45 protein-coding genes (2 of these 45 running past the window's edge) are annotated in these 57,671 nt (G+C 68.5%); 21 read left to right on the top strand and 24 right to left on the bottom strand.

Annotated features, from left to right (window positions below; genetic code table 11):
• Window positions 1-598, bottom strand: the 5' portion of a protein-coding gene (locus K8P63_RS04365; RefSeq protein WP_223798644.1) for a class I SAM-dependent methyltransferase. 200 nt of this gene lie to the left of the window's left edge; 598 of the gene's 798 nt are visible here — the first part of the coding sequence; it begins with the start codon at window positions 596-598; the stop codon falls past the left edge of the window.
• 98 nt (window positions 599-696) lie between these two features.
• On the opposite strand from K8P63_RS04365, the gene polA reads away from it, so the two are divergent.
• The 4 genes from polA to K8P63_RS04345 all read left to right on the top strand — a co-directional run bounded on the left by polA (window position 697) and on the right by K8P63_RS04345 (window position 7,156).
• Window positions 697-3,465: a DNA polymerase I gene (gene polA / locus K8P63_RS04360; protein WP_223798643.1), complete on the top strand. Its 2,769-nt coding sequence runs from the start codon at window positions 697-699 to the stop codon at window positions 3,463-3,465.
• Window positions 3,462-5,012, top strand: coding sequence for a lipopolysaccharide biosynthesis protein (locus tag K8P63_RS04355; protein ID WP_223798642.1), 1,551 nt, complete (start codon window positions 3,462-3,464; stop codon window positions 5,010-5,012). Before polA ends, K8P63_RS04355 begins: the two co-directional genes overlap by 4 nt.
• 8 nt (window positions 5,013-5,020) lie before the next feature.
• Complete coding sequence (locus tag K8P63_RS04350) at window positions 5,021-6,238, top strand: FAD-dependent monooxygenase (RefSeq protein WP_223798641.1); 1,218 nt, start codon at window positions 5,021-5,023, stop codon at window positions 6,236-6,238.
• A gap of 117 nt (window positions 6,239-6,355) precedes the next feature.
• The gene (locus K8P63_RS04345) at window positions 6,356-7,156 is read left to right on the top strand and encodes a hypothetical protein (protein WP_223798640.1); all 801 of its coding nucleotides are present in this window, start codon (window positions 6,356-6,358) and stop codon (window positions 7,154-7,156) included.
• 45 nt (window positions 7,157-7,201) lie between these two features.
• Here the strand turns inward: K8P63_RS04345 and K8P63_RS04340 are convergent, their stop codons facing one another.
• The 4 genes from K8P63_RS04340 to miaB all read right to left on the bottom strand — a co-directional run bounded on the left by K8P63_RS04340 (window position 7,202) and on the right by miaB (window position 11,824).
• Window positions 7,202-7,858 (bottom strand): hemerythrin domain-containing protein, encoded by a 657-nt coding sequence (locus K8P63_RS04340; protein ID WP_223798639.1) that lies wholly within the window; start codon window positions 7,856-7,858, stop codon window positions 7,202-7,204.
• Window positions 7,859-7,932: 74 nt separating this feature from the next.
• A complete protein-coding gene (locus K8P63_RS04335) occupies window positions 7,933-9,936 on the bottom strand; it encodes an NAD(+) synthase (RefSeq protein WP_263282711.1) in 2,004 nt (667 codons plus the stop codon).
• Between the two features lie 35 nt (window positions 9,937-9,971).
• Window positions 9,972-10,487, bottom strand: coding sequence for a hypothetical protein (locus K8P63_RS04330; RefSeq protein WP_223798637.1), 516 nt, complete (start codon window positions 10,485-10,487; stop codon window positions 9,972-9,974).
• Window positions 10,487-11,824 carry a tRNA (N6-isopentenyl adenosine(37)-C2)-methylthiotransferase MiaB gene (gene miaB, locus K8P63_RS04325; RefSeq protein ID WP_223799723.1) on the bottom strand — a complete coding sequence of 446 codons (1,338 nt, stop codon included), beginning with the start codon at window positions 11,822-11,824 and terminating at the stop codon, window positions 10,487-10,489. The genes K8P63_RS04330 and miaB overlap by 1 nt, the downstream gene beginning before the upstream one ends.
• A gap of 289 nt (window positions 11,825-12,113) precedes the next feature.
• Between miaB and K8P63_RS04320 the strand changes: the two genes are divergently transcribed.
• A complete protein-coding gene (locus K8P63_RS04320; protein WP_223798636.1) occupies window positions 12,114-13,172 on the top strand; it encodes an alanine racemase in 1,059 nt (352 codons plus the stop codon).
• 26 nt (window positions 13,173-13,198) lie between these two features.
• On the opposite strand, the gene K8P63_RS04315 is transcribed toward K8P63_RS04320, so the two are convergent.
• The 5 genes from K8P63_RS04315 to K8P63_RS04295 form a co-directional block, all read right to left on the bottom strand.
• Window positions 13,199-14,431 (bottom strand): NupC/NupG family nucleoside CNT transporter, encoded by a 1,233-nt coding sequence (locus K8P63_RS04315; RefSeq protein ID WP_223798635.1) that lies wholly within the window; start codon window positions 14,429-14,431, stop codon window positions 13,199-13,201.
• Between the two features lie 82 nt (window positions 14,432-14,513).
• Window positions 14,514-15,674, bottom strand: a complete 1,161-nt coding sequence (locus tag K8P63_RS04310) for a GGDEF domain-containing protein (protein ID WP_223798634.1) — start codon at window positions 15,672-15,674, stop codon at window positions 14,514-14,516.
• 67 nt (window positions 15,675-15,741) lie between these two features.
• Window positions 15,742-16,893: a GGDEF domain-containing protein gene (locus K8P63_RS04305; RefSeq protein ID WP_223798633.1), complete on the bottom strand. Its 1,152-nt coding sequence runs from the start codon at window positions 16,891-16,893 to the stop codon at window positions 15,742-15,744.
• Between the two features lie 6 nt (window positions 16,894-16,899).
• Complete coding sequence (locus K8P63_RS04300) at window positions 16,900-18,054, bottom strand: GGDEF domain-containing protein (RefSeq protein ID WP_223798632.1); 1,155 nt, start codon at window positions 18,052-18,054, stop codon at window positions 16,900-16,902.
• A gap of 86 nt (window positions 18,055-18,140) precedes the next feature.
• Entirely contained in the window at window positions 18,141-18,929 is a 789-nt protein-coding gene (locus K8P63_RS04295) for an alpha/beta fold hydrolase (RefSeq protein WP_398288411.1), read from the bottom strand.
• Window positions 18,930-19,005: 76 nt separating this feature from the next.
• Between K8P63_RS04295 and K8P63_RS04290 the strand changes: the two genes are divergently transcribed.
• Window positions 19,006-19,641, top strand: a complete 636-nt coding sequence (locus K8P63_RS04290) for a YitT family protein (protein WP_223798631.1) — start codon at window positions 19,006-19,008, stop codon at window positions 19,639-19,641.
• A 144-nt stretch (window positions 19,642-19,785) separates the two neighbouring features.
• A complete protein-coding gene (locus K8P63_RS04285) occupies window positions 19,786-20,655 on the top strand; it encodes a choice-of-anchor L family PEP-CTERM protein (RefSeq protein WP_223798630.1) in 870 nt (289 codons plus the stop codon).
• 199 nt (window positions 20,656-20,854) lie between these two features.
• Here K8P63_RS04285 and K8P63_RS04280 read toward each other — a convergent pair whose 3' ends face one another.
• A complete protein-coding gene (locus K8P63_RS04280; RefSeq protein WP_223798629.1) occupies window positions 20,855-21,883 on the bottom strand; it encodes an aspartate-semialdehyde dehydrogenase in 1,029 nt (342 codons plus the stop codon).
• A gap of 93 nt (window positions 21,884-21,976) precedes the next feature.
• On the opposite strand from K8P63_RS04280, the gene K8P63_RS04275 reads away from it, so the two are divergent.
• From K8P63_RS04275 to K8P63_RS04255, 5 genes are all read left to right on the top strand, one after another.
• Window positions 21,977-23,401, top strand: a complete 1,425-nt coding sequence (locus K8P63_RS04275; RefSeq protein WP_223798628.1) for an MFS transporter — start codon at window positions 21,977-21,979, stop codon at window positions 23,399-23,401.
• Window positions 23,402-23,475: 74 nt separating this feature from the next.
• The gene (locus K8P63_RS04270; RefSeq protein WP_223798627.1) at window positions 23,476-24,300 is read left to right on the top strand and encodes an alpha/beta fold hydrolase; all 825 of its coding nucleotides are present in this window, start codon (window positions 23,476-23,478) and stop codon (window positions 24,298-24,300) included.
• A 100-nt stretch (window positions 24,301-24,400) separates the two neighbouring features.
• Window positions 24,401-25,678: an MFS transporter gene (locus K8P63_RS04265; protein WP_223798626.1), complete on the top strand. Its 1,278-nt coding sequence runs from the start codon at window positions 24,401-24,403 to the stop codon at window positions 25,676-25,678.
• The gene (gene cysK, locus K8P63_RS04260) at window positions 25,675-26,589 is read left to right on the top strand and encodes a cysteine synthase A (protein ID WP_223798625.1); all 915 of its coding nucleotides are present in this window, start codon (window positions 25,675-25,677) and stop codon (window positions 26,587-26,589) included. The genes K8P63_RS04265 and cysK overlap by 4 nt, the downstream gene beginning before the upstream one ends.
• A gap of 239 nt (window positions 26,590-26,828) precedes the next feature.
• A complete protein-coding gene (locus tag K8P63_RS04255; RefSeq protein ID WP_223798624.1) occupies window positions 26,829-28,145 on the top strand; it encodes a replication-associated recombination protein A in 1,317 nt (438 codons plus the stop codon).
• Window positions 28,146-28,262: 117 nt separating this feature from the next.
• On the opposite strand, the gene K8P63_RS04250 is transcribed toward K8P63_RS04255, so the two are convergent.
• The 3 genes from K8P63_RS04250 to mutS form a co-directional block, all read right to left on the bottom strand.
• Window positions 28,263-30,350 (bottom strand): hypothetical protein, encoded by a 2,088-nt coding sequence (locus K8P63_RS04250; RefSeq protein WP_223798623.1) that lies wholly within the window; start codon window positions 30,348-30,350, stop codon window positions 28,263-28,265.
• 139 nt (window positions 30,351-30,489) lie between these two features.
• Window positions 30,490-30,639, bottom strand: coding sequence for a DUF3309 family protein (locus tag K8P63_RS04245; protein WP_223798622.1), 150 nt, complete (start codon window positions 30,637-30,639; stop codon window positions 30,490-30,492).
• A 66-nt stretch (window positions 30,640-30,705) separates the two neighbouring features.
• The gene (gene mutS / locus K8P63_RS04240; protein ID WP_223799721.1) at window positions 30,706-33,276 is read right to left on the bottom strand and encodes a DNA mismatch repair protein MutS; all 2,571 of its coding nucleotides are present in this window, start codon (window positions 33,274-33,276) and stop codon (window positions 30,706-30,708) included.
• Between the two features lie 108 nt (window positions 33,277-33,384).
• Here mutS and K8P63_RS04235 point away from each other — a divergent pair, with 108 nt between their 5' ends.
• Window positions 33,385-33,588 (top strand): hypothetical protein, encoded by a 204-nt coding sequence (locus K8P63_RS04235; protein WP_223798621.1) that lies wholly within the window; start codon window positions 33,385-33,387, stop codon window positions 33,586-33,588.
• A 179-nt stretch (window positions 33,589-33,767) separates the two neighbouring features.
• On the opposite strand, the gene K8P63_RS04230 is transcribed toward K8P63_RS04235, so the two are convergent.
• The 3 genes from K8P63_RS04230 to K8P63_RS04220 form a co-directional block, all read right to left on the bottom strand.
• Entirely contained in the window at window positions 33,768-34,061 is a 294-nt protein-coding gene (locus K8P63_RS04230; protein ID WP_223798620.1) for a DUF1244 domain-containing protein, read from the bottom strand.
• A 167-nt stretch (window positions 34,062-34,228) separates the two neighbouring features.
• A complete protein-coding gene (locus tag K8P63_RS04225; protein ID WP_223798619.1) occupies window positions 34,229-34,456 on the bottom strand; it encodes a hypothetical protein in 228 nt (75 codons plus the stop codon).
• A gap of 155 nt (window positions 34,457-34,611) precedes the next feature.
• Complete coding sequence (locus K8P63_RS04220) at window positions 34,612-36,129, bottom strand: fumarate hydratase (protein WP_223798618.1); 1,518 nt, start codon at window positions 36,127-36,129, stop codon at window positions 34,612-34,614.
• Window positions 36,130-36,251: 122 nt separating this feature from the next.
• On the opposite strand from K8P63_RS04220, the gene K8P63_RS04215 reads away from it, so the two are divergent.
• The gene (locus K8P63_RS04215) at window positions 36,252-36,752 is read left to right on the top strand and encodes a DUF3429 domain-containing protein (protein ID WP_223798617.1); all 501 of its coding nucleotides are present in this window, start codon (window positions 36,252-36,254) and stop codon (window positions 36,750-36,752) included.
• A 31-nt stretch (window positions 36,753-36,783) separates the two neighbouring features.
• On the opposite strand, the gene K8P63_RS04210 is transcribed toward K8P63_RS04215, so the two are convergent.
• Window positions 36,784-38,268 (bottom strand): M28 family peptidase, encoded by a 1,485-nt coding sequence (locus K8P63_RS04210; protein ID WP_223798616.1) that lies wholly within the window; start codon window positions 38,266-38,268, stop codon window positions 36,784-36,786.
• A 435-nt stretch (window positions 38,269-38,703) separates the two neighbouring features.
• Between K8P63_RS04210 and K8P63_RS04205 the strand changes: the two genes are divergently transcribed.
• A complete protein-coding gene (locus tag K8P63_RS04205; RefSeq protein ID WP_223798615.1) occupies window positions 38,704-40,602 on the top strand; it encodes a ribonucleoside-diphosphate reductase subunit alpha in 1,899 nt (632 codons plus the stop codon).
• Window positions 40,603-40,736: 134 nt separating this feature from the next.
• Here the strand turns inward: K8P63_RS04205 and K8P63_RS04200 are convergent, their stop codons facing one another.
• Window positions 40,737-40,997, bottom strand: coding sequence for a DUF2171 domain-containing protein (locus K8P63_RS04200; RefSeq protein ID WP_223798614.1), 261 nt, complete (start codon window positions 40,995-40,997; stop codon window positions 40,737-40,739).
• 170 nt (window positions 40,998-41,167) lie between these two features.
• Between K8P63_RS04200 and K8P63_RS04195 the strand changes: the two genes are divergently transcribed.
• The 5 genes from K8P63_RS04195 (at window position 41,168) to K8P63_RS04175 (ending at window position 48,670) form a co-directional block, all read left to right on the top strand.
• Entirely contained in the window at window positions 41,168-42,223 is a 1,056-nt protein-coding gene (locus tag K8P63_RS04195; RefSeq protein ID WP_223798613.1) for a ribonucleotide-diphosphate reductase subunit beta, read from the top strand.
• 917 nt (window positions 42,224-43,140) lie between these two features.
• Complete coding sequence (locus K8P63_RS04190) at window positions 43,141-43,794, top strand: PEPxxWA-CTERM sorting domain-containing protein (RefSeq protein WP_223798612.1); 654 nt, start codon at window positions 43,141-43,143, stop codon at window positions 43,792-43,794.
• Window positions 43,795-44,025: 231 nt separating this feature from the next.
• Window positions 44,026-44,988 (top strand): formylglycine-generating enzyme family protein, encoded by a 963-nt coding sequence (locus tag K8P63_RS04185; protein ID WP_223798611.1) that lies wholly within the window; start codon window positions 44,026-44,028, stop codon window positions 44,986-44,988.
• 381 nt (window positions 44,989-45,369) lie between these two features.
• Window positions 45,370-47,166 carry a DUF885 domain-containing protein gene (locus K8P63_RS04180; protein ID WP_223799720.1) on the top strand — a complete coding sequence of 599 codons (1,797 nt, stop codon included), beginning with the start codon at window positions 45,370-45,372 and terminating at the stop codon, window positions 47,164-47,166.
• An 82-nt stretch (window positions 47,167-47,248) separates the two neighbouring features.
• A complete protein-coding gene (locus K8P63_RS04175; protein ID WP_223798610.1) occupies window positions 47,249-48,670 on the top strand; it encodes a carbohydrate porin in 1,422 nt (473 codons plus the stop codon).
• A gap of 130 nt (window positions 48,671-48,800) precedes the next feature.
• On the opposite strand, the gene leuA is transcribed toward K8P63_RS04175, so the two are convergent.
• The 5 genes from leuA to K8P63_RS04150 form a co-directional block, all read right to left on the bottom strand.
• A complete protein-coding gene (gene leuA / locus K8P63_RS04170) occupies window positions 48,801-50,462 on the bottom strand; it encodes a 2-isopropylmalate synthase (RefSeq protein WP_223799719.1) in 1,662 nt (553 codons plus the stop codon).
• Between the two features lie 357 nt (window positions 50,463-50,819).
• Entirely contained in the window at window positions 50,820-52,154 is a 1,335-nt protein-coding gene (locus K8P63_RS04165; RefSeq protein WP_223798609.1) for a PQQ-like beta-propeller repeat protein, read from the bottom strand.
• Entirely contained in the window at window positions 52,151-52,852 is a 702-nt protein-coding gene (locus K8P63_RS04160) for a tetratricopeptide repeat protein (protein ID WP_223798608.1), read from the bottom strand. Before K8P63_RS04160 ends, K8P63_RS04165 begins: the two co-directional genes overlap by 4 nt.
• Window positions 52,853-52,943: 91 nt before the next feature.
• Complete coding sequence (locus tag K8P63_RS04155) at window positions 52,944-55,367, bottom strand: zinc-dependent metalloprotease (RefSeq protein ID WP_223798607.1); 2,424 nt, start codon at window positions 55,365-55,367, stop codon at window positions 52,944-52,946.
• Window positions 55,368-55,536: 169 nt separating this feature from the next.
• Entirely contained in the window at window positions 55,537-57,321 is a 1,785-nt protein-coding gene (locus K8P63_RS04150; RefSeq protein ID WP_223798606.1) for a DUF885 domain-containing protein, read from the bottom strand.
• Between the two features lie 129 nt (window positions 57,322-57,450).
• On the opposite strand from K8P63_RS04150, the gene K8P63_RS04145 reads away from it, so the two are divergent.
• Window positions 57,451-57,671, top strand: partial view of a M42 family metallopeptidase gene (locus tag K8P63_RS04145; protein ID WP_223798605.1) — the 5' portion only. It continues 934 nt past the right edge of the window; 221 of the gene's 1,155 nt are visible here — the first part of the coding sequence; the start codon lies at window positions 57,451-57,453; its stop codon lies off the right edge, out of view.

Here is a 57,671-nt window from a genome sequence, read left to right as displayed (position 1 = left end):
CCGTCGCCACCTTGACGTAGCCGCTCGTCCGCTCCTGCGCCTCGGGCCGGTCCGCCGGCAGCCGGTGATCGACCACGCCGAGCACGCCGCCCGGCTTCAGCGCCTTGAACGCGGCCTGGAAGAAGGCCGCGGCGGTCGCGTCGCTGCCGCCATCCTCCGCCATCATCAGGTTGTGGATGTTGCGGAAGGTGAGCAGCCGATCGAGCGATCCGGCCGGCGCGAGCGTCGCCGCCTTGGGATCGAATGCGGTGACGCTGGCCTGCGCCGCGCCCGGCTGCGACGCGATCAATGTACGCGCCGCATCCTGCGACTTGGCCGAGGTGCCGACCACCGCGACATAATGGCCGTGCCCGGCGAGCAGGGGCATCAGGATATGCGTGTACCAGCCGCCGCTCGGCAGATATTCGCCGACCGTCTGCCCCGGCGCCACGCCGAAGAAGGCAAGCGTCTCGGCCGGATGGCGATAGAGGTCGCGCGCGCGCTCCGCCGCGGGCCGCGCCGGATTCGCGACCGCCGCCGCGATCGGTGCGGGCACCGCCGCCTGCCCGGCCGAAATCCCGGCAAGCGCGGTCACCGCCGCGATCAGCATGTTGCGCATTCGTCATCCTCCTGAATTGTTCGCCGCTCTTTGCCGCATGCGGCGGCCCGACGAAAGGGAGGCTGTGCGCCGCCCGCGGCGCTGCTACATGAGACGCGATGTCTTCCAATCACCTCTATCTCGTCGACGGCTCGGGCTATATCTTCCGGGCTTATCATCGGCTTCCCCCGCTCACGAACAAGCATGGGCAGCCGGCGGGCGCGGTCTATGGCTTCACCACCATGTTGTGGAAGCTGGTCGAGGAGCTGAACGCCGCCGGCCAGGGCGCGGAGGGCGGGCCGACCCACATGGCGGTGATCTTCGACGCCTCGTCCAAGACATTCCGCAACGACATGTACGATCAGTACAAGGCGCACCGCCCGCCGCCGCCCGAAGACCTCGTCCCGCAATTTCCGATGATCCGTGATGCCACGCGCGCTTTCTCGGTGCCGTGCATCGAGGAGATCGGGCTGGAGGCCGACGACATCATCGCCTGCTATGCCAAGGCGGCGCTGGCGCAGGGCTGGAAGGTGACGATCGTCTCGTCCGACAAGGATCTGATGCAATTGATCGAGCCGGGGCTCGATCTGCTCGACACGATGAACAACCGCCGCCTCGGCCCCGATCACGTGCGCGAGAAGTTCGGCGTCACCCCCGAACAGCTCGGCGACGTGCTGGCGCTGATGGGCGACAGCGTCGACAACGTGCCTGGCGTGCCCGGCATCGGCCCCAAGACGGCGAGCGAGCTGATCAACGCCTACGGCACGCTGGAGGCGGTGCTGGCCGCCGCGCCCGAGATCAAGAAGCCCAAGCTGCGCCAGTCATTGATCGACCACGCCGATGCCGCGCGCCTCAGCCGCGAGCTGGTGCGCCTCGTCTGCGACCGCCCGCTGCCCGAACCGCTCGAGGATCTGGCGCTCAAGGGTCTGCCGCGCGCGCCGCTGGAGGCGTTCCTGATGGATCAGGGCTTCCGCTCGCTGCTGACCAAGCTCGGCGGCGCCGAGGCAAGCGCGGCGCTGCCCGCGCGCGTCGAGGACGAGCCGCCCTTCGTCCACAAGGATTATGAGACGGTCGTCGATGCGGCGCATCTCGATCGCTGGATCGCGGCGGCCTATGCCGCCGGCACGGTCGCGGTCGATACCGAGACCGACGATCTCGATTGCGTCCGCGCCGAACTGGTCGGCATCAGCCTCGCCACCGCGCCCGGCAAGGCCTGCTACATCCCGCTCGGCCACGGCGCCGCGGGCGACCTACTATCCGAACGCCCGACGCAGATCGACCGCGCGGTGGCACTGGCGAAGCTCAAGCCGCTGCTGGAGGATCCGGCCGTCCTGAAGATCGGCCAGAATCTGAAGTACGACCTCATCATGTTCCGCCGCAACGGCGTCGACGTCGCGCCTTATGACGACACGATGCTGCTGTCCTACGATCTCGATGCGGGCCTCGGCGGCCACGGCATGGACGATCTCGCTAGGCGCCACCTCGATCATGCCTGCATCGAGTTCAAGGCGGTGTGCGGCACCGGCAAGGCGGCGATCAGCTTCGACAAGGTGCCGCTCGACCGCGCGACCGAATATGCCGCCGAGGATGCCGACGTCACGCTGCGCCTGTGGCGGCGGCTCAAGCCGCGGCTGGTGCGCGAGCGCGCGACGCGCGTGTACGAGCTGGTCGACCGCCCGCTCGTTCCCGTCATCGCCGAGATGGAGCGCGCCGGCGTGCTGGTCGCACGCGACGAACTCGCCCGGCTGTCGGCCGAATTCGGCGAGGAGATCGTGCGGCTGGAGGGCGTGATCCACACCGCCGCCGGCGGCCCCTTCACCATCGGCAGCCCCAAACAACTGGGCGAGGTGCTGTTCGACCGGCTGGGCCTCGCCGGCGGGCGCAAGGGCAAATCGGGCGTCTACTCGACCGACGTCACCGAGCTGGAGCGCATCGCCGCCGAGGGTGAAGGCCCCGGCGCGGAAGTGTCGCGCCTCGTGCTCGAATGGCGCCAGCTCTCCAAGCTCAAGTCGACCTATACCGACGCGCTGCAGGCGCAGATCAACCCGGCGAGCGGCCGCGTCCACACCAGCTTCAGCATGGCGGTGGCGCAGACCGGGCGGCTGTCCTCGACCGACCCGAACCTGCAGAACATCCCGATCCGCACCGAGCTCGGCCGGCGCATCCGCCACGCTTTCGTGGCACCGCCGGGCCACGTGATCCTGTCGGCCGATTATTCGCAGATCGAGCTGCGTCTCGCCGCGCACATGGCCGACGTGCCGCAATTGCGCGCGGCGTTCGCCAACGGCGACGACATCCACAACCTGACCGCGCAGGAATTGTTCGGCACGGTCGATCGCGAGACGCGCGGGCGCGCCAAGACGATCAACTTCGCCATCCTCTACGGCATCTCGTCATGGGGGCTGGCCGGCCGGCTGGGCGTCGATCGGGTCGAGGCGCAGGCGATCATCGACCGCTATTTCGATCGCTTCCCGGGCGTGCGCAACTACATCGCCGCCACCATCTCGCAGGTGCGCGAGCAGGGCTTCGTCACCACCCTGTTCGGTCGCAAGACCCACCTGCCCGGCATCAAGGGCAAGACCGTCGGCGAGCGGCAGGCGGCCGAACGCCAGGCGATCAACGCGCCGATCCAAGGCACCAGCGCGGACCTCATCAAGCGGGCGATGGCACGCATGGGCCCGGCTTTGGCCGAAGCGGGTTTAGCGCGGGTGAAAATGCTGCTGCAGGTGCATGACGAATTGGTGTTCGAGGCGCCGGAAGCCGACGCCGACGCCGCCAGCACGGTGATCCGCGCGGTGATGGAGCGCGCCGCCGAGCCGCATGTATCGCTCTCGGTGCCACTGGGCGTCGAGATCGGCACCGGCGTGAGCTGGGGCGCGGCGCATTGAGCAAGGCCGCCTGTCCGGTCGAGGCGACCGGCCCCGGCGACATCGAGACGCTCGCCAAGGGCGGCCGGACCAACGTGTTCGGCTTCCTGCTGAGGCTGGCGGCGCGGTTGCCCTTCCTGTTCATCGCCGGCCGCTGGTACGGGGCGGACGCGCTCGGCCGCTTCGCTTATGCCACGATCATCGTCGAGTTTGCGGCGCAGCTCGCAACGATCGGACTCAAGCGCGGTCTTGCACAGCAGCTATCCAAGACGCACCGCCCGCACGTCCATGTCGTGTGGGACGGGCTGCTGGTCGGATGGCTGACCTCGCTCGCCGCCGTCATCCTGCTGATGGCGCTGCCCGAGCTGATGTTCCCCAACAGCACGATCAACCAGCGCGACTATCTGCTGCCGCTCACCATCTTCGGCTGGGCGGGGTCGGACATCGCGCTGGCGGCGCTGGCCTATCGCGGTGATATCGGCGCGACGGTCAAGGCGCGCTCGCTGATCGAGCCGTGGACCATCTCGATCGCCGCCTTCGGCCTGTCCTGGTATTCCAAGCGCGACGGCCTGATCCTCGCCTACGCGCTTTCGGCCATAGCCGCCTTGGGGGCGTCGCTGTGGCCGTTGCTGCGCAGCTATGGCGCCCCGCGCGGCTGGCGGCCCGAGCCGCTGCGCCTCTATCACATCGCCACGCGCAACCTGCCGCTGGCCGGCGCCGACGCGATCGAATGGGGCTCGCGCCGCCTCGACATCGCGATGCTCGGCCTGTTCTTCTCGCCGGCGATCGTCGGCATCTATTACGTCGCGCAGCAGGTGGCGAGCCTGCCGCAGAAGCTGAAGACCAGCTTCGATCCGATCCTCGGCCCCGTCATCACCCAGAACCTTGAAGAGGGGAACCTCACCGCGGTCGCCAAGCAGGTGCGGCAGGTCGGCTTCTGGATCATCGCCGCGCAGGTCGGCATCGCGCTCGCTCTGTCGATTCCCGGCAAGGCGGTGATGGGGCTGGTCGGCCCGACCTTCGTCGGCGGCACCGGCGCGCTCGCGGTGCTGCTGGCGGCGGAGGCGATCGCCGCGACCGCGGTGGTGAGCGAGGCGGCGCTGATCTACGTCGCGCCCAAGCGCAATCTCGCCATCTCGGTCGCGATGATCGCGATCCAGGCCATGCTGTCGGTGCTGTTCGTCTACGCGATGCGCGGGCTGTTGCCGCAGATCGTGGCATGGGGCTGGGTCAATCCGCGCCCCGATTTCCACGACGATGCGATCGCCGCCGCCGGCCCGGCGGTCGCGCTAATGATCGCGCTCGCGCTCGCCTCGGTCGCCAAGGCGTGGCTGCTCAAGCGATTGCTGGGCGCGAGCGTATCGGGCTGGCGCTGGTCGCTGGTGCTGGCGGCGATGGTCGCCGGGCTGGCCGGCTGGGCGGTCACGCGCCTGCCGCACCAGCTTGAATGGGTCGAGCTCGCGATCGGCGTGCCGCTGATCCTCGGCATCTATGGCGCGGTCGTCTGGTACAGGGGGTTCAACACCGACGATCGCGCGCTCTTCCGTTTCGAGCCCGCTCGGGCGTAAGGGGCAGCATGGAACGCGCGGACGTCATCATTCTCGGCGGCGGGCTGGTCGGGCTCACGCTCGCGCTAGCGCTCGACGCGCACGGCCTCACCAGCATCGTCGTCGACCCGGCCGAGCCGGCGGCCGTGCTGGCGAAGGCGTTCGACGGCCGCGCCTCGGCGGTTGCCAGCGCCAGCCACGCCATGCTCGACGCGATCGGCATCGGCGCGCGGCTGGCGGGGCAAGGCATGCCGATCCGCGCGATCGAGGTGCGCGACGGCCTTTCGCCCGAGGCTCTGCTGTTCGATCCGCCCCAGGCCGGCGGCCCGCTGGGCGTGATGTACGAGAATCGCCGGCTGCGCGCCGCGCTGCACGAGGCCGCGGCCGAAGCGCCCGGCATCGCCCTGCTGATGCCGGCGCGCGCTGCCACGACCGAGCGCGATGCCGCGGGCGTGGCGGTGCGGCTGGAGGACGGCCGCACGCTGACCGCCGCATTACTGATCGGCGCCGAGGGGCGCCAGTCGCCCACCCGCGCCGCAGCCGGCATCAACGTCGCGCGCTGGAGCTACGATCACACCGCGGTGATCGCCACCCTGGGGCACGAGCGGCCGCATGACGGCGTCGCGCACGAAATCTTCTACCCGGCGGGCCCGTTCGCTTTGCTGCCGATGCCCAACGATGCCGACGGCCCGCGCTCGGCGATCGTGTGGACGGTGGCGGCGGAGCATGGCGCCGCCACGATCGGCCTGCCCGATCGCGCCTTCATGGCCGAGGCGGAAAAGCGCATGGGCGGGATGCTCGGCGCGCTGCGATCGGCGAGCCCGCGCTCGGGCTATCCGCTCGGCTTCCACCATACCGCGCGCATCACCGCCGAGCGGCTGGCGCTGGCGGGCGACGCCGCGCACGGCATCCACCCGATCGCCGGCCAGGGCCTCAACCTCGGCTTCCGCGACGTGGCCACATTGGCGGAGGTGCTGGTCGAGGGCGCACGCCTTGGAATGGATCTCGGCGACGCGCAGTTGCTCGCCCGCTACGAACGCTGGCGCGCGCTCGACAGCTTCCTCGTCGCCGCCGCGACCGACAGCCTGACGCGGCTGTTCGGCCTGCCCGGCGCGCCGGCACGCGCGATCCGGCGCTTCGGCCTCGGCGCGGTGGCGCGCATCGCGCCGCTCAAGGCGCGCTTCATGGCCGAGGCGCGCGGCGAGACCGGCGACCTACCCAAATTGCTGCAAGGCGCCACGATCTAGCGGACGCGAAGATTCGACCGACAAGCCGGATGTAGTCGTGCTTGTGAGGCCACCCGCCGGCAGGTATCGTCATGCCGCAGCGGGCCGCTTGATCCGTAAGCGCGAGGGGGGCCGAACATGCGTAAGCTCGTTCTGACGGCACTTTTACCTGGCTTGATGATGCTTGCGGCACCGGCGCGTGCCACGATGCTGACCGCGACCTTCCATGGCCACGTCGTATCGGGCGCGATCGATCAGGCGTCGTTCGGGCTGGCGGCGGGCACGAGCGTCGTCGGCCTCGCCTACACCGCGACCTATACCATCGACGACAGCCTCGGATCGCTGAACACCGACACGGCCGATTCGACCGGGCTTGTCGGCGGCTATCAGCTCGCACCCTTGGGCAGTTTCGCGTCGCCGGCCGATGGATCGCTGGAGCTGAACGGCATCTCCCAGGCGTTCCCCGGATTATATCTGGGCGACGTCTCGAAATATTATCTGCCCGCCAGCCCGTTCTCGAACTATTCGGCGGGCGTCGAGACGCTCGCAGATACGGCGTTGGGCCAGGTCGATCTGCAGCTCTCCCAGTCGATCGTCGTCGACAGCGCCATGTTCGCGTCGACCGACTTTCGCGATACGGGAAGCTACACCGCGATCATCGAGGATCCGTCGCTCGATCCGGCCTATGCCTATGTGTTCGCGCAATCCTACGCGATCGCGACACTGATCCTCGATCCCGACGGCGATCCCGTGCCCGGCAGTCCCGACCTCTATGCGCTGGGCCTGCAGCCCGATTCACTGACGATCACGGAAGCGGGGAGCGCGGTTCCCGAGGCACCGATCTGGTCGATGCTCCTGATCGGGTTCGCGGCGATCGGGTCGGCGATCAGGGGCGGAAACCTCGCCCACGCGAATCGCCGCTTCGCCAGAGGCATCTGACGCATCGGAGGACGCGCGCAGCGCCTCCCCCGATACCGGTCCGCCTCAGGCGAGCTTCAGGCCTTCCTTGTTCATCTGGCCGGTCAGCTCCTTGTTCTTGTCCGCGTCGAGCTTGGCCTTCAGCGCCGGGAAGAGAGTCTCCTCTTCCTCGCGCATATGCTTCTCGATGTCGGTGCGGAACGCGCGCACCTTGGCAATCCAGCTCGGTGAATCCTTCGGCATCTCGGTCAGATCATAGAGATACTGCTTCACGTAGCCGTGATCCTTGTTGAGGCCGTCCGCCTCCGCGATCATCCCGGCGTCGCGCAGCGCCGGATAGATCACATTCTCCTCTTCCAGCGCATGCTTGGACAGCATGTGCTTGAGATTCATCAACAGGGTCGCGCGCTTGGTCGTGCTGCTCTCGCCAGTCGCCTCGATCGCGTCGAACACTTTGAGCGTCAGCTGGTGCTCGTTGGTCAGCGCCTGATCCCAGTCGCCCGACAGCAAGGTCGGCGCCTGCACCGCGAACTTGCGCGCGATATTGGCGGCAAGGCCCACCGCGAGGCCGGCAGCGCCGGCGGCGAGGATCGCGCCGGTGCCCTCAAAGCTTCCGCTGCCGCCGGCGCTGAAGCGGCCATCGGGCTTGCGCGCCTCGCTGCGGGCATTGGCCGCGCGCTTGGCATTGGTCAAACGGGGCTTGGTCTCAGCCGTGGTAGCCATGTGATATCTCCATCGTCATGCGCGCCGGCAGGGGACGCCATCGACGGAGAGAACGCGCGACCACGCAAAAGTTCTCAAATATGCCTCAGGTCTTCCAGCCACGGCCCGGCCACGCCGTCCGATGGCGCGCGCCAATCGCCGCGCGGCGACAGGCTGGCGGCGGCCGAAACCTTGGGCCCGTTGGGAATGGCCGAGCGCTTATATTGGCTGGTCTGGAAGAAGCGGGTGCAGAACGCCGCCAGCCATTTTTTTATCGTGACGAGATCATAAGCGTTGCGCCCCTCTTCCGGAAAATCGATCGGCCACGCGCCCGCCGCCGCGTCGCGCCACGCATGCCACGCCAGAAAGGCGATCTTCGACGGCGGCAGGCCATGGCGTACGGTGTAGTGCAGGAAGAAATCGTGCAGCTCGTAGGGGCCGATGCGCGCCTCAGTGCTCTGGATCGCACCGCTTTCGTCGGCCGGCACCAGCTCGGGCGAGATTTCGGTGCCGAGGATCGCGACCAGCACCGCATCGGTGTCGGGATCGAACTGGCCGGTCCTGATCGTCCAGCGGATCAGGAACTGGATGAGCGTCTTCGGCACGCCGGCATTGACGGCATAATGGCTCATCTGGTCGCCGACGCCGTAGGTGCACCAGCCGAGCGCCAGTTCCGACAGGTCGCCGGTGCCGACGACGAAGCCGTCGTGGCGGTTGGCGAGGCGGAACAGGTAATCGGTGCGCAGGCCCGCCTGCACATTCTCGAACGTGATGTCGTAGACCGGCTCGCCGCGCGCATAGGGATGGTCGATATCGGCCAGCATCTGTTGCGCCGCCGGACGGATGTCGATCTCCGCCGCGGTGATGCCGAGCGCGCGCATCAGCGCCCAAGCGTTGCTTTTGGTCGCCTCGCCAGTGGCGAAGCCCCGCATGGTGAAGCCGAGGATCGCCGTGCGCGGCCAGCCGAGCCGGTCGCACGCCTTGGCCGCGACGATCAACGCATGGGTGGAATCGAGCCCGCCCGAAATGCCGATCACCAACGTCTTCGCGCCGCTCGCCTGCATCCGCTTGGCGAGGCCTTCGACCTGGATGTTGAATGCCTCGTAGCAATCGTCGTCCAGCCGCGCCGGATCGGCCGGCACGAACGGGAAGCGCGCTACGTCGCGCCGCAAGCCGACGTCGGCGAAGTCGGGTCGGTGCGCAAAGGCGATGCGGCGAAAGCGCGTCTCGGGATGGCCGTGCGCGACCGCGCAATCGTTGAACGTGCCGAAGCGCATCCGCGCCTGGCGGATGCGCTGCACGTCGATATCGGCCACAGCCAGTGCGGCGCGATGCTCGAACCGGTCGGAGCGGACGAGCTGGTAGCCGAGCTCGTGGATCATCGCCTGCCCGTCCCATGCGAGATCGGTCGTGCTCTCGCCCGGCCCGGCCGCCGAATAGACATAGGCGGCACTCGACCGCGCCGACTGCGATGCACCGTACAGGTCGCGCTCGCGCTCCTTGCCGACGACGATGTTCGATGCCGACAGGTTGCACAGGATCAGCGCACCGGCGAGCGCGCCGAACGTCGAGGGCGGGATAGGCGCCCAATAATCCTCGCAGATTTCGGCGTGGAACACGAAATCGGGCAGGTCGGACGCGGCGAAGATCAGGTCGGGCCCGAACGGCACCGATCGGCCCACGACGTCGATCGACAGGCCGGTGAGCCCGGCTCCGGCCGCGAACCAGCGTTTCTCGTAATATTCGCGATAATTGGGCAGATAGCTTTTCGGCACGACGCCGAGGATCGCGCCGCGCGCCACCACCACCGCCGTATTGTAGAGCCGCCCGTTGCGGCGGAGCGGCGCGCCGATCAGCAGCACCGGCTTCAGCCCCGCACTCGCCTCCACCAGCGCCGCCAGCTCAGCCTCGACCCGGTCGAGCAGCGCCTCCTGCAGGTGCAGATCGTCGAGCGCGTAGGAACTCAGGGACAGTTCGGGATAGACGACGAGGTCCACCGCCTCGGCATCGGCGCGGCGCGCCAGTTCGAGGATCGAGGCGGCGTTGGCGGCGACGTCACCGGCGCTCGCCAGCGGGGTCGCGGCGGCGACGCGCACCATGCCCTGCGCATGGATCGAGCGGAACCGCGCGTCGGTCACGGCGCCTTGACGCGGCCGCTGACGAAGTCGCGCCGGACGAGACGGACGTCCTTGATCTCGCCGAGATCGAAGAAGCGGTGCAACCCATATTTGTTGGGCTCGTCGACATGATATTCAGTGCCGGTGAAGGCGACCGCGACAAGCTGGTCGCGCACGCGCTCATGCTCGCCGATCGGCGGCAGCGCCGCATAGATCTTCGCGCGATCGGCGGGATCGATGAAGATCCAGCCGTCGGTCTTGCCGAGCTGCCCCGGCGGCACATCGGTCGCGCCGGGATAGAACCACGACGCCTCCGCCGCATCGACCCACACGCCATGATAGGCGCGATACGGCCCGATCGTGGCGCAGCCGATCCCGGTCAGCCGCTCGTCCATCGCGCGGATCGGCACGTTGGGCGGCGCGCAGGTCGGCATTGCGTGGCGCTGCTCGTAGAAGAACACCAGCACCGCCGCGATTACCGCGACGATCGCCAGCAGCACGACCCACAGGCTCTGCCCGGTCAGCCGCCGCATCACGCCGCCACCCGCGCCGGCGCGACGCCGATCAGGCTCTGCGGCCCGGCCGACGCGATCGTCACCGTCGCCAGATCGCCGATCGCGCCGCCGTCGATCAGCACCGATTGCAGCCACGGCGACTTGCCGAGCCGCTGGCCGGGCAGCTTGCCGTCGCGCTCGATCAGCACGTCGCAGGTGCGGCCGACCGTGTTGGCGTTGAAGGCGAGCTGTTGCTCTCCGAGCAGCGCCTGCAGCCGCTGGAGACGTTCGTCCATCACCTCGGCCGGCACCTGATCCTCCATCGTCGCGGCGGGCGTGCCCGCGCGCGGGCTGTATTTGAAGCTGAAGGCCTGAGCGTGGCCGATCGCGCGCACCACCGCCAGCGTCTCCTCGAACTCGGCGTCGGTCTCGCCGGGGAAGCCGACGATATAGTCGCCCGAAATGGCGATATCGGGCCGCACCGCGCGCACGCGCTCGATCAGGCGCAGATAGGACGCGACGTCGTGCTGGCGGTTCATCGCCTTCAGGATGCGGTCGCTGCCCGCCTGCACCGGCAGGTGGAGGAAGGGCATCAATTTCTCGACATCGCCATGCGCCGCGATCAGGCCGTCGGCCATGTCGTTGGGGTGGCTGGTGGTGTAGCGGATGCGGGCGAGCCCCGGCATTTCGGCCAGCACGCGGATCAGCCCGTCGAGGCCCTGCACGCGCCCCTGCGCATCCGTGCCGGTCCACGCATTTACGTTCTGGCCGAGCAACGTGACCTCGCGCGCGCCGCCGTCGATCAGCGCCTTGGCCTCGTCGACGATCGCGCCCCACGGCCGCGAAACCTCGGCGCCGCGCGTATAGGGCACGACGCAATAGGTGCAGAATTTGTCGCACCCTTCCTGCACCGTCAGGAACGCGCTCGGCCCGCGCGCGCGACGGCCGGGCAATGCGTCGAACTTGGACGCGGCGGGCATGTCGGTGTCGACCGCGATCCGCCCCGCCGCGGCATCGGCGATCAGGGCCGGCAGATTGTGATAGGCCTGCGGACCGACGACGAGATCGACCGCGCGCGCGCGCCGCGCCACCTCGGCGCCCTCCGCCTGCGCGACGCAGCCGGCGACCGCGATCATCGGCTTACCGCCGTCGCGCCGCGCGATGCGACCGATGTCGGAATAGACCTTCTCCGCCGCTTTCTCGCGAATGTGGCAGGTGTTGAGCAACACCAGTTCGGCGGTGTCGGCGCTCGCCTCGCGCATGCCCTGCGCTTCCATCAGCTCGGCCATGCGCGCGCCGTCATAGACGTTCATCTGGCAGCCGAACGACTTGACGTGGAAGCTCTTGGGCAGCGGTCGGGTCATCATCCGCCCCATAACGAAGCCGGCCTTGGCAGGCCATAGTGCAGCGGCGGCGCGGATCGGGAGCGGTTCAACAGGAAAGCGGCCCGACATCGTTGTGCCAGACCGCTTTCCGTCCACCCAAATCTACGGCATCCTCTCGTCGGCGAAGGTCTTGCGCCCCGCTCTGATCGGTTCCGGCGCCGCTCCGGACCGTGGCCGCGTATTATTCGTGGTCTTGAGCCGCGGCAAGTGTCCGATCCGGTCCAATGCAAATTATGACAGCCGATGCACCGCGGCCACAGTCGGCACGCGGCGGGGCGGGATGACGCGCGCGGCGGGTCGCGCTAACGGGGCGATCGTGTCCTCCCCGCTCCGTCTCGATCTGGATGGCGATGCCCTCGCCGCGAACTGGCGCACCCTGGCGGCGCGCGGGGGGAGCGCCGCATGCGGCGCGGCGGTGAAGGCTGACGGCTACGGGCTCGGCGCGGCGGGCGTGGTCGCGCGATTGTGGGAAGCGGGCTGCCGCGATTTCTTCGTGTCGAACTGGGCCGAGGCGGCGGCCCTGCTTGCGCTCGCACCCGGCAGCGTCGCGGTGCTGCATGGCGTCCGCGACGAGGACATGGCCCAGGCGCTGGCGGGCGCGGTGCGGCCCGTACTCAGCACGCCCGCACAGGTGAAGCGCTGGCGCGACGGCGGCGGCGGCGCGTGCGACGTGATGGTCGATACCGGCATGAACCGGCTGGGGCTGAGCGCGGCGCAGGCGGCGTCGGGCCTGCTCGACGGCCTCGCGATCACCACCCTGATGAGCCACCTCGCCTGCGCCGACGAGCCGGATCATCCGCTCAACCCGCAACAGCGCGACGCTTTCCGCGCCGTGGCGGCGGCGGTGCCGGCGCAGCGTTACAGCCTCGCCAATTCGGCCGGCATCATGCTCGGCCCCGATTATGCCTTCGATCTCACCCGCCCGGGCCTCGGCCTCTACGGCGGCGTGCCGACTTCCGATGCCGCCGGCCTGATCCGGCGCGTCGTGACCCCCGCCGCAGAGGTGCTGCAGGTCCGCGACGTGAGCGCTGGCGCCAGCGTCGGCTATGGCGCGACGTGGGACGCGCCCCGGCCGTCGCGCGTCGCGATCGTCAATCTCGGCTATGCCGACGGCATAGTGCGCGGGCTCGGGCCGAGCCTCCGCTTCGCCGGCGGGCTGCCCGCGATCGGCCGCGTCTCGATGGACCTGATCGCGATCGACGTGACCGATGGCGATGTCGGCGCAGGCGACTGGCTGGCGCTGGATTTCGGCCTGCCCGCGCTCGCTGCGGCGAGCGGCCTGTCGCAATATGAGCTGCTCACCGGTTTGGGCGACCGGTTCGAGCGGCGCTGGGTTTAGCCGCGGCCGGCAATCGACCGCCCCCCTTAGCCGACCAGCATCCCCGCCAAAGCCGCCGACATCAGGTTGGCGAGGCTGCCCGCCAGCAGCGCCTTGATCCCCAGCTTCGCGATCAGCGGCCGCTGGTTGGGGGCGAGCCCGCCCGTCACCGCCATCTGGATCGCGATCGAGCTGAAATTGGCGAAGCCGCATAAGGCGAAGGTCGCGACCGCCTGCGCATGCGCGTCCAGCGCAGCGCCGAGCTTCTCCATGTGGATGTAGGCGACGAACTCGTTCAGCACGATCTTCTCGCCGAACAGGCCGCCCGCCAGCCCTGCCTGGCTCCACGGCACGCCGAGCAACGCCATCACCGGCGCGAAGATGAAGCCCAGCAATCGCTGGAAGGTGAGGCCGGCGATGCCGACCCACTCGCCCACGCCGGTGAGGATGCCGTTGCCGAGCGCGACCAGCCCGACGAACGCGAACACCATCGCGCCGACCATCACCGCCAGCCGCACGCCGAGCTGCGCGCCCTGCGCCGCCGCCATGATGACGTTGGCGGGTCGCTCGTCGCCCTCGGCATGGCTGGTGTCGACCATCTCGGTGATCGGCAGCGCGAGCTGCTCGGGATCATCGGGCATGATGATCTTCGCCATCAGGATCGCGCCCGGCGCCGACATGAAGCTCGCCGCCAGCAGATAGTCGATCCGCACTCCCATCGAGGCATAAGCGGCGAGGATGGTGCCGGCGACGCCGGCCATGCCGCTGGTCATCACCTGGAACAATTGGGTCGGGCGCAGCCCGGCCAGATAGGGGCGGATGACCAATGGCGCTTCCGACTGGCCGACGAAGATGTTGGCGGCGGCGCACAGCGCCTCGACCTTGCTGATGCCGATCACCGCCTCCAGCGCGCCGCCCAGCCAGCGCACCACCCGCTGCATCACGCCAAGATGATAGAGAATCGAGACGAGGCTGGCGAAGAAGATGATGACTGGCAGCGCCTGCAGCGCGAAGTTGCGGCCGAGATCCGACGCCGCGAACGGCCCGAACAGGAAGGCCGTGCCCTCGCCCGCATAAGCCAGCAGATTGCCGACGCCCCGCGCCAGCCACGCGATCGTGGCGCGCCCGGCGGGCACGTACAGCACCAGCACGGCGATACCCGCCTGCAGCGCGAACGCCGCGCCGACGACGCGCAGCCGGATCCAGCGGCGGTTGGACGACAGCCCGACCGCGAGCGCCAGGATAACGAGGACGCCGATCAGGCTGAACAGATGAGACATGAAGGCGAGCGGCTCCCCTGCCGGACGAAGGAGGGCGACGATACACGCTGGCGCGCGGCGGGCCAGCCCCGCCGCTCACGGCTCACTCGGCCGGCGCGTCCGGGCTGCCGTCGAGCACGGTGCGGTCGCGTCCCGTCCGCTTGGCGCGATACAGCGCGCGGTCGGCGCGCTCCAGCCCGTCGCGCAGCGCCAGCGTTTCAGGGTCGAGCGCGGCGACGCCGAAGCTGGCGGTGACCGGGGGCAGCCCGGCGCGATCCTCGTGCGGCAGGCGCACCTGCGCGCGCACCTCCTCCACGCGGGCGACCAGCTCGTCGGCATCGGTGTCGATCGCGAGCAAGGCGAATTCCTCGCCGCCCAGCCGCGCGAGCAGGTCGCCGGAACGCACCGCCTGGCCCAGCGTCGCGGCGAAGCTGCGCAGCACCGCATCGCCCACGGTGTGGCCGAAGCGATCGTTGATCGCCTTGAACGAATCGATGTCGGCGATCGCCACCGCCGCCCTGCCACCGCCGCGCGCGCGCAGCCGCGCGAGCAGGTGCGGCGCCGCCTCGTCGAAGCCGCGGCGGTTCCACACGCCGGTGAGCGGATCGGTGCGCGCCAGCCGCTCGAGCGCGACGCACAGATCGCGGTTGAGCATCAGCACGGCGCCGAGGCCGAGCACGACATAGCCGAGCGCCGCCACCAGCGCCCCCGCCGCCGCCACGCGGGCGTCGATGTCGACCCCCGCCAGCAGCAGTCCGGCATAGATCAGATTGGCGAGGGCGAAGCAGCCCAGCAAGATCGCCGCCAGCCAGTCGAAGCGCTGTTGCCGCAGCAGCCGACGTGGGCCGACCGCCACCGCCGCGCAGATCAGGCCGAGCCCGGTCAGCAGCGCGATGGTCGCGACGACCGCGCCATCCAGCGCCGGCGCGACGTCGGCCAGCAGCGCGAAGGCCAGCGCGATCGCCACCCAGATCGCGCCAAGCCGCCCGGCACGATCGTGCCGCCCGGCGCGCTGGCGCAGGCCATGGACCAGTCCGAGCGCCGCCGCGAGCCAGCACAGATTGGGCGCCAGCCCGACGACGGAGAGCCGGTCGAGTGCCGACGCGCGCGCCAGCACCGCAAGCCAGCCGAGCGCAAGCATGACAAACGCGCCGGCCCAGCTTGCGGCATGCGCGGCGGCACGCCGGCCGCGCCAGATCGACGCGAGCGCGGCCGCGAACAGGGCAGCCACCGCCAAGGGCATCGCCAGGACGACCGCGACCATCATGGTTAATATGGGAACCCGACTGAAATCGGGTGCCTCGAAAGGCGATCTGGGGCAGCCGGCGGGCCTAGGTGGCCCACGTCACGCAATTCCGCCCTGCATCCTTGGATCGATAAAGGGCCATATCCGCTCTCGCTAGAAGACCAGCCAACTCCGCGTCATCCGCGCGGACGTCGGTTAATCCGAAGCTAGCGGTAACACAAAAGTCACGCGTCAGCATCTCCGCGCAGCGTTCCATCCCGGCGCGCAACCGCTCCGCCGCATGCGCGGCATCGAAACGGCCGGCATCGGTCATCAGAACGGCGAATTCCTCGCCGCCGATTCGCGCCGCCAGATCGCGCGGCGCCAGCGTCTGGCGCATGAAATCGGCGACCGCGCGCAGCACCATGTCGCCGCCGCCGTGGCCGAACCGATCGTTGATCTGCTTGAAATGGTCGATGTCGAACAACGCGAGCGTCATCGGCCGCTCGCCGCGGCGCGCGCTGTCCAGCACGCGCGGCACGGCCGCCTCCAGCCCGCGCCGGTTGAGCAGGCCGGTCAGCATGTCGGTCGCCGCCAGGCGCCGAGTCCGATCGGCCAGATCCGCCGCGAGCAGCAGGATCACGAACAGGCCGCTCGCCGTGACCGCGCCCGGCAGCAGCAGCATCAGCAATGTATCGAGCCGGCCGATGTCGAGCGCGGCGAGCCCGGCGCGGTCGGCGGCCGCGCCCGCCGCCACCGCGATCGCAGCGGAGGCGAGCACGATCATGCCGTAATGCGCGATGGCGGTCGCCGCGCGCTCGCTACGCCGCCGGCCGCTCACGCTCGCCGCGGCGAGCAGGCACAGCCCCGCCACGCAGATGGCGAACGGCAGCAGCCATGCGGAAACGGCCGTCGTCGGCCGGGCCGCGACGATCATCAGCGCCGACGTGACCAGGGCAGCGGCGAACAGGATGCCGCGCCGCTCCGGCATGCCGGCCCGCTGGCGAAAGCCGAGCACGTCGAGCGTCAGCCCCCAGATGCTGAGGCACAGCACCACCACCAATGTCCATTCCGGCGCCACGCTTAGGCTGCGCGCCGTCCGCACCGCCCACGCGCAGGCGAACAAAGCGAAGGCGATCGTCCAGCTCAGCGCATGGCGCGGCCGGCCGAATTCCAGCCAGGATAGCAGCAGCACGGTCGCCATCAGCGCGCTGATACCGAACAAGGTCGCCGGCAGGATGAACGACGCGTCCGGCACCTTCGCTCAGGCCGAAGCCGCCTGCGCGAGCGTCGCACGGTTGCGGCCCTCGCGTTTCGATCGGTAGAGCGCACGGTCGGCCCGCTCGATCAGCGCGTCGAGCGACTCGTCCGGATGGCGTTCCGCCACGCCGAAGCTGGCGGTGACGCTTACCCGTGGGCTGCCGTCGACGCGCACGTCGGCGCAGGCGTTGCTGACCGGATCGACCGCGCGCAGCACGCTCGCGCCGTCGCGACCGGGAAAGAGCAAGGCGAACTCTTCGCCGCCGATTCGCCCGACCGTCCCCCCGCCGCCGACGGTCCGCGCGAGGTGATCGGCGAAGCTGGCGAGCGTCGCGTCGCCCGCGGCATGACCGTGGCGATCGTTGATCTGCTTGAAGCGATCAATGTCCGCGATCGCGATCGAGAGCGGGCGGGCGCGCGGCCTCGCGCGACGCAGCGCCGCCTGCGCCGCCTCGCGAAAGCCTTCGCGATTGAGCACGCCGGTCAGCGGATCGGTGTGGAGGACCAGCTTGAGTTCGGTCGAGACGTCCGCCGCGACCAGCAGCAATCCGAACAGGGCCATCGCCGCGCAGCTCGGCGTGGCGCTCACCGCATAAAGCGCGACATAGAGATGGTGCGAACCGAGCAGGCCGGCCTGTTCCGCCACCGCCAGCGCGGCGGCCACCGCATTGATCGCGGCGAGCGCCACGAGCATGCCGATCGCGCCGATCTCCGGACCCGTGGCCGCCTGGCGCGGCAGGACGACCAGCCGCGCCGCCCATGCGCACAGGATCAGCGAGGCGAGCGGCATGATCGCCGCGCGCAGCGGCATCGGCGACGCCACGAATGCGATCGCCAGCAGGACGCCGCCCCCCGTCATCACCGCGATCGGCAGCGACGCGTGCGGCCGGCCCGCGCGGATGCGGAAACCGTCGGCGAACAGCACGATCGACGCCAGTTGCAGCATCGAGGCGTTGAAGCCGACATGGAGCGGCGGCAGGCCCGCAAAGCCGCGGATCGCGATCATCGCCCATCCCGCCGCGGCCAGAGCGCACGCCGCCGCCCATGCTTCCGCGTAGCGGGCCGGGTTCAAGGTCTGGTGAACCACGACCATCGCCGCGGCGGCCAGTGCCATCAACAGGCACGGCCCCGCGACCACGAGAAGCGGGATACCAATCATGGACCGTTCGAACCCCCCCCTTGAGTTCGGCGCGGAACAAAGCGAGTCATGCCGATCCGGTCAAGCCTTCCGGATCATCTCAGCGGCTAGCGTGCCAGAAATGCCACGATTTCGGCGGCGAGCTCGGGTCGCAGCACCGCAGTCATGTGGTTGCCGGGCACCTCGCGCAGCGTGCCGTGGGGCAGCGACGCCGCAAGCTCGGCCGCCGATCCATTGTCGCGATCGTCGACGCCGCACAGAACGAGCGTCGGCTGCGCGATCGCCGCCACCTCCTCCGGCGTCGTGTCGACGAAACTGTCGAGCAACGGCAGCAACGCCAGCGGATCGCCGCCGGTGGTTTTCAGGAAGGCCTCGGCCTGCCACATCGCCGATCCGCGCGGATGGATGCCGATGCCCTGCAGCACCGTCCGGAAGAAGTCGCCGCGCCGCGATGTGGCGTGCAGCCCATCCAGCCCCATGCCCGCGACGATCGCACGCGCCGGGCGCACATGCTGGCGCACGACCATCCGCACCGTCGTCCGCCCGCCGAGCGAATAGCCGCCGAGATCATAATCGGTCAGGCCCAGATGCGCGATCAACGCCTCGCCGTCGGCGGCGAGGATGTCGGGCGGATAAGCGGCGGCATCGTGCGGCGCGGCGCTGCTGCCATGCCCGCGCAGATCGGGCATGATGACCCGGAAGCCCGCCTCCGCCAGCCGCGCGGCATGGCCGTAGCGGATCCAGTTGGTCCACGCGTTCGAGAACAGGCCGTGGATCAGGACGAGCGGCCGCCCTTCCCCCATCTCGCGCCAGGCGAGCGGCAGGCCATCGGCGCCGGGGAAGATATGGACGGGCAGGTCGTCGAGCGCGCTTGCCACCGTGGCTCCCCTGTGCATGACGGAAAGGCGCGCGATAAGCGCAGGCGTCGCCGTCTGGCAAGGCTGGCGGGCTCAGGAAGAGGATTGCGTACCCGTGTCGACCTCCGCATCGTCTCCAGACCCCGACGCCCCGGTCGGCATCCGCCACTCGCTGGTGGAGGACATCTATGCCTTGCTGATCGGCTCGGCGCTGATCGTGCTCGGGCTGGTCTGCCTGCGCGCGGCGGGGCTGGTGACGGGCGGCATCGCTGGCGTCGCCTTGCTCGTCTCCTATGTCGTGCCGCTGCCGCCGGGCGTGCTGTTCACGCTCATCAACCTGCCCTTTTTCCTGTTCGCGCGCAGCGCGATGGGCACCGCATTCATGGTCAAGACGATGATCGTCTCGACCGGGGTCACGTTGCTGTCGCTGGGCGCGCCGGCGGTGCTGCGCCTCGCGATGATCCAGCCCTTGTTCGCGGCCCTGTTCGGCGGCACCGTGATCGGCATGGGCGTGCTCAGCCTCGCGCGGCACAATGCCGGCGTCGGCGGCACCGGCGTGCTGACGCTGTGGCTATACAAGAAGCGCGGCTGGAATGCCGGGCGCACCCAGCTGACGATCGACGCGTGCATCATGCTCGTCTCGCTGCTGGCGGTATCGCCCGGCCGCGTGCTGCTGTCGGCGGTTAGCGCGGCGGCGATCAGCGGCGTGCTGATCGCGTTCCACCGGCCGGGGCGCTATACCGGCCATTGACGGGGCGGTCAGGCGCGGCTCACAGCCCATGCATTGCCTGCGATCAGCCGGCGGCCCAGAAAATAAATTAAACTTAACGAATCGTTTCGTTCATGTAATTCTCCCGCACGGCAAGATGATTGCCGTTGACGATTGGGGGATCGTATGAAGATCAGATTTTTTGCCGCTGGCGCGGCACTTTTCGCATGCCTGAACGCCGGAACCGCAAGTGCGGTGGCGACATCGGTTTCGACCAACCCCGTTGCGCTGGCCAATGCATTGTCCGGCACCGGGCTGCATGTGCTTGGCGCGACCTTGAGCGGCGATGCGGCGGCCGGCACGTTTTCCGGCGGCATGGCGGCGCTGGGGATCAATTCGGGCGTGGTGCTGTCGACCGGCTCGACTTTGGCTTGCATCGGCAGTTCCAACACATCCGGATCGTGCGGCAACACCGATACGGCAACGTCGCGAACACTGACGATGACCTTCAAGTCCGACGGCACCGACCTGTTCTTCAATTATGTCTTCGGATCGGAAGAATATAATTCGTACGTCGGCAGCAAATTCAACGACCAGTTCACGCTGACGCTGACCGGTCCGGGCTACAGCGCGGTAAACCTTGCCCAGCTTCCGAACGGCGACACGGTTTCGATCAACAATGTCAACCTGAACAAGAACAGCACTTATTATCGCAACAACAGCTACGAAGCCACCGGATCGGATGCGAGCGTGCCGCCCTACACGACGGCGCCCAGCCTGAACCTGCCGATCCAGCTCGACGGCCTGACCACGGTGCTGACCGCCAAGGCGAACCATCTCACCGTCGGTGCGACATATTCGCTGGCATTCAGCATCACCGACGTTTCGGACAAGCTCTTGGATTCGGCCGTGTTCATCCAGGCCGGCTCGGTCGGCAACGTGCCGGTCCCGCCGTCGGGCGTGCCGGAACCCGCATCGTGGGCGATGATGGTCGGCGGTTTCGGCCTTGCCGGCGCGGCGATGCGGCGGCGTGCCGCGCCGCGGCGCCTTGCCTAGGCTGCGCGGGAGGGGCGACATCGACGCCCCTCCCGTCGTTGCGCCGGCGCGGCGCCGACCGGGCATCGCGCCACGGGCGTCAACGTCTTCCCCCCGCGGCCCCGACGGGACGTGGCGCGTCGCGATCGACGGCTGTAGCTCAGGCCGCCCGGCGGGCTGAGGCCGGCGGCACGCCCCGCCATCGCCTGGGGATCGCCGCTCAGCCCGCTTTCTTCAGGTGCCGCCGGCCGAGCAGTTCCGCGATCTGCACCGCGTTCAGGGCTGCGCCCTTGCGCAGGTTGTCGCTGACGCACCACAGGCTGAGGCCGTTGTCGATCGTCGGATCCTCGCGCACGCGGCTGATGAAGGTGGCATATTCACCGACGCATTCGATCGGCGTGACGTAGCCGCCATCCTCGCGCTTATCGACCAGCATCACGCCGGGCGCCTCGCGCAGGATCTTCTGCGCCTCGTCGGCCGAGATCTCGTTCTCGAACTCGATGTTGATCGCTTCCGAGTGGCCGACGAACACCGGCACGCGCACGCAGGTGGCGGACACCTTGATCTTGGAACCCAGGATCTTCTTGGTCTCGACCACCATCTTCCACTCTTCCTTGGTCGAGCCGTCGTCGAGGAAGCTGTCGATGTGCGGGATCACGTTGAACGCGATCTGCTTGGTGAACTTCTTGGGCTCGGCCGGATCGCCGACGAAGATATTGCGGCTCTGCTCGAACAGCTCGTCCATGCCCGCCTTGCCCGCGCCCGACACCGACTGATAGGTCGCGACCACGACGCGCTTGATCGTCGCCGCATCGTGCAGCGGCTTCAGCGCGACCACCATCTGCGCGGTCGAGCAGTTCGGGTTGGCGATGATGTTCTTGCGGCGATAGCCGTCGATCGCCTCGGGGTTCACCTCGGGCACGATCAGCGGCACGTCCGGATCCATGCGGTAGAACGACGAATTGTCGATCACCGTGCAGCCGGCGGCGGCGGCGATCGGCGCATATTTCTTAGTGGCTTCCGATCCGATCGCGAACAGCGCGATATCCCAGCCAGACCAATCGAAATGCTCGATATTCTTGACGGTCAGCGTCTTGCCGGTCTCGCCGAAATCGATCACGTCGCCGGTCGAACGCGACGACGCCAGCGCCGCAATCTCGTCCGCCGGGAACTCGCGCTCGGCAAGAATATTGAGCATCTCGCGCCCGACATTGCCGGTCGCACCCGCGACCACCACCCGATAACCCATTCTTCCACTCCTTTGACGCGCGGGGGTTTAGGCATAACGGGGGCCTTGTCCAGCGGTGTCCCCCGCAGCACCCGCGAGGATTTGTTTGCTCCCATGAACCAGCCCGTCCCGCCCGCCGGCCTCAGCGGGCGCCAGCTCTACCTCGCGATCGCGGCGATCAGCCTCGGCACGATGCTCACGGTGATCGACGGCGCGATCGCCGCGGTGGCGCTGCCGACGATCGCGCGCGACCTGCGTGTCGACAATTCGTCGGCGGTGATGGTGGTGACGGTCTACCAGCTCGTGCTGGTGATGACGTTGCTGCCGCTGTCGGCGCTCGGCGACCGCATCGGGCTCAAGCGGATGTACCAGGGTGGCCAGCTCGTCTTCACGATCGCGACCGTGCTGTGCTTCTTCGCGCACAGCCTGGGCTTCCTGCTGATCGTGCGCGCGCTGCAGGCGACCGGGGCGGCGGCGGCGCTGTCGGTGATGGCGGCGATGATCCGCCGCATCTACCCCGCCAACCGGCTGGGCCGCGGGCTGGGCCTCAACAATGTCGTCGCGTCGGTGTCGGGCGCGCTCGCGCCGACCGCAGGCGGGCTGATCCTTTCCGTAGCGCCGTGGCCGTGGGTCTTCGCCGCCGCCGCCCCGCCCGCCTTGCTGTCGCTGCTGCTCGGCCGCTGGGCGCTCCCCGACGTGCCGCCGCGGCCCGGCAGCTACGATCTGGCCGGGGCGATGCTCAACATGGCGAGCTTCGGCTTCTTCATCGCCGGGCTGGAGGCGCTGGTCCACGGCGATTCGCCGGTGGTGAGCGCGGCCGTGGTGGTGATCGGGCTCGGCTTCGGCGCGACGCTGGTGTTTCACGAGCGGCGTGCATCCGCGCCGATCCTGCCGGTCGACCTGCTTGCCCGGCCGGTGATGGCGCTGTCGGTGGCAGGCGCTTTCACCGCCTTCGTCGCGTCGCAGCTGCTGACTTTGTCGCTGCCGTTCCGGCTGCAGCATGGCTTCGGCTTCAGCCCCGGTGAGGTGGGGGCGATGATCGCGCCGTGGCCGCTGACGACGATGGTCGTGGCGCCGCTCGCCGGCACGCTGTCGGATCGCTATCCGGCCGGGCTGCTCGGCGGCATCGGGATGGCGATCGCGACCGTCGCGCTGGTGCTGCTCGCCTTCCTGCCCGCGCATCCCGCTTACATCGACGTGGCGTGGCGGATGGCGTTGTGCGGCGCCGGCTTCGGCCTGTACCTCTCGCCCAATGCGCGGCTGATCGTGGGATCGGCGCCCGCCGCGCGCGCGGCGTCGGCCGGCGGCCTCGTCTCGACCACGCGGCTCATCGGGCAGACGATGGGGGCGACCGGCGTCGCGACGTTGCTCGCCTTCGGCTTCGGCACGACGCGCGTGCCGCCGCTGGCGGCGGCCGCCCTGACGATCGCAGCATTGTTGTTCAGCGTGTCGCGGCTGCGGCCGTCGATCCGCAATCCGGGCCCGGAGGAAACCGGCATGACCCAGCCGGGCGATCGTGGCGCCGCCGTCTCCGCCTGACGCAGAATCCGACGAGGCGGGCGGCCATATCCCGGCCCGCGCGTTCGGGAGACTGCCTCAATCGGAGAGACGGCATGCCTTACATCAAGACCCGCGATCATGTTGATCTGTACGTCAAGGATTGGGGCGATGGCCGCCCCGTCATCCTGCTCCACGGCTGGCCGCTGAACGCCGACAGCTGGGACGATCAGGCGCTGGCGCTGGCCAATGCCGGCTATCGCGTGATCGCCTATGACCGGCGCGGCTTCGGCCGCTCGAGCCAGCCCTTTACCGGCTATGATTACGACACGCTCGCCGACGATCTGGCGCAGGTGATCGACGCGACCGGCGCGACCGACGCGACGCTGGTCGGCTTCTCGATGGGCGGCGGCGAGGTCGCGCGCTACATGTCGCGCTACGACGGCAAGGGGCTGGTCGCCGCCGGCCTGATCTCGTCGGTCGTGCCGTATCTGCTGAAGGACGACACCAACAAGGACGGCGTCGACGGCAGCGTGTTCGAGGATCAGATGAAGGCGCCGATCCGGCAGGACCGCCCAAAGTTCCTCCACAGCTTTGCGGAGATGTTCTACGGCGTGGGCTATATCAGCAGCCCGGTCAGCCAGCAGATGGTCGACTATTTCGTCACGCTCGGCCTGCAGGGCGGGCTACCCGGCACGCTCGCCTGCATCGATTCGTTCGGCAAGACCGATTTCCGCGGCGACCTGCCGGCGTTCCGCGTGCCCACATTGATCGTCCACGGCACGTCGGACAAGGTGGTGCCGATCGATACGGCCGGCCGCGCCGCCGCGCGCGGCATCGCGCAGGCGACGCTCGTCGAATATGACGGCGCGCCGCACGGCCTGAACGTCACCGAGAAGGATCGCCTGACCGACGACCTGCTCACCTTCGTCCGCGCCTGACGAAGGCCGGCGCCGCGCGGATCGGGTGCGGCGCCGGCTTGGGCGCACCAAAGCCAGACTGCGGTTGCCGCGCGCCGCTCGCTGCGCCTAAGCGAGCCGCATGACAGCGCCCGTCTCGCCGTTCAGCATCCGCGACTTCCGTTTCCTGTGGGGCGCGCGCTTCGCGTCGACCGTCGCGCAGAACGGCATGGTGGTAGTGATCGGCTGGCAGGTCTACGACCTCGCCCGCCGCACGATGGCGCCGAAGGAGGCCGCATTCCAGCTCGGCATGGTCGGCGTCTGCCAGTTCCTGCCGCTCGCGATCCTCACCCTCGTCACCGGCTGGACGGCGGATCGCGTCGATCGCCGCCGCATCGCGCAGATCACGCTGACGACCGAGGCCATGTGCGCGCTGGTGCTCGGTCTTCATGCCTGGACCGGGTCGAGCAGCCTGTGGGTGATCTACCTCGTCGCCGCCACGCTCGGCGTGGCGCGCGCCTTCGCCGGCCCGGCGATCGGCGCATTGGCGCCCAATCTCGTGCCGCCCGCCGTGCTGCCGCGCGCGATCGCGGCCAGCTCGGTCGCGTGGCAGATCGGCGGCATCGGCGGCCCCGCGCTCGGCGGCTATCTCTACGCCGCCGCACCGTGGCTGCCTTATGCCGTGTCGGGCGTGCTGTTCCTTGGCGCGGGCCTGTCGATCGGAATGATCCGGCCGCTGACGCGGACGACGCTCGACCGCACCGCCAATCCGTGGCGGCAGATGGTGGAGGGGCTGCATTATGTGCGGCGCAACCGGCTCGTGCTCGGCGCGATCAGCCTCGATCTGTTCGCGGTGCTGCTCGGCGGCGCGACCGCGATGCTGCCCATCTATGCGCGCGACATCCTGCAGGTCGGCGCGGCCGGGCTCGGCCACCTGCGCGGCGCGCCCGCGATCGGCGCGACGCTCGCCGCGATCTGGTTCTCGGTCCGCCCGCTGCAATCCAATGTCGGCGTGAAGATGCTGGTCGCGGTCGCGACGTTCGGCACCGCGACGGTGGTGTTCGGCCTGTCGCGCTGGATGCCGCTGTCGCTGTTCGCGCTGGCGGTGCTGGGCGCGGCCGACATGCTGTCGGTCTATGTCCGCCAGTCCCTGATTCAGCTTTATACGCCGAACGAGATGCGCGGCCGCGTCGGCGCGGTCTCGACCCTGTTCATTTCGGGCTCGAACGAGCTGGGCGAGGCCGAATCGGGATTGCTGGCGGCGCTGATCGGCGCGATGCCGGCGGTGGTATTGGGCGGCATCGGCGCGATCGGCATCACGTTGCTGTGGTCGGTGCTGTTCCCCGAACTGCCGCGTGCGCGTACATTCGATCCGCCCAAAAGCCGTGAAGACGTTCCCACCGAGGAGATGGTCGCATGAAGGTAAGCAACGTTCTGGAGACGATCGGCAACACCCCCCACATCCGCGTCCAGCGGCTGTTCGGTGATGCCGAGGTGTGGATCAAGTCCGAGCGGTCGAACCCCGGCGGCTCGATCAAGGATCGCATCGCGCTGGCGATGATCGAGGCGGCCGAGGCATCGGGCGACCTGCAGCCCGGCGGCACGATCGTCGAGCCGACCTCGGGCAATACCGGCGTCGGCCTCGCGATGGTCGCGGCGGTGAAGGGCTACAAGCTTGTGCTCGTCATGCCCGAGAGCATGAGCCTCGAGCGGCGGCGGCTGATGCTGGCCTATGGCGCGCGCTTCGACCTCACCCCGCGCGAAAAGGGCATGAAGGGCGCGATCGAACGCGCGCTGGAGATCGTCGACGCGACCCCCGGCGCGTGGATGCCGCAGCAGTTCGAGAACCCGGCCAACATCGCCGTCCACGCCACCACCACGGCGCAGGAGATATTGGCCGATTTCGCCGACGCGCCGCTCGATATGATCGTCAGCGGCGTCGGCACCGGCGGCCACATCACCGGCGTCGGCGAGACGCTGAAGGCGCAATGGCCCGGCCTCAAGGTGTTCGCGGTCGAGCCGACCCTGTCGCCGGTCATCTCCGGCGGCCAGCCCGCGCCGCACCCGATCCAGGGCATCGGCGCCGGCTTCGTCCCGCAGAACCTCCACACCGGCATGCTCGACGGCGTGGTGCAGGTCGATCCCGAGGATGCGAAGGATTATGCCCGCCGCTCGGCCAGCGAAGAGGGGCTGCTGGTCGGCATCTCGTCCGGCGCGACGCTCGCCGCGATCGCGCAGAAGCTGAAGGACGCGCCCGGCGCGCGCATCCTCGGCTTCAACTACGATACCGGCGAGCGCTATCTGTCGGTGCCCAACTTCCTGCCGGAGTAAGCGCGGCACGCCATCACACCGGCCGTCACCCCGGACTTGTTCCGGGGTCCACCGGGCGTCGGGCGCGGCGGTTTTGACCGGGAACGGTTCGCCACGCCGTGCCGTGGACCCCGGAACAAGTCCGGGGTGACGCAGATGCGGGTGGATCGCACGCACGCCGCGTGAAGGGATTCTCGCCTGCGCGGGAATGACGGTGGGCAGAATGGCGGTCGGGCGGCCATGCCCCTATATCCGCCTCGATGGCCGACCTCTTCGCCGACGACATGCCTGCGCCCGAAGCCGCGCCCGCCGCCGACGGCCCGCTCGCCGATCGACTGCGGCCGCGCACGCTGGACGAGGTGATCGGGCAGGCGCACCTGACCGGGCCCGACGGCGCGATCGGGCGGATGGTCGCGGCCGGGCGACTGTCGTCGATGGTGCTGTGGGGGCCGCCGGGCACGGGCAAGACCAGCATCGCGCGCCTGCTCGCCGATGCGGTGGCGCTGCGCTTCGTCGCGATCTCGGCGGTGTTCTCGGGCGTCGCAGACCTGAAGAAGGTGTTCGCCGAGGCGCGCGAGCATCGCCGCATGAACCGCCGAACTTTGCTGTTCGTGGACGAGATCCACCGCTTCAATCGCGCGCAGCAGGACGGCTTCCTGCCCTATGTCGAGGACGGCACGGTCGTTTTGGTCGGCGCCACCACCGAAAATCCGTCGTTCGAGCTGAACGCCGCTCTGCTCAGCCGCGCTCAGGTGCTGATCCTCGAGCGGCTCGACGCGCGCGCGCTGGAAGCATTGCTCGCCCGCGCCGAGGCGGTGATGGAGCGTCCGCTGCCGCTCGACGGCGATGCTCGCGCGGCCCTTGTGGCGAGCGCCGACGGCGACGGTCGCTTCCTGCTCAACCAGGCCGAGACATTGTTCGCGATCGACCTGCCGGCGCCGCTCGATCCGGCCGGGCTCGCGCAACTGCTCCAGCGGCGCGTCGCGGTCTACGACAAGGATCGCGAGGGCCATTACAACCTCATCTCGGCACTCCACAAGGCGGTGCGCGGCTCCGATCCGCAGGCGTCGCTTTACTATCTCGCGCGCATGCTGGTGGCGGGCGAGCAGCCCTTGTTCCTGCTGCGTCGGATGGTGCGGATGGCGAGCGAGGATATCGGCCTCGCCGATCCGCAGGCGCTGGTGCAATGCCTCGCCGCCAAGGACAGCTACGATTTCCTCGGCTCGCCCGAGGGCGAACTCGCGATCGCGAACGCCATCGTCTACCTCGCGACCGCGCCCAAATCGAACGCTGGCTACAAAGCGTGGAAGGCCGCCGCTCGCAGCGCCAAGGAGACGGGATCGCTGATGCCGCCCAAGTCGATCCTCAACGCGCCGACCAAGCTGATGAAGCAGGTCGGCTATGGCGACGGCTACGCCTACGATCACGATGCCGACGACGCCTTTTCGGGCAGCGACTATTGGCCCGACGAGATGGCGCCGCAGACCTTCTACAGCCCCACGCCGCGCGGCTTCGAGGCGAAGATCGCCGAGCGGCTCGCTTACTGGCAGCGCCTGCGCGAGGAGCGGCAGGCGTAGACGCCGGACGGGCGCGGTCGACGGCCGATCTCTCGCCTGTCATCCCGGCGCAGGCCGGGATCCAGGCCCGCACCTTCGGCACTGGATCCCGGCCTGCGCCGGGATGACGAATAGGCCCTAACCCCCGATATGCCCCGCGATCGCGGGATCGTCGTGCCAGCGCACGTAAAGCGCGCCGCCGGCCGGGCGCGGCACCTGGATCGACGTGCCGGGATAGCCTTCGGGAATCGCCACCGGATGATCGAACGCCGCAGTCGGCGCGACCGCCGCGATCAGGAACAGATTGTCGCCCGACAGCTCGCACGCCTGCGCCGCCGGATCGTCGGGGCAGTGCAATTGGCGGATCGCTGGTAGCCGGACGAGCGTGCCGATCGGCAGCCAGTCGCCGGCGATCCCGTCGCGCACGATCCGCGCGCGCAGCGGGCCGAAGGCGGACGCGCCGAGCGCGCTCGCCGGCTGGATCGTCGCCAGCGCCACCTGCGGATCGGCGATCGTCAGCCCGTTCGCGACCGTCAGCCGTGCGGTATCCCCGCCCGATCCGGCGGCGACCTCGACCGTCTCGCGCCCGGTGAAGCGCATCCCATCACCCGCACGCAGCGAGATGCGCAATGTGGCGTCGCCCGGCACCTGCATGTCGCTGCCCAGCACCACCGCGATCGGCGCGACCTGCGCCGGCCGCTCGACATGGCGCGCGATCACCGTCGCCGTGAACCGCGCCGGCGCGGGCGGCGCCGCGACCTCGATCCGCTGCGGGTCGCCCGCCCCCGCGCTCGCCACGGCGATCGTTGCGCCGGCGCGGGGATCGAGCGGCAGGCCGATCCGGTCGGGCGCGATCCGCTTCCACGTCACATCGCGACCGCCTGCGGTGACGTGCGTGACGCAGGCGGCGGCGCCGCCGGTCAGCTCGACCACGCCATCGCGCGGCGGCCCGGCGAGCCGCCACCCGCCGATGCGTGCCGGCTCCAGCCGCACGACCGGCCCGTCGAACGGCTGGAAGCCCCATTGGCCGTGGATCGTCGCCTTGGCCGGCGCGTCGAGATCCTTCGGCAGCGCGCCGGCCACATGCACCACCAGCCCGCCGCGCTCGACATCGGGCTGGATCGGCAGGTCGACCGTGCGCCCGCCCGGCAGGTCGACGCGCAGCGCCAGATCGTGAGCATAATCGGTGGCGTAGATCAGCGGCGCGCCGACCGCCGGCAGCACCAGCGTATCCGCCTGCGCGCACAGCGCCAGATCGGGCTCGGCCATGTCGAGCGGCGGGATGCGCACCGGCGCGACGATCGGCAGTGCCGCGACCAGCACCGACTTGGGATTATGGAACGAGGGCGCCGCGTTGAGGATCAGCCCCATCCGGTCGCCCTCGGGCGTCGCGAGCGCGGGGATATATTGATATTTCGCGGTGTGGATCGAGCCGAACAGGCCGATAATGTCGCGGATCGCGGCGATATAGGGGCTGTAATAGCCGAGCCCGCCCTGCGGCGTGGCGCTGAACTGCAGCGCGAGATCGACGCCGGGGCCCGACAATGCATCGGTGATCGCATTGCTGTGGCCGTCGTTCAGCACCAGCGCGTCCTGGTTCTGGAGCAGGCACGGCGCCTGCAGCTCGGGCGTCTTCGACAGGCAGTCGGCATTGACCTTGATCTGCAGGCTGCGCGCGAGCAGCGGCGTGATCCGCTCGAGCCGGCCGGGGTCGCCCGGCGCCGGCTGGCGCACCGCGACGAGATAGGCATCGAGCCGGCGCTGATCGAGCGACGCCTGCGCCAGATCCTGCGCCGCGCGCACGAACGCGCCGGGCTTGCCCTGCACGGCGTTGCGCAATGTCGGGAAATCGCCGCCGGTCTCGGGCGCGAGGAACAGCATCACCTGCTGCGCGCCCTCCGGCACGGTCAGGCTTAGCCCGCGCTTGCCCTTCTTCGTCCACGTCTCGACCTGCGCGAACCATTTGTCGGGCGGCGGATTGGTCGCCCCGCGCAGGAAGGCGGTGACGAGCAGATAATGCGCCGACTGGTCGGGCGGCAGATCGGCGCGCACGTCGATCCGGTCGCCGCTCGCGAGCTGCGGCACCTGCGCGATCGGCAGCGTGCGCCCGGCATGCGTGACGCTGACGCGCAGGCTGGGGCCGGCAAGATCGAACGGCGCATTCTCCGCCAGCGCAGGGCAAGCGACGAACGTCACGAGGGCGGCGAGGAGCAGGCGAAGGCGCATCAGACCACGATTATCCCGCCGAACCTGAACCGATCCCGATCCGGGCAGTGATATTGCGCTCCTGCGCACGCAGGAGCCCAGAGCCGCACACACTCGCCTGCCTCCTCTGGACTCCTGCTTTCGCAGGAGCACGCTCTGTCTACAGATTGCCGGTCAGCACCAGGATCAGCACGATGATGAGGATCAGGCCGAGCCCGCCGCTCGGATAGGCGCCCCAGCCGCGGCTATATGGCCATGTCGGCAGCGCGCCGACCAGCAGCAGGATGAGGATGACGAGCAGGATGGTCATCACAAGCGTCTCTCCATATCATTTCGGAGCAGGAACGCCGTCGCGGCCAAGTGGCTCCGCGCGAGCTCAATCGGCGATGAGCGCCTTCAGCCGATAGACCAGCTCGAGCGCCTCGCGCGGGGTGAGCGCGTCGGCATCGGCCGCCGCCAGCGCGTCGCGCAGCGGATCGGCCTTCGCCTCGTCCGCCTGCGCCGCCGCTGCGAACAGCGGCAGGTCGTCGAGCCCCGCCGCCAGCCCGCCGGTCGCGGCACGCCCCGCCTCCAGCCGCTTGAGCACCTCCCTGGCGCGGCCGATCACCGCGGGCGACAGGCCGGCGAGCCGCGCCACCGCGAGCCCGTAAGAGCGATCGGCCGGCCCTGCCGCCACCTCGTGCAGCAGCACCAGCTCGCCCTTCCACTCGCGCGCCCGCACGTGGCGCAGCGACAGCGCGTCGAGCCGCTCGGCCAGCCGCGTCAGCTCGTGATAATGCGTCGCGAACAGGCAGCGGCAGCGATTGACGTCGTGCACCGCCTCCACCACCGCCCAGGCGATGGCGAGCCCGTCATAGGTCGAGGTGCCGCGCCCGACCTCGTCGAGGATGACGAAGCTGCGCTCGGTCGCCTGCGCGAGGATCGCGGCGGTCTCGACCATCTCGACCATGAAGGTCGAGCGCCCGCGCGCCAGATTGTCCGACGCGCCGACCCGGCTGAACAGCCGGTCGCACAGCCCGAGCGTGGCCGACGCCGCCGGCACGAACGCGCCCGCCTGGGCGAGGATCAGGATCGCGGCATTCTGGCGCAGGAAGGTCGACTTGCCGCCCATGTTCGGCCCGGTGACGAGCCACAGCCGGTCGTCCACGCCCAGCCGGCAATCGTTGGCGACGAAGCGGCCGCCCGATGCCGCGACCGCGCTCTCCACCACCGGATGCCGCCCCTCGGCCACCTCGAGGCAGGGATGGTCGACCAAGACCGGCCGGCACCAGCCGCCCTCGGCCGCGCGCTCGGCAAGCCCCGCCGCGACGTCGAGCCGGGCGAGCGCGTCGGCGGTGGCGGCGATCGCGCGCGCATCCGCCAGCGCCAGCGCGGTCAGCTCCTCCAGATGCGCCGCCTCGGCCGCCAGCGCGTGCGCGCCCGCCTGGCCGACATGGGTCGCCTGCTCGTGCAGCTCGGGCGCGTTGAAGCGCACCACGCCCGCCAGCGTCTGGCGATGGGTGAAGCCCGAATCGGCGCGCATCAACGGATCGGCATTCTTCGCCGGCACCTCGATATGGAAGCCGAGCACGTTGTTGTGGCGGATCTTGAGCTGCGCGACGCCGGTGCCGGCGCGATATTGCGCCTCCAGCGCGGCGATGGCGCGCCGCCCCTCGCCGCCGCGCATGCGCAAGGCATCGAGCGCGGGATCATAACCCTCGGCGATATAGCCGCCCTGCGCCGCGTCGATCGGCGGCGCGGGCACCAGCGCGCGCTGCAGCCGGTCGATCAGCGCGCCATGGCCGGTGAGCGCCGGCTGTAGGCGATCGAGCAGGGCCGGACGATGCGCCGTCGCCTCGAGCGCGCCATGCAACGCGAACGCCTGATCGAGCCCGTCGCGCAGCTGGGCGAGATCGCGTGGGCTGCCGCGCCCCGCCGCGAGCCGCCCCAGCGCGCGCCCGATATCGGGCAGCGCGCGCAAGGTGGCGCGCAGCCGCGCGCGAAGATCGCCATCGTCGTGGATGAAGCCGACCAGATCGAGCCGCGCGTCGATCGTCGCGCGATCGGTCAGCGGCGCGGCAAGATCACCCGCCAGCATCCGCGCGCCCGCGCCGGTGACGGTACGGTCGACCGCGTCGAGCAGGCTGCCCTTGCGGCTGCCGCCGGTGCTGCACACGATCTCGAGGCTTTCGCGCGTCGCGGCGTCGATCATCATGTGATCGGATGCCTGGCGCCGCACCGGCGGGCTGAGGAAGGGCAGGCTGCCCTGCCCCGCGCGATCGAGGTAAGCGAGCAGCCCGCCCGCCGCCGCCAGCTCGGCGCGGCCGAACTCGCCCCAGCCGTCGAGCGTCGCCACCTGAAACAGCGTCTTCAGCCGCCGCTCGGCCGCCGCGCTGTCGAAGCCGGTCGCAGTGGTCAGCGGGCGATGCGTGCCGGCAAAGCCCTCGGGCGCCACCACCTCGGCCGCGTCGAGCCGCGCAAGCTCGGCCTCCAGCGCCACCGGAGGCACCGCCGCAATCTCGAACCGCCCGGTCGAGATGTCCGCGGCGGCGAGGCCGATCGCGCCGCCGACCTCGGCCACCGCGACCAGCCAGTTGGCGGCGCGCGCGTCGAGCAGCACCTCCTCGGTCAGCGTGCCGGGCGTGACGATGCGGACGATGCCGCGCGCGACCAACGTCTTCGATCCGCCGCGCGCGCGCGCCTGCTCGGGCGTCTCGATCTGCTCGGCGAGCGCGACGCGGTGGCCGCCCTTGATGAGCCGGGCGAGATAGCTTTCGTGGCTGTGGACGGGCACGCCGCACATCGGCACCGGCTGCCCCAGATGCTCGCCGCGCGTGGTGAGCGCGATGTCGAGCGTGGCGGCGGCGGCCTTCGCATCCTCGAAAAACAGTTCGAAGAAGTCGCCCATGCGATAGAATAGCAGGCAATCGGGCGCCTGCGCCTTGAGCGTCAGGAACTGCGCCATCATCGGGGTGGGCTGATCGGCCATGGCGACCGCGCTTACAGGGCGCGCGGCCCCGAACGGAAGCGGGATTCGCGCTTGATCGGCGGCGGGCGGAGGGTCATTTTGGCGGGCATGGACACGCCGCTCACCGAAACCGTGCTGACGGTACGCTTCACGCCCGAGCAGATCGAGGCGATCGACGCCTGGATCGCCCGCGCCGATCCGCCGCTACCCTCACGCGAGGAGGCGGTGCGCCAGCTCGTCTCGGGCCGGCTGGGCGCGCACGGGCCGAGCACGGTGCTCCCCGATTTCGTGACGGGCCGCGATATCGTCTGAGGGGCGCCGTCGGGCAGCGGTTCGCTGAACTCTCGGTCTCCCGTTCGCCCTGAGGAGGCACTGAGCGAAGCCGAAGTGCCGTCTCGAAGGGCATGCGCCAAGTGGTTCGAGACGAGCCTTCGCCTTCGCTCAGTCTCTCCTCACCACGAACGGAAAGCGCTCCTAAGATGCGTTCGGCTTCAACGCGCGTTGCGGGCGACGCTCGCGTCCATCCGCGCGAGTTGCTCGGCCGTCGCGGGCTGCTGGTGCGTCGCCTTCCATTCGGCATAGGGCATGCCGTAGACCGCCTCGCGCCCCTGCTCCTTCGTCAGCGCGCCGTCCGACGCCTCCGCGACCCAGTCGCCGAGGCAGTTGCGGCAGAAACCGGCGAGCCCCATCAGGTCGACATTCTGCGCGTCGGTGCGGTGCTGGAGGTGCGCGACCAGCCGGCGGAAGGCGGCGGCGGCGGTGCGATCGTCGATTTCGATGCTCATGGCGCGGGCCCTACGCCGAGCCGAAGGACGGGGCAATCGGGTGCGCCCCATACCGTCATCCCCGCGCAGGCGGGGATCCATTGACGCCACCGCTCGGCAGGATCGTCATCGTTCCGGAAATAGATTCCCGCCTGCGCGGGAATGACGAGGAGCGTGAGTCGCCCGCCTCAGCAGACGACGCGGTTGCCGCTCCGCGCGCACGGGCGCACCATCCGCTGCAGCCATGCCGCCGACGGATGCTCGGGATCCCACTTGCTCATGTCGGGCATCGCGTTGGCGCGCGCCGGTGCGGCGGGCAGCGCCGCCGGCACGACATGCGCCGACGCCGGCGCATCGGGCGACTGGCCCACGGTGGCGGAGGCGAGCGACGCCGCGATCACGACCAGCGCGATCATCGGGCACCGTCCATGGATTGCCGAGCCGTCATGCCATCCCCAACGCCTGCCAGCAGCGAACGGGGCCATCCCGCGACTCGCGCCAGCACAGCCCCGAGCAATAGCGCAAGCCGGCCGCGACCGCCAGCATGGTTAGCCGGTGGTTAACGAGACCGTCAGGCGCTCTCCAGCAGCCGTTCGCGTGCGATCTTCTCGCGCCACACCAACGGGCCGGTATAATGGACGCTGGTGCCGGTCGCATCGACCGCGACCGTCACCGGCATGTCGCGCACGTCGAACTCGTAGATCGCCTCCATGCCGAGATCTTCGAAGCCGACGACCTTCGCGCCCTTGATCGCGCGCGCCACCAGATAGGCCGCACCGCCCACCGCCATCAGGTAAGCCGACTTCGCCTCGCGGATCGCCTCGATCGCGACCGGCCCGCGCTCGGCCTTGCCGACCATCGCCAGCAGGCCCTGGTCGAGCATCATCTTGGTGAACTTGTCCATGCGCGTCGCCGTCGTCGGGCCGGCGGGGCCGACCACCTCGTCGTCGACCGGATCGACCGGGCCGACATAATAAATCACCCGGCCTTTAAACTCGACGGGCAGCTCCTCGCCCTTCGCCAGCATGTCGGCGATGCGCTTGTGCGCGGCGTCGCGGCCGGTGAGCATCTTGCCGTTGAGCAGCAGCCGGTCGCCCGGCTGCCAGCTCGCCACCACCTCGGGCGTCAGGCTGTCGAGGTCGACGCGGATCGACTCCTTCGACGGCGCCCATTGCACGTCGGGCCATTCCTCCAGCTTCGGCGGCTCCAGATAGGCCGGGCCCGATCCGTCGAGGTGAAAATGCGCGTGGCGCGTCGCGGCGCAATTGGGGATCATCGCGATCGGCTTCGACGCGGCGTGGGTCGGCCAGTCCATGATCTTGACGTCGAGCACGGTGGCGAGGCCGCCCAGCCCCTGCGCGCCGATGCCGAGCGCGTTGACCTTGTCGAACAATTCGATCCGCAATTCCTCGATCTTGGTCTGCGGCCCGCGCGCCTTGAGCTGCGCCATGTCGATGTCGCCCATCAACGATTCCTTGGCGAGCGTCATCGCCTTCTCGGCGGTGCCGCCGATGCCGATGCCGAGCATGCCCGGCGGGCACCAGCCCGCGCCCATCTGCGGCAGCATCTCCAGCACCCAGTCGACGATGCTGTCGCTGGGGTTCATCATCTTGAACTTGGACTTGTTCTCGGATCCGCCGCCCTTGGCCGCGAGCATCACCTCGACATGGTCGCCCGGCACCATCTCGACATTGAGGACCGAGGGCGTATTGTCCTTGGTGTTGACGCGGCTGAACGCCGGATCGCGCAGGATCGAGGCGCGCAACTTGTTCTCGGGCAGCAAATAGGCGCGGCGCACGCCCTCGTCGACGACCTCCTGCAGCGAACGGTCGCTCTCCAGCCGGCAATTCTGGCCCCACTTCACGAAGATCGTGACGATGCCGGTATCCTGGCAGATCGGGCGATGCCCCTCCGCGCACATGCGGCTGTTGGTGAGGATTTGCGCGATCGCGTCCTTGGCCGCGGGCGACTGCTCGGCCTCGTAGGCCGCGCCCAGCGCGCGGATATAGTCCATCGGGTGATAGTAAGAGATGAACTGGAGCGCGTCGGCGACGCTCTCGATCAGGTCGGCTTCGCGGATGGTAATCATGTCTGCCCTCGGCCCTTCGCTGCCGCCGCCATAAGCGCTTCGGAGGCGCGACGGCAATCGGCCATGCGGATCGCGGGCCGCATCCGTTGCAACCCGCTGCCGCCTGCGCCACTTGGGCGCGCATGAGCGACCTCGAAGAAGCCCCCAGCCCCATCATCCTCGAGCCCGAAGCGGTCGAGACGGCGCGCATCCCCCGCATCGAGCTGCTGTTCGCTTATGGGCCGGTATTGCTGATCGTCGCTGCGGGCGCGGGCTGCTGGCTGCTGCCGCCGCTTTACGCCGGGGCGTCGCTGGCAGCGGGCGTGATCTGGGCAAGCGCGATCCTCGCCTTCCTCGCCGGCGTCACGCGCGGCCTGTCCTTCTTCACCGCGGGCGGCCCGCAGCGCGGCCAGCTCGCCGAGATGATGTGGCTGTACGTTCTCGCCTTCGGATCGATGATCGCGCCGACCGCGATCGCGCTGGTGCTGCTCGTCATGGGCTATGCGACGATCGCGCTCTACGATCCACAAGCGGCGAAGCGCGGCTGGGCACCCGCCCATTTCGCGCGGCTGCGCCTGCCGCAGATGATCGTGGCGATCGTCGGCCTGCTGGTGATGCTCGCCCGGCTGAAGCTGGGGGCGTAGCACAAACCTACGCGCCCCATGCGCCGGGCGCTTATGGCGTCGGCTTGAGCCCGCTCCCCGCCACCCACGCCGGCGCGGCATCCTGATCCGCCACCCGCTCGACCAGCGCATAGAAGAAGCGGTTGAAGTCCGCTGCCGCCTTCCAGTCCATCGGCTGGGCGAGATCGTCCTGCGGGCGGTGATAGCCGGTGCGATACCATTGGCGGTAGATGCGCTCGCTCTCCGATCCCGGCCGATAGCCGAAGACGAAACCGGTCGCGGGAATGCCCGCCTGCATGAACGGCCAATTGTCGGCGCGGCGCAACAGATTGCGCTCGGGCTCGGGATCGCGCTGGACCGCGACGCCCATGCCGCCCGCCACCGCGCGCGCATCGGCGCCGAGCGTGGTGTCGTCGAGCCCATGCACCGTCAGCAGATCGAGCGGGAAGATCGGGCGGAGCTGGTCCAGGTTGATGTCGGCGGCGATATAGGCCTTGGGCAAGGTCGGGTGGCCGACGAACCAGCGCGCGCCGAGCAGCCCCTTCTCTTCGCCGGTGAAGGCGGCGAAAATCACCGGCCGCTTATAGCCTTTCTCGTGCGCGCGCTCGGCGGTGCGGATCAGCAGCGCCACGTAGGCGGCATCATCGAGCGTGCCGTTGTAGAGCCCGTCGCCATTGACCGGCTCGCCCGGCCCATAGCCGTCGAGATGCGCCGACAGGATGATCGCCTGGTTGTGCTTGGTCTTGTCGCGGCCGGGCAGCAGCGCCAGCACGTTGGGCGCGCTGATCGCCTTGCGCTCCAGCGCGACGCTCACGCGCAGCGGCTGCGCCGCATCGAAGCTCGGCAGCGGCTGTCCTGCCGCGCCGGCCGCGATCAGCGCCGCCGGGTCATGCCCCCCGCCGCCGATCAGCTTGCCCAGGGCATCGGCGTTAAGGGTGAAGCGCAGCATCGGCTCGGCCGCCGGTGCGCTGCCCGCCAGCCACACCGTGCGCGCATAGGCAAAAGGCCAGCGCGGCGGCTCGACCGCGAAGCCCGGATCGGCGATCATCACGATCGCGGCCGCGCCCGCCGCCTTCACTGCCGCCTGCCGCTCCGCCTCGCTCGGCAGGCCGGTGCGGTGCGTGCCGTGGCAGATCACCACCTTGCCGCGCACATTGCCCAGATCGGCCGGGCGGCAGTAACCGCGATAGGCGATCGGCGCGACCAGCCGCTCGGCCATGCCCGGCGCGGGTGCGAGCATGATGTCGTACAGGAAGGCAAGCGGGGTCGTGCCGGCGAGGATCGTCGCGCCGGTCACCGCCAGCTGCTCCATCGGCACGCGCTGGAACCAGCTGCCATCCTCGCCTGCGGGCTCCAGCCCGGCGGCGGCGAAGCGATCCGCCACGATCCGCGCCGCGCGCTCATAATCGGCCGAGCCGGTGTCGCGGCCGTTCATCGCGTCGTTCGACAGCGTGGCGGTGGTCTGCCACCACGCCTTGGTGTCGGCGTCCGCCGGCCCCGCCGCGCCGAGCGCCAAAGCCATCAATCCCGCGATCATCCCGATCCCCTTGCATCCACCGTCACCCCCGACTTGTTCCGGGGTCCACCCCGCGTCAAGCGTGCGGGCGGGATGGCGCCGGCGGACACGCGAACGGGATTAGGTCCGGTCTGAAAAGCAACGATGGAACGACGCGCGCAAAACCGCCGCATCCGCACCCGTCAATCGAACTTTTCGGCCCACCGCAAATTAATGATCTTGTGCCGCTGACTCGGCGGTGACACTATCTGTTGTGTCGGCGCCCTGTTGGCGCGGCACCAGTTTGAGATGCGGCCGGGCGATCACCATATCGTCTCCGGTATCCCCTTTCCCACTGCCTGTGGGGACGGATGGGACCGGCGCGTCTGTGCCCCTCGCCGCAAAGCGGCGTGGATTGAGCGCATTCGGGATTGACTCCCGGACGCGAACGGAACGAGAACGCAAGAAGGATCAGTGATGGATCTCTCGGGCAGCAGCGATCGGGATTTGAACGACATGGCAACCCTTCTCGACACCGACGGCGCAACCGCCGCGGTCACCGATGCGACGCCGGCGGGGCCGAAGCGTCCCTATCCGCTCGACGTCGACCATAGCCGCGACGCGCTCCTTACCGATTTCGGGAAGGAGACGCTGAAGGACCGCTATCTGCTGCCCGGCGAAGGCTTCCAGGATCTGTTCGTGCGCGTGGCCTCGGCCTATGCCGACGATGCCGCGCATGCGCAGCGCATCTACGATTACATCTCCAGGTTGTGGTTCATGCCGGCGACGCCGGTGCTGTCGAACGGCGGCACCGGGCGCGGCCTGCCCATCTCCTGTTTCCTCAACTCGGTCGATGACAGCCTCAACGGCATCGTCGACACGTGGAACGAGAATGTCTGGCTCGCCTCGCGCGGCGGCGGCATCGGCACCTATTGGGGCCAGGTGCGCGGTATCGGCGAGCCGGTCGGCCTGAACGGCAAGACCAGCGGCATCATCCCGTTCGTGCGCGTGATGGACAGCCTGACGCTCGCGATCAGCCAGGGCTCGCTGCGGCGCGGCTCGGCCGCGGTCTATCTCGACGTCAGCCACCCCGAAATCGAGGAGTTCCTCGAGATCCGGAAGCCGTCGGGCGACTTCAACCGCAAGGCGCTCAACCTCCACCACGGCGTGCTGCTGACCGACGAGTTCATGGAGGCCGTCCGCAACGGCCGCAGCTTCGATCTCAAGAGCCCCAAGGACGGATCGAAGCGCGGCGAGGTCGACGCGCGATCGCTCTTCCAGAAACTGGTCGAGACGCGTCTCGCCACGGGCGAGCCCTATATCGTGTTCCAGGACACGGTGAACCGCACCATGCCCGCCTTCCAGCGCGACGTCGGCCTCAAGGTCTCGACCTCGAACCTGTGCTGCGAGATCACGTTGCCCACCGGCCGCGATCAGCACGGCAAGGATCGTACCGCGGTCTGCTGCCTCTCGTCGCTCAATCTCGAGACGTGGGATCAGTGGAACGGCGACAGGATGTTCATCGAGGACGTGATGCGCTTCCTCGACAACGTGCTCGACGATTTCATCGCGCGCGCCGAACCCGGCATGGAACGGGCGGCCTATTCGGCGGCGCGCGAGCGCTCGGTCGGCCTCGGCGTGATGGGCTTCCACTCCTTCCTCCAGGCGCGCAACCTGCCGTTCGAGGGCGCGATGGCGAAGAGCTGGAACCTCCGCATCTTCAAGCACATCCAGGCGCAGGCCAACGAAGCCTCGATGGCGCTGGCGATCGAGCGCGGGCCGTGCCCCGACGCCGCCGACATGGGCGTGATGGAGCGCTTCAGCTGCAAGACCGCGATCGCGCCGACCGCGTCGATCAGCATCATCTGCGGCGGCACCAGCGCGTGCATCGAGCCGATCCCGGCCAACATCTATACCCACAAGACGCTGTCGGGCAGCTTCTCGATCAAGAATCCGTATCTGGAGAAACTGCTCTCGACCAAGTCGAAGAACAGCGACGCGGTGTGGAACACGATCCTCGAGAAGGGCGGCTCGGTCCAGCATCTCGATTTCCTGAGCGAACAGGAAAAGGACGTCTACAAGACCAGCTTCGAGATCGACCAGCGCTGGCTGATCGAACTGGCGGCCGATCGCACGCCCTATATCGATCAGTCGGCGAGCCTGAACCTGTTCATCCCGGCCGACGTCGAGAAGTGGGATCTGCTGATGCTCCACTTCCGCGCGTGGGAATTGGGGATCAAGTCGCTTTACTATCTGCGGTCGAAGTCGATCCAGCGCGCGGGCTTCGCCGGCGGCGTCGAGGCGGACAACACGCCCGACCTCAAGCAGATCGAGCTCGAAGCCAAGGATTATGACGAGTGCCTGGCCTGCCAGTAACCGCCAAAGCCCTCTCCCCTCGGGGGAGAGGGTTGGGTGAGGGGGGACGCGCTTTCGAGGCGCGCAGCCCCTCACCCTCCCGCCGCCCTACGGGCGGCTCCTTCCCTCTCCCGAACGGGAGAGGGAAAGTGAGGTCAGGCCTCTTCCTCGAACGTCACCGCGACGTCGGCATTGGCGCTGAGGCGAACCGTTTCGTCCTCGACCTCGGCGACGAGGCCGCCCGAGATGTAATGATGGTGGCCGGCATGGTCACCCTCGGCACCCTCGACGTCGGCGCCCGAATCCTTCTTGGTCAGCTTGATGCGATCGCCCTCGACCTTGTCGACCGTGCCGACATGCACGCCGTCGGCGCCGATGACTTCCATATGTTCCTGAATCTGCGACAGATCGGCCATGCTGCTTCTCCTTTGGTGAATGGTACGGCGCCGGAACGCACGATAGCCCCGAAAGACGCACGATATGTGACGCGCCGCGGAATGCAGGCATCCCGCCGCCGCGCATCGCGTCGCGCCCCGATTTTCCGCGCCGCGCGCGCGCGCGCCACCGTTTAACGAAGGACCGTCCGATGCCCCTCCTCCAGGCCAGCCGCACCTACAAGCCGTTCGAATATCCGTGGGCGTTCGACTATTGGAAGCGCCAGCAGCAGCTCCACTGGCTGCCCGAGGAGGTGCCGCTGGGCGAGGATTGCCGCGACTGGGCGCAGAAGCTCAGCGATCACGAGCGCAACCTGCTGACGCAGATCTTCCGCTTCTTCACCCAGGCCGACGTCGAGGTGCAGGATTGCTACCACGAAAAATATGGCCGCGTGTTCAAGCCGACCGAAATCAAGATGATGCTGACCGCGTTCAGCAACATGGAGACGGTCCACATCGCCGCCTACAGCCACCTGCTCGACACGATCGGCATGCCCGAGAGCGAATATTCCGCCTTTCTCCAATATAAGGAGATGAAGGACAAGCACGACTATCTGAGCACGTTCGGTGTCGACAGCGATCAGGATATCGCGCGCACGCTGGCGATGTTCGGCGGCTTCACCGAGGGGCTGCAATTGTTCGCCAGCTTCGCGATGCTGATGAACTTCCCGCGCTTCAACAAGATGAAGGGCATGGGCCAGATCGTCACCTGGTCGATCCGCGACGAGACGCTGCATTGCGAGGGCATCATCAAGCTGTTCCACGCTTTCTGCGAGGAGCGCCAGTGCATGACGCCGGCGGTGCGCGACGACATCATGGACATGTGCCAGAAGACGGTGCGGATCGAGGATGCGTTCATCGACCTCGTCTTCGAGATGGGCCCGGTCGAGGGCATGAAGCCCAAGGACATCAAGAAATATATCCGCTTCATCGCCGACTGGCGGCTGGGCCAGCTCGGCCTCAAGCCGATCTACATGATCGAGGAGCATCCGCTGCCGTGGCTGGCGCCGATGCTCAATGGCGTCGAGCATGCGAACTTCTTCGAGACGCGCGCGACCGAATATTCGAAGGCGGCGACGCGCGGCGACTGGTCCGACGTGTGGAGCAGCTTCGACCGCCGCAAGACGGCGAAGGCCGCGCTGATCGCGAACGAGGATGCGGGCGAAAGCGCCGGCCTGTTCGGCCATTCGGGCGTCGCGGCGGAGTAGGCGCACGGCTTCCCTACCACGTCACCCCGGACTCGATCCGGGGTCCCGCTTCCTTTTGCCGATAGCGGAAGAAGAAGAAGCGGGATCCCGGGTCGAGCCGGGGAAGACGCGGAAGGCGACTGCTTTCGCCCCACGTTCGGACATTCCAGTTCTTGCGAGCGCTGTCCGATAGCCGACGTAGCGAAGATGCCTTACGATAGGGCCGTGAGGCATTCGACAGAGGTTTGGTTCGCTCCGTCTCCCATACGGGGCTTCGGGGTCGTTCATTGGAAGGGCCCGGCGTTCATCTTTGGGCTGGCACTACTTACCTTGCCCGCAGCGCTTTTTTTCGCTGGCGAACCAAGATCGCCACCCCGTGCTATCTGCGGCAGGCGCATTGATCGCGATGGGAGCCATTATCGTTGGATACTATGTGTGCTCCATCCACACCGCAGATCGAGACACGGAATACGATGAGGACGTGCCCCTGCAGAAGTCCCACTGGCGCGTATTGCCGCGCTGGGTGAAAGCCGCCAGCCTTGGCATAGGCTTACCCGCGTGGATCGTCTTAGCAACTGGCGTCGTGACCGGCCGATGGGACACACCCTTGCAGCATGACGCGTTCGCAATTTTCATGGCGGTCGCCGCGCTTCAAACGGCTTTTCTCTTTCGAAGCTATTGGCGAACGGAACTCTAGTGGCGGCTGTTGTGGGTCGGCCGCCCGAAAGCTGCCTGTCTCTTATCCACCATGAGCGGACATCCAGCGTGCCCCCTCACCTCCGACCTTGTCCGAAGCCCCGCCCGCCTCGAGCAAACAAGACCGCGCCCGAGCCAACAGGCGTGTGACAATCAGTTAATCCAGTGTTAATTCCCCCGAATCTGCTTCTTGTTGCGTTTTTTCATGACGTTGGGGGGATGACATGCGATCGAGATTTCTCGTGGGGTTCAAAGCGGCGGCGATCGCCGTTTGCGCGATGCTGCCGGCGGCCCATGCTTTTGCCAGCGTGACATACACGTACACCGGCAAGGCCTATACGAATGGGGTCACCGATGGGACGGGCCACCCGGGCCTGGAGGATCCCTCGTTCTACGGATACAACCTGACCGGATCGGTCACATTCGACGATACGGTCACCGCCGATTTCTCCGGCACCGTCGATCAAAGCCATGTGACCGGCTGGTATTTCAAGTCGGGTGTGATTTCGGAACTTGCCACGCAGGGCAATGGCCTCGATGCGACCTTCAAGCTCAGTAACGGCGCGATCACCTTTTGGGATCTCACTGCATATGATCCGTCCTATGTCTTGACGACCCTTGGCGACCCGCTTGGGGCTATTGCCTTTTTCTTCGACACTGCCGGCACGAACAACGGTGGAAACGCGCTCGAGGATGGCAACGTCAACGATTACTTTTCCAAAAATCCGGATGGCTCCTTCGGCAACGGCCCGGGGATCTGGGCTGAAGTCTCGCCGCCACCGCCGCCCGCCACTTCAGTGCCCGAGCCATCGAGCTGGGCCATGTTGATGGCAGGCTTCGGCATCATCGGTTTGGCCGCGCGGCGATCGCGCCAAGCCGCAGCCGGCCACGCCTGATTTGGGCGATCCCGGGGCTGGCCGCAACGGCCAGCCCCGCCGTCTGAGTGAAGCGGCCTGCCGGCGCCGCCCCAGTCTCGGACGACGAAAGACTTCACGTCCGACAGCCGACAAGTCCGTAAATGATCGCCCTCGTGCGGACGCGTTCCAGAGCTTGCATCGGAAACATTAATAGCGGACATTCAGATCCGCCAATGAACAGGCTTCGCTTGTCGTCTTGATGATCTGCGTGTGCTGGAGAGCGAAATGATGGGACAGGCGCGCAGTAACGTCATTCGTGCACTACGCATCCTCTTGATATCAGGTGGATTGCTGCCGACAATTGTCGTGGGACAGCCTCCCCGTCCTCGCCTTGCCGCAAATGCCGCAGCGCGACCTGTTTTCGACGACTGTTCCGCCGCCGATTGGTGCCCGAAGATGGTCCCGATCCCGGCCGGCACGTTCATGATGGGATCCACCACGGTCGAACCGGGGAGGTTCGAGGACGAAGGCCCCCGCCGGCATGTGTCAGTCGCGCGTTTCGCGGTCGGTGAGTTCCCGATCACGAAGCGACAATGGGCCGCTTACGCGACGGCCACCAAGCTCGCCGTTCCCAAGGGGGCTTGCGATTATGCACCGAGCCCAAATCCGTCGTGGAAAGACGTCGGTTATGCGCAGACGGACAATGATCCGGTCGTCTGCATCACGTGGGGCGAGGCGCGGGCCTATGCGCGCTGGCTGAGCAGCCGCACCGGGCATCCTTATCGGCTGCTGTCCGAAGCCGAGTGGGAATATGCCGCGCGAGCAGGCTCGACCACCGCATTTCCATGGGGAGCGGTCGCCGACCACAATCACGCAAATTACGGGCTCGACGAATGCTGCGGCCCCCGGACGCTCGGCCGTGATCGCTGGGAGAATACATCTCCCGTCGGCGCGTTTCCGCCCAACGCATTCGGTCTCTACGACATGCACGGCGATGTTTTCGAGTGGGTGGAGGATTGCCACGCGGATTCCTATGCGAGCGCGCCGACCGATGGCTCGGCCTTCGAGCAGAAGGGGTGCACGTCGCGCGTGGCACGCGGCGGGGTCTATGCCGACACATGGAAGGTCATGCGCTCCGCTGCCCGGAATTACGCACCGCCCGACAGCAAGCAGTCGATAGAAACATATCGTAGCGCGGGATTTGGCTTCCGGGTTGCCCGGGCCTTGCCCTGACCGAAGCGCGCTTCGTCACGACGGAACATATATCGAACATTTGCTTGCAAAGTAGGATTTCGCGTGTCAGATGGTTCGACTCCGTTCCGTCATGAGGAGTCGCGCCATGGCCCAGCCGATCTGCCTGTCCGTCGCCCGCGGTGCGATGACAATTCAGACCTGTGCAACGCGCCGCACTGACTCCGCGCGGGAAGCGCACCGACCCCTGACGTAGCGTCACCTTCGTCACCTTTCGGTCCGCATCCGCCCCGCGCGAGCATCATCGTATACGAAAATCGCTTGGCTTTGACGGCGCGTGATCGCATCGTCCTGCGTAGCCGCCCAGACCCACGCGAGAGACGGCATCCCCCATCACCTTCAGGGAAGACCGATCGCATGACGATGTTCTCGGCCGCGCGCGCGCTGCTCGTCACCACCTGCCTGCTCGCCGCCACCGCCGTCGCCGCGGCCCCCGCTGCCGACGCCCCCGGCAGCGCCGACGCGCGGCTGCGCGCTTTGTACGAGCGCGAATGGGCGTGGCGTCAGGCGGAGGGGCTGCGCGGCGGGCGCGGCGCCGACGATGCCGGGGCGGATCATCTGCCGCACGTCGACGCCGCCACGCAGGCGGCGCATCTCGCTTACTGGCGGCAGGCGCTGGCCGAGCTCGACGCGATCCCCGAGGCGCAGCTTTCGGCCGAAGAAAAGATCAACGCCGCGGTGTTCCGCCGCACGGTGCAGACCTTCGCCGACGATACCCGCTTCAAGACCTACGAGGCGCCGTTCAACGCCGACACCTTCTTCTGGGCCAATCTCGCGCCGCGCTCGGGCGGCTTCCACAGCGTGAAGGCCTACCAGAATTACATCGCGCGCCTGCGCGACGTGCCGCGTTACTTCGACGAGCAGATCGCCAACATGCGCGCCGGGCTGAAGCGCGGCTACAGCGTGCCGCGCGTCGTCGTCACCGGGCGCGACAAGACGATCGAGCCCTATGTCGCCACCGATCGCTCGAACCCCTTCTACGTGCCGTTCGACGCGATGCCGGCGGGCATCCCCGCCGATCAGCAGGCCGCGCTGAAGGCACAGGGCGACGCCGCGATCCGCGAGGCGGTGATCCCCGCCTACGCCAAGCTGCTGAGCTTCATCCGCGACGTCTACATGAAGCAGGCGCGCACCACGCTCGCCGCCGAGGCCGAGCCCGACGGCAAGGCTTATTACCAGGCCGAGATCGAGGGCTTCACCACGCTGAAGCTGACCGCCGAGCAGATCCACGCGATCGGCCTGAAGGAGGTCGCGCGCATCTCGGCCGAGATGGAGGCGACCAAGGCGCAGACCGGCTTCAAGGGCGACATGCCCGCTTTCCTGACGTTCCTGCGCACCGATCCGCAATTCTATCCGAAGACGCCGCGCGAGCTGCTCGGCTTCTCCTCCTATGTCGCCAAGCGCGTCGACGGGAAGCTGGCCGACACGATCGGCTTCCTGCCGCGTCGCCGCTTCTCGATCATCCCGGTGCCGCCGAGCCTCGCGCCGATCTACACCGGCGGGCGCGGCGGGCTCGAATCGTGCATGATGAACACCTACGACCTGCCGTCGCGGCCGCTCTACACATTGACCGCGCTGACGCTTCACGAATGCAATCCGGGCCATGCCTTCCAGGCGGCGGTCGCGCAGGAGGCGCAGCGCCGCCCGGCCTTCCGCCGCGCCGCCGGTTTCTCCGGCTACGGCGAGGGCTGGGCGCTCTACATGGAGTGGCTCGGCACCAAGATGGGCATGTACGACACGCCCTACGAGAATTTCGGCCGCCTCTCCTACGAGATCTGGCGCGCGTCGCGGCTCGTGATCGACACCGGCATCCACCATTATGGCTGGACGCGCGAACAGGCGCAGCAATATCTGCGCGACCATACCGCGCTCAGCGAGCATGAGATCGAGACGGAGGTCGACCGCTACATTGCGTGGCCGGGGCAGGCGCTCGCCTACAAGCTCGGCGAGATGCTGATCCGCCAGAAGCGCACCGAGGCGGAGACGAAGCTCGGGCCGAAGTTCGACCAGCGCAATTTCCACGATGCGATCCTGTCGCTCGGCTCGGTGCCGCTGACGGTGCTGGGGGCGCGGCTCGACCAGTTCATCGCAGACGGCGGCGTCAACCCGCCCGGCTGGAACCCCGCGCTGCCCGAATTCGAGAAGGACGCGACACCTTAAATCGCGAAAGTCGTTGCAGCCCCGGATCGTTTTCGCCGGGGCGACGTTGCCTCTTCAAAGGTCAGGGAGTCTGTCCAAAGTGATGAAACGGATGGTCGTGGCCGGGGCGCTGCTCGCCCTGACCGCGCAGGGGCGTGCGCTCGCACAGGATGCGGCGCCCGGTGCCGCCGGCCGGCAGGCGCCCGCCGGCTCGCAGCTCGACACGCAGACGCAGCCCGACAAGTCGGCGCCCGCCACCACGGCCGCGCCCGAGGAGGAGCCGCTGCCCTCGGCGCTCACCGTCGATACGCGTCGGCCGCCACCGCCGGGCCTGATCGGCGACTGGCGCAAGATCCGCACGCGCCTCGCGCTGCGCGGCATCGGATTGACGGCTCGCTACGCCTCCGAAAGCGCATTCAACGCGGCCGGCGGCACACGCAACGTCTTCCGCGAGACCGGCCAGTTCGACGCGGGCGCATTGCTCGATCTCGACAAATTGGTCGGGCTGAAGGGCGGCGCGTTCCAGGCGACGCTCACCTTCCGCCGCGGCCACAATCTGTCCGACGACGCGCATCTCGGCACGCTGCAGCAGGTGCAGGAGGTCTATGGCCGCGGCCAGACATTGCGCCTGACCCAATTCTGGTACGAGCAGGTGGTCGGCGACAAACTGGAGCTGAAGCTGGGCCTCACCAACCCTGGCGAGGATTTCGCGGCCTTTTCGTGCCAGTTCATGAACCTCAGCTTCTGCGGCGCGCAACCGGGCAACCTTTCCGGCGACTATTGGGCGAACTGGCCGGTCAGCCAGCTGGGCGCGCGCGTGCGCTACTCGCCCGACAAGACGCATTACGTCCAGGCGGCAGTCTATCAGGTCAATCCGCGCAACCTCGACGCCACCGGCTTCTATTTCGTGCACACCAACGGGGGCACCGGCGTGCTGGTGCCGGTCGAGGCAGGCTGGACGCCGACGCTCGCCCACGGCCGCGTCGCCAGCTACAAGATCGGCGGCTGGGTCTCGACTGCGCCCGCCGACGATCTGCTGCTCGACGTCAACCACCGCCCGCGCGTGCTGACCGACGCCACCGCGCTCCAGCATTCGTCGCGCTACGGCATCTACATCAACGTCGAGCGCCAGTTCACCGGCCGCGCGCGCGACGGCAAGGCGGCGTCGGGCCTCAGCGTGTTCGCCAACGTCACGCAGACCGATCGCCAGACCACGCTGACCGACAATCAGGTGGCGGCAGGCCTGTTCTATCGCGGGCTGTTGCCGTGGCTGCGCGGCGAGGTGCTGGGCGTGGCGTTCGCGCGCACCAACGTCAACGGCCGCGCGACCCGCGCACAGGAACTGGACCCGACCCATCCGCCGGTGCAGCACGGCGCCGAATATGCGAGCGAGATCTTCTATTCGATCCAGCCGCTCGAGGGGCTCGAGCTGCGGCCGAACGTCCAGTACATCCACCATCCCGGCGGGCTCGACACGGTATCGGACGCCTGCATCCTCGGCCTGAAGGCGGCGGTCACGCTCTAGCGCTCCGTTCGCCCTGAGGAGCCACTGAGCTTGGCGAAGTGGCGTCTCGAAGGGCATGTGCTTCGAGACGAGGCTTCGACAGGCTCAGCCTCTCCTCAGTACGAACGGGCGGGGCATATCTGCCCGGCGATCAGGCGATCGCGTTGGCCGCGCCGAGCAATGCGCGGACCGAGGCGGTCGCCACGTCGGTATCCATGCCGACGCCGAACACCGTCCGCCCGTCGCCGGTGCGCGCCTCGACATAGGCCGCCGCCTGCACGCTGCCGCCGGTGCCGATGGCATGTTCGCTATAATCGACGATATCGAGATCGAGCCCGAAGCCGTCGTTGAGCGCCGCCAGCACGCCCGAGAGCAGGCCGTTGCCGCGCCCGCTCACCGTCTTGTCGACCCCGGCATGGCGCACGCGCCCGGTGAAAATGCGGTCTGCGCCGGCATGCGCCTCGCTATAGTCGACCAGTTCGAACGGCTGCGCGCCGACCAGCCGGTAATGCTCCTGGAACCGCGCCCAAATGTCTCCGGCATTGAGCTCGCGGCTGGTCTCGTCGGCCAGCGCCTGCACCGAGCGGCTGAGATCGGCCTGCATCCGCTTGGGCAGCTTGAGGCCCTTGTCCTGCTCCAGCACCCACGCGACGCCGCCCTTGCCCGACTGCGAATTGACGCGGATCACCGCCTCGTAATCGCGGCCGAGATCCTTGGGATCGATCGGCAGATAGGGCACGTCCCAGATCAGGTCGTTGCGCTGCTCCTGCGCGGCGAAGCCCTTCTTGATCGCATCCTGATGCGACCCCGAGAACGCCGTGAAGACGAGGTCGCCCGCATACGGATGGCGCGGGTGGACCGGCAGATTGTTGCAATAGGTGACGGTGTTGATGACCGCGTCGATGTCGGAGAAATCGAGCTGCGGATTGACGCCCTGCGTGTAGAGGTTGAGCCCCAAAGTCACCAGATCGACGTTGCCGGTTCGCTCGCCATTGCCGAACAGGCAGCCCTCGACGCGATCGGCACCCGCCATCAGCCCGAGCTCGGCCGCGGCGACGCCGGTGCCGCGATCGTTATGCGGATGGAGCGAGATCACGACGCAGTCGCGGTTGCGGATATGCTTGCCGAACCATTCGATCTGGTCGGCATAGATGTTGGGGGTCGCCGCCTCGACCGTCGCCGGCAGGTTGAGGATCAGCGGATGCGCGGGCGTCGGCCGCAGCACCTCCATCACCGCCTCGCAGACCTCGACGCTGAAATCGAGCTCGGCGGTGGAGAAGGTCTCGGGGCTATATTCGAAATGCCAGTCGGTGTCGGGCTGCTTGGCCGCCTCGTCGCGCAGGATCTTCGCGCCGGTGACGGCGATCTCGCGCACCTCGTCGCGGGTCATGCCGAACACGATCCGCCGCCATGCCGGCGACACCGCATTGTAGAGGTGGACGACCGCCTGCTTCGCGCCGCGCAGGCTCTCGAAGCTCTTCTCGATCAGGTCGCGGCGCGACTGGGTCAGCACCTGGATCATCACGTCGTCGGGCACGCGGCCGTTGCGGACGAGGCCGGAGATGAAGTCGAACTCGGTCGCGCCGGCGGCGGGGAAGCCGACCTCGATCTCCTTGAGACCGACCTTGCAGAGCAATTCGAAGAAGCGGGTCTTCTTCTCCTCGTCCATCGGATCGATCAAAGCCTGGTTGCCGTCGCGCATGTCGGTCGACAGCCAGCGCGGCGCCTTGGTGATCGTGCGGCCGGGCCATTGGCGGTCGGGCAGATCGACCTGCGGAAACGGGCGGTACTTGACGGAGGGATCGGCGAGCATGGTCATGAGATCGGCTTTCGGGGGCGGTGTCCTCGGGCGCGCCTCGGTCGGCGCGGTCGGCAATGTCCCTTAGGCGGTGATGCCGCGGCCGAACCCGGCCGCGCTCGATCGGCGCGCCTAAGGGCGCGTAAGTCGCAGAATAAGGAGGGCCGAGCCGCCGAACATGGCGTGCGCTTAGCCGATGGCCGCGACGCCGTCCACCCGTTGCGGTGGATGGGCGGCTGGAGAAGATACGCGACCTGCCGTCATCCCCGCGCAGGCGGGGATCCATTTGCCTAACCGTCGCTTGAGCGCCGCTCCGGCTGCGTGAATGGATTCCCGCCTACGCGGGAATGACGGTTGAAAGCCGGTCTTAGCTCACCGCCAGGCGGTGAGCTTGCCCTTCTGGTCGAGCGTGTAGAGCGTGTTGTTCGCGACGATCGGCGACAGGTAGAAGCCCTTGCCGGCCTTGCGCTGGGTGCTCATGACCTTGCCGTCGGCGACCTTCACCTGCACCATCTCGCCCAACGTGTTGACCAGCACCAGCCGGCCGCCCGCCAGGATCGGTCCCGACCAGCCGACCGCCTTGTTCTTCGTCTTGGGATCGCGGAAGTGGGTGAGCTGCGTGATCCAGCGGATCTTGCCGGTGGTGCGCGCGATGCAGAGCAGGCGCGCATCGTCGGTGACGACGAACAGCCACTCGCCCGCCAGCCACGGCGTGTCGATGCCGCCGATCGTGATCTCCCACAGGCGCTGGCCGCTGACGAGATCCATCGCGACCATGCGGCCGCCCTGCCCGATCGCATAGACCTTGCCCTGATCCAGCACCGGCGCCGCATCGACGTCGGAGATGGTCGAGACCGAGGTCGAGATCGAGGTCCGCGAAAGCTGGTCCTGCCAGACGATGCGGCCATTTTCGTAGCGGAGCGCGGAAAGCTCGCCCGACGAGAAGCCGGCGACGACCGTGCCCTGGGCATAGGACGGCGCCGCCACGCCGAACACGCCCGCCGTCTGCAGCGTGGCGGACACGGTCCACACGACCTCGCCCTTTTCCTCGCTCAGCGCGATGATCTGGTTGTCTTGCGTCAAGACGAAGATGTTGCCGTTGCCGAAGCCCGGCGCGCCGCGCAGCGGGCCCGAAGGACGCGCCTTCCAGATCTGCTTGCCGGTCGCGGCATCCAGCGCGATCACGTCGCCGCGCCCGTTGGTGGCGAAGACGCGGCCATTGTCGACGCTGACGCCGCCGCCGAACAGCACCGGCTTCTCGCGCTTGGTCGCGTCGGGCGCGACCTCCCACAGCTTGCGTCCGGTCGCCGCGTCGAACGCGCGCACGACGGCCTCGGCATCGACCACATACAATTTGCCGTCCGCGACCACCGGGCCGGCCGCGAGGCGCTCGCGCGGGCCGCCGGCTGGAATCTTCACGTCCCAAGCGGGCTTGATCGTGGCGCCCAGCGCGGGATTGCCCATCACCTTGGTCGAATTTCCGCCGGTCTGCGACCAAGTGTCGTTCGGTGCGGCATCCGGCACCGTCACCGCCACGTCGGCCAGGCTCGGCTCGACCGCGGCATCGCCTTCGGACGTCAGAACGGGGATGCGCTCGCCCACCACGGCGGTCTTGGGGCGATGCTCGCCCTTGCTGCGAAAGATGCCACAGCCACTCAGCGCGGCGACCATCGCCAGCGCCACCACCACACGCTTGGTCATTTTCATTCCTTCAGGGCGGCGGGCGACGCGGCGGTGACCACCGTCTGGCCAAGCGCGCTGGCCATGCCGGCGGCGCGTCCACGCAGCGAGGTCGGCACGGTCGTATCGCGTGCGATCGCGGCGAACAGCGGGCCGGCCAGATTTGCCTTGTTCATCTTCAGATCGGCGATCGCGGTCAGCTCGGCGGCGCTGCCGAACCATGGACCACCCGGCACCGCCAGCGGCTTTAGCCGGTCGACCACCGTCTGCGGCAGCAGCCTGTCGAAGCGAATCGTGACGCCGCGGATCGTGGCGAGGTCGCGCATCGCCTGCGGCAGCTTGGTATCGGCCGCGATCGCGTCATAATCGACGCCGGCCGCGGTCACGTCGGTGCGCTCGACCAGTTCGGCCTGCGTCAACCGGGCGAGCGCGCGATAGCCGTCGCGAGGGCTGGCCGCGAGCGACGCCAGGCGCGGATCCTTGGCATTGGCCTTGCCGCTGCCGACATCGGCCATCAGCGCGACCATCGTCTCGGCATCGGCCCCGGCTTCGGCCTTGCGATGGTTCTGCCACAGCAGGAAGCCGGCGAGCAAAGCCAGCGCCAATCCCACCCCGAAGCCGATCCATTTCCCCCAGCGGCGGGCGAAACGGACCATGCGATCCTGGCGGAGATTGTCGTCGACCTCGCGAAAGAAGGCTTCGTCATTGGCAGGCGTCAGCGCCAAACAGGCTCTCCCGATTGGATGGGTTTACGGTGCCTCCTAGCGCGGAGATCGCCTGAACGAAAGCTGTGCAAGCGGTGAACCGAGCAGAAGCCTATCCGATCGGCATGCCCGGCGGAATTTCCGGCGCATGACGGCCGCGCCCGAGCTCGCGGGTCAGCGCCGTATCGTCGCGGAGCATCGCTGCCATGCTGCGGCTCCACAGCGCATCTTCGTCCGCGCCCTTCGCCGTCGCGAGGCGATCGGCGAGCAGCTGCAGCCGCCCGGCGAGGATCGCCGCAACATCGGGCGGGGTACGCGGATCGCGCTGCGCGCCGGCCATCGCCAGCACCGTCCGGGTCGCGACGCGCCGTTCGACGGCGGCGCGACGCACGTCGACCACCCCCGCCGTCAACTTGTCGAGCAGGCGGTCGAGCCCCGGCAGCGACGGATCGCGCGCATGCTGGATGGCGAGGCGCGTCAGCCGCGAGGGGGCCAGCAACGTGTCCAGCGTCACCTGCGCCGCCACGTCCGCCGCGACCAGCGGATCGAACACCGCCGCGCCGGCCGTGTCGAACACCTCGGTATCGAATTGCGGATCGGATTCGCCGTTCACGCCCGACGAGAGCATCAGGGTGAGCGGGCCCGGCACGGTCAGCTCCTTCGCCGAGAGCGTCTCCAGCAGCGCATCGAGCGCCGCCTCCTGCTCGGCGGCCGTAGCCGAGGTCGGCGCCGGGCTGCCGCCGCCCGCGACCGAATAGCGGTAATTCACCCCGCCGATATATTTGCCGATCGCCGCAACCTCGTAGCGATGCAGCAGCCACAGCGGTGCGAACTTGCGGCGCAGGTCGGCCAGCGGCTCGCCCGCATGCAGCACGCCGGGCCCGAAATCGGCGAGCGCGATGCGGCGCACCGCCATGATGTGCGCGAGGTCGGCCGGCTTGTCGTCGCCTTCCACCCACATATTGTCGCCCGGCACGCCGAGATCGGGATTACGCCCGTCGATATCGGTCAGATAGCGCAGGCCCGCCGCCTCGGCCGCGGTCGCCTTCTGCGCGGCGGCGGCATCGGGATCGATCCCCGGCTTGGGCTGGCCGTAGAGCCAGTCGACGATGAACTTGTCCCAGCGACCGATGCCGGTCGCATACGCGTCGGACAGATCGAGCTTGTCGTCCTTGATCGCGATCTTGGCGAACGGATAGTCGAGCACCGACGCGCGGCCATAGGTGCTGGCCGCGAAATTGTGCGCGAAGCCGAGCGCATGGCCGACCTCGTGCGCACCGAGCTGGCGGATGCGCGCGAGCGCGACCCGCACCGGATCGTTGGCGCCGCCCTGCCCCTCGCCCGCGGTGCCGACGAGGCTTTCGAAGATGATGATGTCCTGCCGCAGCCGCAGCCCTTCGAGCACGACATTGCCCTTGATGATCTCGCCGGTGCGCGGATCGACGATGCCGCCGCCATAGGACCAGCTGCGCGTCTGCCGCTCGTCCCAGTTGACGATGTTGTAGCGCACGTCCTGCGGATCCATGTCCGGCGTCAGGATCCTGACCTGGAAGGCATCCACGAAGCCGGCGGCGTCGAACGCCTGGTTCCACCACGCCACGCCCTCGGCCAATGCGGTGCGGATCGGCTCGGGCGCGGCATTGTCGATGTAGAAGATGATCGGCTTCTTGACCGGCGAGCGTGCGGCGGCGGGGTCGACCTTCTCCAGCCGGAAATGGCTGGCATATTGCAGCAGCACGTCGTCGCCGAGCGGCGTCCCGAAATCATAGACCGCCTGCGAGAAGGTGCCCGAGCGTATGTCGAACTTGCGCGGCACGAAGCCCGGCCCCGGCAGGCGGATCAGCGAATGGTGGACGGTGAAGCTCACCTGCCTTCCGTCGGGCGCGATCGTGTTGACCTCGCGGCCGGGCGTGTCGGAGACGAAGGTCTGCACCGCCTCCAGCTCGATATTGTCGGGGAAGGCCTTCACCGACGCCGGATCGGCGGCGGACAGCGCCTCCGACAGGTGGAAGCCCTTGCCGCCGCCGTCGAGCGCGCCCGGCAGGCTCATGCCGCCGCCGTTGAGCTGCGCCGCGATGTTCATCGTGTCGCGCACGAGGAAGGGCGAGAGATCGACCGTGACCGCGCCCGTGGGATCGGTCGAGGCGATGTCGAGCATAGCGACGACGCTGTAGGGAAAGCTCTCGCGTGCACCTTTGCGAATCTCGGCCGCACCGCTGGCGGTGTAGCGCGGATTCTCGAACGTCACGGCGACCTTGCGGCCGATACGGCGAAAGGCGAGGACACGCGTCTCGCCCAGCTGGCCGTGATCCAGCGTGATCCGCGCCGAGCCGAGCCCGGTCTTGAGCGCGGTCGCATAGAGGAAGCGGCCGGAGACGCCGTCGGCATCGGGCGCGGGCAAGGTCACGAGAACGTGTCCCGCCGCCGCATCGGCCTTCACGGGCAGCAGCGTCGCCGTTGGGGTCGCGGCCCGCACCGGCATCGCCGCCGCCAGCGCCGCGCCGCACACGCCCGCAATCCATCGTCCCATCGTCATGCCGTAAATGCCCCAGTCGATTTGTCGCGCCGCAGCATGGCGGGTCTGTCGCGCCGCGCAAGCACGAAGCTGCCCCCTACCCGTCATCCCAGCACAGGCTGGGATCTCGTGAGGCAAGCCACCACACCCCTCGGGATACCCCGGCGTCCGCTGGGGTGACGGAAGCGGGCTACATCCGCGCCGCCGCGGCCTCCAGCACCGACATCGGCATCGGCCCCGACCGCAGCACCAGATCGTGATAGGCGCGCACGTCGAAGCGGCTGCCCAGTCGCTTGCGCGCCGCTTCGCGCGCCGCGACGATCGCGTTGGCGCCGACCTTGAAGCTGCACGCCTGCCCCGGATAGACGCAGTAGCGCACCACTTCTCGGTCGGTCGGCCCCGGCAGTTCGCCGCCATGCTCGACCATCCACTGCACCCCCTGCTCGCGCGTCCAGCGCAGATGGTGGATGCCGGTATCGACGACGATGCGCGCGGCGCGGAACAGCTCCGACTGAAGATAACCGAGCCGCCCGAACGGATCGCCCTCGAACGCACCGATCTCGTCGGCCACCTGCTGCGCGTAGAGGCCATAGCCCTCGGTATAGGCCGAGAAGCGCACGATCCGGCGGAACAGCGGCAGCTGCCGCGCATGGCGCAGCATGCTGAACTGGAAATGGTGCCCGGGAATGCCCTCGTGATGGGTCAAGGTGGGCAGGCGCCACAGCACGATGTCGCGCGGATCCTTCAGATTCAGCATATAGGTGCCGGGCGCGTCGCCGACGCCGTCATGATAGAATGCGATCGGCGACCCGTTCTGCTGTGCCGCCGCCACCGGTGCCACCACGATCGGGTCGTTCGGCGGATCGTTGAACGCGCGCGGCAGGCGGGCGATGATGTCCTTCAGCTCGCGGTCGGCCTCGGCCAGCAGGCGGGCGCGGCCGGCATCGTCGTCGGAGACGAGGAAGCGCGGATCGTGGTCGAGCGCCGCCATCCGCTCGCGCACGCTGCCCTTGCTCAACCCCTGTGCCTTCAACCCGGCATCGATCTGCGCGGTCAGTTCTGCCACCTGGGCGAGGCCCTGCCGATGCAGCTCGGCCGGCGGTGTGGCGACGGTGGTGTTGGAATAGGTCGTCGCCGCATAATAAGCGTCGCCATTGGGCAGGCGCCACACGCCCGCGATCGTGCTGGCGTTCGGCAGCAGCGCCTCCAGCGCCTGCGCCTGCCGGTCGAGCGCGGGCGCGATCGTCGCGCGGAAGATATCCGCCCCGCGCCCGCCAATGTCGCCCAGCCCGGCCGCATGCGCGCGCACGACCGCCGGCGCGATCAGCGCGCTCGTCAGCGGCGGCGTGTCGCGCAGCGCGCGGACCTGCGCGATCGTCCGCTCCAGCACGAAGCCGGGCGGCGCGACGCCGGCGGCGGCGTCGTGACGGATGCGGTCGGTCTCCTGATCGATCGCGATGCCGAGCGCGGTGAGGCGCGCATACCAGGCGTCGACGTCGGCCGCGTTCGCCAGCGGATGATTGGAGCCGATGAAGCCCGGCAGCCAATAATAAGCGCCGTTCATCTGGTTCACGACATAGGGGCTGGGGCGCAGGTCGATGTCGACGAAACCGGTATAGGATGTCAGGTCCGCCAGCCGATCATAGACGAACGACGCGACGTCGTGGTCGAGCGCCGCACGCGGCGACAGGCCGGCGCGGCCGATCGCGCCAAGCTGGCGGCGCGCCTCGGCGATCGCGGTACGATCCGCCGCCATCGCCGCGAGCGAGCGATCGGTCAGCCGGCTACGCAGGACGGCATTGGCGCCGACGTCGAGCTGCTGCCCGGTCGCCTCTTCTGGGCAACGGCGCAGGAACAGTTCGGCATGGCGCTGCAGCAAGGCATCGAGCGCCGCATCGGCCGAGGTGGCGGCCCAGCCCGGCGCGGCAAGACCGGCGGCGGCGGACGAAGCGAGGAAGGTACGGCGATCGAGCATGGCGCATCCTGAACAGGGGCACGGGGGCATTTTGCGCAAAGCTCGGCCGCACCGGCCGCACCGCGCGCAAAGCGCTTGCCATGCGGAGCCCGTAACGCTCAAGAAACTTTAGACATGAAGGGGAATACCATGCGTCGAACCGCCTGCGCCATCGTCTCTCTGGCGCTGCTCGCCACCCCCGCTCTCGCGGCACCGGGCGACCGTTCCGAGCGATTGCTCGCCGAGCTGTCGAATGCGGGCTCGCCGCCCGGCTATGAAGAGCCGGTGCGCGCGATCATGGTGCGCGAGCTCAAGCCCATCACCGACAAGATCGGCTATGACGGGCTCGGCTCGGTGATCGCGCAGTCGGG

Origin of the sequence: Sphingomonas nostoxanthinifaciens (assembly GCF_019930585.1) — a bacterium.
GTDB lineage: Bacteria > Pseudomonadota > Alphaproteobacteria > Sphingomonadales > Sphingomonadaceae > Sphingomonas_I > Sphingomonas_I nostoxanthinifaciens.
The sequence above is the reverse complement of the archived record's forward strand: the minus strand, read 5'-3'. Positions and strand labels throughout refer to the sequence as shown.

Excerpts from the sequence above, each read along its gene's own strand:
- polA (WP_223798643.1), top strand. The coding sequence starts at position 697 with ATGTCTTCCAATCACCTCTATCTCGTCGACGGCTCGGGCTATATCTTC.
- K8P63_RS04350 (WP_223798641.1), top strand. The coding sequence starts at position 5,021 with ATGGAACGCGCGGACGTCATCATTCTCGGCGGCGGGCTGGTCGGGCTC.
- K8P63_RS04345 (WP_223798640.1), top strand. The coding sequence starts at position 6,356 with ATGCGTAAGCTCGTTCTGACGGCACTTTTACCTGGCTTGATGATGCTT.
- K8P63_RS04340 (WP_223798639.1), bottom strand. The coding sequence starts at position 7,858 with ATGGCTACCACGGCTGAGACCAAGCCCCGTTTGACCAATGCCAAGCGC.
- K8P63_RS04335 (WP_263282711.1), bottom strand. The coding sequence starts at position 9,936 with ATGGTGCGCGTCGCCGCCGCGACCCCGCTGGCGAGCGCCGGTGACGTC.
- K8P63_RS04330 (WP_223798637.1), bottom strand. The coding sequence starts at position 10,487 with ATGCGGCGGCTGACCGGGCAGAGCCTGTGGGTCGTGCTGCTGGCGATC.
- miaB (WP_223799723.1), bottom strand. The coding sequence starts at position 11,824 with ATGGGGCGGATGATGACCCGACCGCTGCCCAAGAGCTTCCACGTCAAG.
- K8P63_RS04320 (WP_223798636.1), top strand. The coding sequence starts at position 12,114 with ATGACGCGCGCGGCGGGTCGCGCTAACGGGGCGATCGTGTCCTCCCCG.
- K8P63_RS04315 (WP_223798635.1), bottom strand. The coding sequence starts at position 14,431 with ATGTCTCATCTGTTCAGCCTGATCGGCGTCCTCGTTATCCTGGCGCTC.
- K8P63_RS04310 (WP_223798634.1), bottom strand. The coding sequence starts at position 15,674 with ATGGTCGCGGTCGTCCTGGCGATGCCCTTGGCGGTGGCTGCCCTGTTC.
- K8P63_RS04300 (WP_223798632.1), bottom strand. The coding sequence starts at position 18,054 with ATGATTGGTATCCCGCTTCTCGTGGTCGCGGGGCCGTGCCTGTTGATG.
- K8P63_RS04295 (WP_398288411.1), bottom strand. The coding sequence starts at position 18,929 with ATGCACAGGGGAGCCACGGTGGCAAGCGCGCTCGACGACCTGCCCGTC.
- K8P63_RS04285 (WP_223798630.1), top strand. The coding sequence starts at position 19,786 with ATGAAGATCAGATTTTTTGCCGCTGGCGCGGCACTTTTCGCATGCCTG.
- K8P63_RS04280 (WP_223798629.1), bottom strand. The coding sequence starts at position 21,883 with ATGGGTTATCGGGTGGTGGTCGCGGGTGCGACCGGCAATGTCGGGCGC.
- K8P63_RS04275 (WP_223798628.1), top strand. The coding sequence starts at position 21,977 with ATGAACCAGCCCGTCCCGCCCGCCGGCCTCAGCGGGCGCCAGCTCTAC.
- K8P63_RS04270 (WP_223798627.1), top strand. The coding sequence starts at position 23,476 with ATGCCTTACATCAAGACCCGCGATCATGTTGATCTGTACGTCAAGGAT.
- K8P63_RS04265 (WP_223798626.1), top strand. The coding sequence starts at position 24,401 with ATGACAGCGCCCGTCTCGCCGTTCAGCATCCGCGACTTCCGTTTCCTG.
- cysK (WP_223798625.1), top strand. The coding sequence starts at position 25,675 with ATGAAGGTAAGCAACGTTCTGGAGACGATCGGCAACACCCCCCACATC.
- K8P63_RS04255 (WP_223798624.1), top strand. The coding sequence starts at position 26,829 with ATGGCCGACCTCTTCGCCGACGACATGCCTGCGCCCGAAGCCGCGCCC.
- K8P63_RS04250 (WP_223798623.1), bottom strand. The coding sequence starts at position 30,350 with ATGCGCCTTCGCCTGCTCCTCGCCGCCCTCGTGACGTTCGTCGCTTGC.
- K8P63_RS04245 (WP_223798622.1), bottom strand. The coding sequence starts at position 30,639 with ATGACCATCCTGCTCGTCATCCTCATCCTGCTGCTGGTCGGCGCGCTG.
- mutS (WP_223799721.1), bottom strand. The coding sequence starts at position 33,276 with ATGATGGCGCAGTTCCTGACGCTCAAGGCGCAGGCGCCCGATTGCCTG.
- K8P63_RS04235 (WP_223798621.1), top strand. The coding sequence starts at position 33,385 with ATGGACACGCCGCTCACCGAAACCGTGCTGACGGTACGCTTCACGCCC.
- K8P63_RS04230 (WP_223798620.1), bottom strand. The coding sequence starts at position 34,061 with ATGAGCATCGAAATCGACGATCGCACCGCCGCCGCCGCCTTCCGCCGG.
- K8P63_RS04225 (WP_223798619.1), bottom strand. The coding sequence starts at position 34,456 with ATGATCGCGCTGGTCGTGATCGCGGCGTCGCTCGCCTCCGCCACCGTG.
- K8P63_RS04220 (WP_223798618.1), bottom strand. The coding sequence starts at position 36,129 with ATGATTACCATCCGCGAAGCCGACCTGATCGAGAGCGTCGCCGACGCG.
- K8P63_RS04215 (WP_223798617.1), top strand. The coding sequence starts at position 36,252 with ATGAGCGACCTCGAAGAAGCCCCCAGCCCCATCATCCTCGAGCCCGAA.
- K8P63_RS04210 (WP_223798616.1), bottom strand. The coding sequence starts at position 38,268 with ATGATCGCGGGATTGATGGCTTTGGCGCTCGGCGCGGCGGGGCCGGCG.
- K8P63_RS04205 (WP_223798615.1), top strand. The coding sequence starts at position 38,704 with ATGGATCTCTCGGGCAGCAGCGATCGGGATTTGAACGACATGGCAACC.
- K8P63_RS04200 (WP_223798614.1), bottom strand. The coding sequence starts at position 40,997 with ATGGCCGATCTGTCGCAGATTCAGGAACATATGGAAGTCATCGGCGCC.
- K8P63_RS04195 (WP_223798613.1), top strand. The coding sequence starts at position 41,168 with ATGCCCCTCCTCCAGGCCAGCCGCACCTACAAGCCGTTCGAATATCCG.
- K8P63_RS04180 (WP_223799720.1), top strand. The coding sequence starts at position 45,370 with ATGTTCTCGGCCGCGCGCGCGCTGCTCGTCACCACCTGCCTGCTCGCC.
- K8P63_RS04175 (WP_223798610.1), top strand. The coding sequence starts at position 47,249 with ATGAAACGGATGGTCGTGGCCGGGGCGCTGCTCGCCCTGACCGCGCAG.
- leuA (WP_223799719.1), bottom strand. The coding sequence starts at position 50,462 with ATGCTCGCCGATCCCTCCGTCAAGTACCGCCCGTTTCCGCAGGTCGAT.
- K8P63_RS04165 (WP_223798609.1), bottom strand. The coding sequence starts at position 52,154 with ATGAAAATGACCAAGCGTGTGGTGGTGGCGCTGGCGATGGTCGCCGCG.
- K8P63_RS04155 (WP_223798607.1), bottom strand. The coding sequence starts at position 55,367 with ATGACGATGGGACGATGGATTGCGGGCGTGTGCGGCGCGGCGCTGGCG.
- K8P63_RS04150 (WP_223798606.1), bottom strand. The coding sequence starts at position 57,321 with ATGCTCGATCGCCGTACCTTCCTCGCTTCGTCCGCCGCCGCCGGTCTT.